Below are 57,671 nucleotides of genomic sequence, written 5' to 3'. Positions count from 1 at the left end.
CGCTAAGTGGTGTTGTCCTACGGGGTAGTCATGGATATTCAGATAATTGCACGCGATGGCGAACCCGAATACGCGGTTCTGCCGTGGGCTCAATATCAGGCTTTACTGAAAGCAGCAGGGATCAACGCAACACCGGCGCCGCAGCCAGCAGCGCCGCTCGCCACCTCGCCGGAGCCGATTCTTCCGGGTCTGGATCAATTACGCAGTTTGCGCGAAGGGAAGGGCATCGCCATCGAGGCGCTGGCCCGCACGGTAGGCATCAGCCCGTCTTACCTGGCCATGATCGAAAGTGGTGAGCGTCAGCCCGACGCCGCGATTCGCCGCAGCCTGGCCTGGGAACTGACGGTGCCAGGTTGGAGGGATGAATCGTGAGCGTACGCATCAGCCGTCAACATTGGGACGGATTGCTGGGGGAACTGGACCAGGCGCGTCGTCAGCGCCATCTTCTGACCTATCGAGCCTTGCTTGAGCGTTTGCAGCTACCGACTCCGGCGATGCAGACGTTGACGGCTGCACTGGAGCATCTGGCCGCACTGGACGCCAAAGCCGAGCAGCCGTTGCGCAGTTCGCTGGTCATCAGTCAGGGCGCCAGTCGTTTGCCACGTACCGGGTTCTTTGAATGTGTCGAGCGTCTGGGGCGTTTTTCCGGGCCGTCGGATGGCGTCGCGGCGGCGTCCTGGCATGCGTCGGAAGTGGTGCGGGTCTTCGAATACGAATACCCGGAATCGGCGGAGGCCTGAGTGTTTCTGCGGCTCAAGGCGCGGGCCGGTTACTGGCTGGCCCGCCGGCTGTTTCATTGGTCGTGGTTCGTTCGCCAGCCGCGTGGCTGGCGCTGGCTTGAAGGCCAGTTCGCGCGCCTGGCCAACCTCGGCGATGTCGATGCTCAAAGCTTTTATGGGCACATTCTCACTTTTCGCGGCGTCGGGTTGGGCGCGCGTGAAGAAGGCGTGCGTCTGCTGCGTCTGGCGGCGTTGGCCGGCGACGGTAAAGCCGCTTATCAAGTTGGCGTGATCAGCCTCGCCGGTACCCCGAGCAAGGCGCCGGATCCCGTTGAGGCCGCTCGTTGGTGGAGCATGGCCGCCAAGGCCGGCCACCCGTTGGCCGAGCTGAAGCTGCAACAGCTGAAGGCTGGTGATTCAACGCAGTAATTCCATGTATATCTTCTAAGTAAACGCGGCGTGAGGTTTTCCTCACGCCGCGTTTACGTTTCTGCCTGCACGTTTTTCGCTTGATGCTGGATTGCAGATTAGTCCTACATCCTTTGCCTACTCGCCTGACTTCTTTCCTCTTTGATCCCCCGCACAGTTCCCGCGACTAATTTCTTGCGCGAGGGACCGCTCATGCTTCAGCCCGTTTTTCAGTCCACCTTGTTTGCTCGCGTGTGTTGATGGAAGCCATCGCGCGCATCGAGCAGGAACTCGACAGCTTTCCGCAAACGCTCAGCCTCTACCGCAAACAGCTTGATCACTGGCTCAGTCGCAGGGCGGACCAGATCAGCGAGGCAGCAGACCTGCCATCGCTGGTGGGTATGGAGCGGATCATCCGCTTCGGCGATAGCAGTACGTCGGTCAGCAGCAGCGACGACGAATTTTCCTCCAGCGTCGTCCAGTGCCCGCACGGCGGGCTGATGCAAATCGAGAGCAAGTTCGAATCGGTCTACGACATCCCGCTGGGCAACATTTCCGTCGATGTGGTCGACGTGGATAGCGGCAAAACCGCGCCGGTCACCCTTGATCAGCAGGGCAAGGGCGAGTTCAGAGGCGACGAGGGCAAGTTCTACCGCGTTCTGGTCCACAGCGCTGTCACCTCCAGTCAAGTCGACGAGCTGTTCAAATCCTACGACGGTTTGACCGGCGAACTTGAGCGCTGGCTGCGTAGCGAGTGGCAAGGTTTCAAGCCGCAGTGGTCACAGTCGGTGGCGATCGCAGCCAGCAACGGCATGCTCGCCGGCAGTTGGGCGGCCATCGAGGGGGTATGGGACAGCCTCGGTCTGCTCTCGGAAATTCTCCAGGATCCCGGCAAGTTTGCCGAGCGTCTAGGCAGCGGCGCGGCTGAGCTGATCGAGCTGGCACAGACCGCTCCGGATCTCATGGAAAAGCTGCAGTTGCTGGTCAGTGACGAGGCGGCGATGTGCTTGCTGCTACGGTCGGCGAGTCTGTGGCTGGACATGCTGCCGCCCAGCGAGGTTGCCGGCAAGTCTGCTGAAGTGGCGTCGATGATGATTGTGCAACTGATCATCGATGTGTTGATCAGCGTGGTGCTGACGTTTGTCGGAGCGGGGGCGGGGATCGCTTATCTGACGCTGCGTCTGGCTGACCGCGCAACGCAGCTGTTCAACGTCGCCAAGCGTCTGGTCAAGGCGCTGTTCAGCATCGTCAACGCCTTTATTGAATACGTTGACCGCTACAAAGCCGTTGCCGCGCGGGGCATCGCCGCCGGGGTGAAAAAGGGCCGGATGCAATTGCGCTGGGATGCCAAGCGCAACGCCATGTTGAAGAAGGACGAGCCACACGACGACGCGCCCGACCAGGCGAAAAACCCCAACGGCGATGCCGCCGATTGCGTGCCCAAAACCTGTACCAATGGCTGCCCGGTGTCGATGGTCACCGGCGAAGAACTGCTGACCCTGACCGACGCGGTGCTCGATGGCGTGCTGCCCTTCGAGTTCACCCGCTTGTACCGCAGCAGCGCGGTCGAGATCGACATCGGCCTGGGTTTCGGCTGGAGCCATACGCTCGCGCATCGGCTGGCCTTCGACGGCGATGGCGTGATCTGGATTGATCACGAAAACCGCAGCACTCGGTTTCCCCTGCCCAATGTCGCGCGCCCGGCGATTCACAACAGCCTGTCGCGGGCGGCGATCTTTCTCGGCGATGAGCCGGAAGAACTGATTCTGGCGTTGGCCGGCGACAGTGCGCGGTTTTACCATTTTCGCGCCGGCCGGCTGACCGCAATCAGCGATGTCTACGGTAATCGTCTGACCCTGCAACGCGATCGCTCCGACCGCATTCAGCGTCTGGACAATGGCGCCGGCCGCTCATTGCTGTTGCGTTATGACCGCACGCAACTGGTGGCGGTCGATTACCAAGTCTTTGTTCAGGGCGAGTGGACCACCGAACAAAACCTTGCCACCTACAGCTTCGATGCGCGGCAACGCCTGCTGGTCGCGACCAACGCGGTCGGCGACAGCGAGCGCTACGACTACGACGACCACCACGTCATCCTCCAGCGCCAGTTGACCGGCGGCGCGAGCTTCTTCTGGGAGTGGCAGCGCGAGGGCAAAGCGGCGCGCTGCGTGCGGCACTGGGCGTCGTTCTCGCAGATGAACACCCGTTACGTCTGGAACGATGACGATGCCAGCGTGACCGTGCATTACGTCGACGGTACCGAAGAAGTCTACGTCCACGACGAGCGCGCTCGGCTGGTGCGTCAGGTCGCGGCCGATGGCGGCGAGCAGCTCAAGGCCTATGACCAGCAGGGGCGCTTGATCGCCGAGCAGGATGCGTTGGGCGCGGTTACCGAATACCGCTACGACGAAGTCGGACGGCTGATCGCGCTGATTCCACCGGACGATGCACCAACGTCCTACGAGTACCGCAACGGTTTTCTCTACAAGCGTTGTCGTGGTGATGCGGTGTGGATTTACCGGCGCAACGCTGAAGGTGCCGTTACCGAAGCGGTCGATCCCGACGGCCAGGTCACGCATTACTACTACAACCTGCGCGGCCAATTGCTGTCGCTGCGTTATCCGGACAGCAGCCGCCATCGCTGGGTGTGGAACGAGCTCGGCCAGCTCATCGAAGAAACCCTGCCCGATGGCGGCGTGCGGCGCTTTTCCTACGATGCGCTGGGCCGGCGGATTACCACCCAGGACGAATTTGGTGTTGTCAGTCGTCAGCAGTGGGACGCGGCCGGCCGACTGATCCTGACGACTTCTCCTACGGGCAGCACCCGCGCCTACAGCTACGGCGCCTACGGCCAGATCACCGCCGAACGTGACGAGCTCGGTCGTATCACCCGCTATGAATATGACGATGACCTGCACCTGGTCTCGCGGCGGATCAATCCTGACGGCACCCGCGTGCAGTACCGCTATGACCATGCGCGGCTGTTGCTGACCGAGATTGAAAACGAATCGGGCGAAAAGTACCGACTGGATTACACGCCGACCGGATTGATCCGACAGGAAATCGGGTTTGATGGGCGGCGTACGGCGTATGCCTACGATCTCAATGGGCATCTGCTGGAGAAGACCGAGTTCGGCGAGCAGGGTTTATCGCTGGTCACCCGGTACGAGCGCGACAGGGCCGGGCGTTTGCTCGTCAAAACCCTGCCCGATGGCGCCAAGATCCGCTATGACTACGATCGCCTCGGTCGGTTGATCGGTGTCAATGACGGCCAGAACCATCCGCTGGCCTTCGAGTATGACCGTCAGGACCGGCTGATCACCGAGCATCAGGGCTGGGGCACTCTGCGCTACGCCTATGACGCCTGCGGCCAGCTCAAACGCCTGCGCCTGCCGGACAACAGCAAGCTCGACTATCACTACGCCAAAGGCGGTGCGCTGTCAGCCATCGACCTTAACGGCACGCCGCTCACGCGCCACGTCTACCAGTCCGGTCGCGAACAGCAACGCCAGCAGGGTCTGCTGCTCAGCGAATACTCCTACGACGATCAGGGCCGCTTGCTCGCCCACGCTGTAGGTCATCGCCACGCTTCGCTGTACCGCCGCGATTATGCCTACAGCGCCAACGGCAATCTCGAGCACATCGCCGACAGCCGCCACGGCCAGCGCACCTACGGCTACGACGCCCTCGACCGGTTGATCCGCGTACGCCACTCGCGCGACGAACTGCCCGAATCCTTCGCCCACGACCCGGCCGGCAACCTGTTGATGCAGGACCGCTCCGGCCCTGCGCAGATCAAAGGCAACCGCCTGCTGATGCAGGGCGACCGCCATTACGACTACGACGCCTTCGGCAACCTGATCCGCGAACGCCGTGGCCACGGCCAGACCCTGGTCACGGAATACCGCTACGACTGCCAGCACCGCCTGATCGGCCTGACCCGCCCGGACGGCCAGACCGCCACTTATCACTACGACGCCTTCGGCCGGCGCATCCGCAAAACCGTCGACGGCGCCGTCACCGAATTCTTCTGGCAAGGCGAACACCTCGTCGCCGAAAGCAGCGGCACGCAATACCGCAGCTTCCTCTACGAACCCGGCACCTTCCGCCCACTCGCGATGCTCGACGGCAAAGGCCCGAAAAAAGCCTGCCCGTTCTACTACCAACTCGACCACCTCGGCACCCCGCAGGAACTCACCGACTACAGCGGCGAAATCGTCTGGTCCGCGCAATACGACGCCTACGGCAAAGTCGCCGCCGTCACCCTCGCCGGCGAAGACTATCTGGATCAACCGCTGCGTTTTCAGGGGCAGTATTTCGATGCGGAAAGCGGACTGCACTACAACCGCCATCGGTATTACGACCCGAGGCTTGGGCGGTATCTGACGCCGGACCCGGTGAAGCTCGCGGGTGGGTTGAATCAGTACCAGTACGTGCCGAATCCGACGGGGTGGGTGGATCCGTTGGGTTTGACGTCCAATTGCCCGCCGCCGAATAAGCCTGGGTGTGAGGTTCCGGGTGGGATTGGTGGGGCTAAAGTGGATGATGGTGAACCTGCGCTGCCGAAGATGACGGCTCAGGAGCGTCGGGCGAGGATTGATGAATTAGCTGAAGAAAACGCATACCGACGTTTGCATGAAATGGAGAATCCACAAAATGGAGAGCATTTTCTGGAAAAGCACGGCGCCCAAACAACACTACGGTCGCAATTTGAAAGGATCATGACAGGAAAAAATCCAACGACTGGCGTTATAGAGACCTACACCGGTGGATCGCACCATGGAGAACCTAAAATTCCAAGCGCGGCTACTCATTTTTTCAGCCATAGAGATCAGCTGAACGCTATCTATAGAGCAAAACTTATATTCAGTCAGACTAATCTTCAAACATCTAGAAGGCCTATGGACATGGGAAAGATAATTGGGGAAGGTTATACCAGAGACGGCATTTATGGGCAGCAGAGGAAAGCCGTGGTTATTCTGAGAGCTAATGGCGATACCGTGACTTCATATGCGGATTTTGAATGATGAAAAAAACGTATGAAATTGTAGATATAAAAAACTTATTGTTTGTTTTTGATATAGAGAATACTACTGATGTCGAGAGGGAACGATTAATAGTTGAAAAAAATGTAAACGATTCGCGTCAGTTAAAAGAGCTTTTCGATACTGTGTTAAGGCCTGAATTTTGTGAATATACAGATGCAGAACAAGAATCGCTAATAAATACTGTCGAACATTTTTTGGAGAGAAACGACAATTTCGACCGTGTATTTAATCGAATGACAACTTATTTTGACGAAGAAATTACCGATAGGTCTAGTTTTATGAGACTTCTATTGGAGTGCTTAACAAAGTATCGGGATGAAACGGGCTGTGGCTAAAAATCTGCATTCTGGAGTGGCGCCTGGCAAGTAAGCACGCACTCTACTACGTCGAGCTTAACCGACTAACTGTGATGCCTTTGGAGACGCCGTAGGATCGAGCAAATACACACTAAACCCCACAACCCCCTTCGCATGATGCTTAGCCTGCGAAGCCATCTCCGCAAGCTGGCTGGCATCAAGCGCTGCACAAGCCTCAGGTCGCAGATGCACCACCCCGATCGATAACGACAACAACGCAAATTCCTGCCGCACACCCTGGCGATTCGGCGCAATAAAACATCCTGCCTCAAGGTGTTCAGGCCGATAGAAGCGGCGGCATTGGCTTTGGAAGTCGTCGAGCAATTGGTTGAGGCGTTTGCGCCAGTCTTCGGGGCCGAGGACGAGGAGGAAGTCGTCGCCGCCGATGTGGCCGACGAAGTCGCGGGTGGGGTCGATGCGTTCGTTGAGGCATTGGGCCAGGCAGAGCAGGACTTCGTCGCCACGGCCGTAGCCGTAGATGTCGTTGAAGGGTTTGAAGCTGTCGATGTCGACGTAGCAGATGATCGACTCGCGGGCCTGTTGCAGCAGGCGCGTGAGGCATTGCTGGATCGGTACGTTGCCCGGGAGAAGGGTGAGGGGATTTGCGTAGCGTGCCTGCTGGATTTTCAGTTCGGTGATCAGTTTCAGCACGTCGATCACCCGGCCGAGGCCGAGGTAACTGCCGTTGAGTGTGATGATGAAGTCTTCTTCGATGCGCTGGCGGGCGCGGCTGGTGATCAGTCGGCTGACTTGCTGCAGCGACTGGCTGATTTCCACGGCGAGGAAGTCATCGTTCATCAGGCGGCTGATCGGTTTGCGCGCGAACAGATCGGTGGCAAACGGTTTGAGCAGTGCGTCCGACAGCGAGTGGCGATGGACGATGCCGCAGGGCTGGCCTTGTTCGTCGAGCACAGCGAGTGAATTGAGGTTGGCCTGGCGGCGGAAGGCTTCCAGTACCGTCGCGGTGGGCGTATCGCGTTGCACGGCGGGCTGGTCGTTGAGCAGGGCGCTGAGGTCGCTGCCTTCGTCATTCAGCGCGACGGCGCTGCTATCGTGTTTGGGCATTAAGGCGCGAGCGTCGCGGGATGGATGTTCCTGAGGGCGGCCGAGCAGGTAGCCCTGCACCAGGTCGACGCCCATTTCAGTCAGCACCGCGAGTTCTTCCGGCAACTCGATGCCCTCGGCAATCACCTGCGCGCGGGACGCTTTGGCGATTTGCAGAATCGAACCGACAAACTCTCTTTTCAATGCATCCTGATGAATACCGTCGATGAAGTGCCGGTCGATCTTCACGTAATCCGGACGCAATTCCGACCACAGGCGCAGGCTCGAATAGCCTGCGCCCAAGTCGTCCAGCGCAATGGAAAAACCCATCGCCCGATAGTGATGCAGAGCGGTTTGCAGCAACTGAAAGTCATCGATTGGCGTCTGCTCGGTGAGCTCGATGACCACTTGGCTCGGCGCAATGCCCAAGTCCTGCAGCAGTTGCAATGTACGTCCGGGTTGGTGCGCGGCTTCGAGCAAGGATTCTGGCGAGACGTTGAGGAACAGCTTGCCCGGCAGTTGCTGCTCATTGAAGCGGCGACAGGCGCTTTGCCGGCAGGCGATCTCCAGTTCGCTCAATCGGCCAGCCTGCCGCGCCACGGCGAACAGGGCAATCGGCGAGTGAAGAGGGCTGTTGGACGGGCCACGGGTCAGGGCTTCGTAACCGAGAATGCGGCGTTCGGAAAGACAGATGATCGGCTGGAACAAGCTGTGTAAACCGCTTTGAGTCAGGATCGAGCTCAACGCGCTCAGCTGTTCGGTCGTGGTCATGGCAGTCTCTGGCGATAAAAAAAGGACCGGGAGCGCTTGCTCCCGGTCCTTTATTGCACGACAGAATGATGACTGTTTGATGACGATCCGGGGATCGTCAGCACTAAATTGCCATCACTTACTTCTTGGCCACCTGATTGCTCAGTTTCAGGTAATCCAGCAGCACGCGCCCGGTTTCGCTCAGGTAGGCATCGTCTTCCGGTTTGACCTTGTCCGGCTCGGCAGCGGCCAGTGCGTCTTCGTCTTCTTTCTTCAGCTCTTTGAGCGGTTCTTCGCCTTTGGCCTTGCGACGGATGTTCTCCATCGCCAGTTGCTTGGCGTCGATGTCGGCGTGCTGGGCACGACGATCGGCTTCGTTGAGGCTGACGGTTTTTTCTTCCATCAGTTTCTGCGCCAGGGCCAGCTTGTCGCGGATGAACACGAACTCGGCATCCTTGTTGGTGCGCGCGTCATGTTCGGACTTCAGCTGGGCGAGGAACGGCTTGAACGGATCGGCCGCTGGTTTGATCGCCGCGCGGATGGTGTCCCACGGCATGGCTTCCGGCAGGGCGCTTTCACCGATTTCCTTGGTGTCGATCAGCGACGGGTAGTCGATGTCCGGCAGCACGCCCTGATGCTGGGTGCTCTGCCCGGAGACACGGTAGAACTTGGCCAGGGTCAGTTTCAGTTCGCCATGGTTCAGCGGCTGAATAGTCTGCACGGTGCCTTTGCCGAAGGTCTGACCACCGATGATCAGCGCGCGGTGGTAGTCCTGCATGGCGCCGGCGAAGATTTCCGAGGCCGAGGCGGACAGGCGGTTGACCAGCAGCGCCATCGGGCCCTTGTAGAACGCACCCGGGTTTTCATCTTCGAGCACGTCGACACGGCCGTCGGCGTTACGCACGAGTACGGTCGGACCTTTGTCGATGAAAAGGCTGGTCAGCTCGGTGGCTTCCTGCAGGGAGCCGCCGCCGTTGTTGCGCAGGTCGATGACTACGCCGTCGACTTTGTCCTTCTGCAGCTCGGTGAGCAGCTTCTTGACGTCGCGAGTGGTGCTCTTGTAGTCCGGATCGCCGGCACGGAAGGCCTTGAAGTCGAGGTAGAAGGCCGGGATCTCGATCACGCCGAGTTTGTAGTCCTTGCCGTCCTGTTTCAGGCTGAGAATCGACTTCTTCACGGCCTGGTCTTCGAGCTTCACCGCTTCACGGGTGATCGGCACGATCTTGGTGGTCTGGTCGTTCGGCGCATTGCTCGCCGGGATCACTTCCAGGCGCACCACGGTGCCTTTCGGACCGCGAATCAGTTTGACCACTTCGTCCAGGCGCCAGCCGACCACGTCGACCATCTCTTTATTGCCTTGGGCAACGCCGATGATCTTGTCGGCCGGAGCGACCTGCTTGGTCTTGTCCGCCGGGCCTGCCGGCACCAGACGCACGACTTTCACTTGATCGTTGTCGCTCTGCAACACGGCGCCGATGCCCTCCAGGGACAGGCTCATGTTGATGTCGAAGTTTTCCGCGTTATCCGGCGACAGATAGTTGGTGTGCGGGTCGTAGGACATGGCGAAGGTGTTGATGTACGCCTGGAAGATGTCTTCGGCACGGGTCTGGTCGAGGCGCGCCAGCTGATTCTTGTAGCGCTTGGTCAGGGTTTCCTGGATCTGCTTCGGGTCTTTGCCGGCGATCTTCTGGCGCAGCACTTCGTCCTTGACGCGTTTGCGCCACAGGTCGTCGAGTTCCGCGGTGGACTTGAGCCAAGGCGCGTCCTTGCGATCGATCAGCAAGGTCTCCTTGGTGTTGAAGTCCATCTTGTCGACGCCTTTGTTCAGCTCGGCAAGGGCGAAGTCCAGACGCGCCTTGACGCGGTCCAGATAGCGCTTGTAGATGGTGAACCCGGCGTTGAGGTCGCCGCTTTTGAGGAAGTCGTCGAACTGCGTCTTCCACTTGTCGAATTCGGCGATATCGCTGGCCATGAAATAGCTGCGCGACGGGTCGAGCAGCTTGATGTAGCTGTCGTAGATGATCACCGAGCGCGCATCGTCGAGCGGCGGCTTGCTGTAGTGGTGACGCTTGAGCAACTCGACGACGTTCAGGCTGGCGATGACTTCATCGCGATCAGGCTGCAACTTGTCCCAGCTGTTGGCTGCGAATGTGGTGCCCGACACCGGCAACAGGCCGATACCGATGAAAAGAGCGAGGGCGGTGCTGGGGAGCAGATGCTTCATGCTGATTCGACGCGGGGACAATTGATAACGCATATTAGGCCGTCTTTGAAGTCGCCGGTTCTTTGAGAGCCGGTCGCATAATGCAAAAAGCCCGGCGCTACAGCTTCGGGCTCAGTCCAGACTCACTATGGAGGCAGTGTGAAGGCATTGCAAGGCGTTGAAGGTCAAGTGGCATGGGTTGAAGAGCCGAGTCCTACCTGCGATGTAGGACAAGTCCGCATCCGGGTGGCGGCAGCCGGCCTCAATCGCGCCGATTTATTACAGAAGGCAGGGCTTTATCCGCCGCCCCCCGGGGCCAGCCAAGTGCTTGGTCTTGAGTGCTCCGGGGTGATCAGCGAGGTCGGCGCGGGCTCGTCCTGGCAAGTCGGTGACCGGGTCTGCGCCTTGCTGGCCGGGGGCGGCATGGCCGAAGAGGTGGTCGTCGACGGACGGCATGTGCTGCCGGTGCCCGAAGGTGTTTCGCTGATCGAGGCGGCGGCATTGCCCGAGGTGTACGCCACCGTCTGGCTGAATGTGTTTCAACTTGCAGCGCTGAAACCCGGTGAGAAAATTCTCCTGCACGCCGGCGCAAGTGGAATCGGTTCAGCCGCCATTCAGCTGTGCAAAGCCTTCGGTAACCCTTGCTGGGTCAGCGTCGGTTCCGCCGAGCGCCTGGCTTACTGCGAAGCGCTGGGTGCGCAGGGCGGCGTGGTGCGTACCGATGATCTGGAGAGCCTGCGCGACTTCGGGCCGTTCGACGTGATTCTCGATCCGGTGGGCGGCAATTATTCAGCATTGAACCTCAAGCTGATGGCGCTGGACGGGCGTTGGGTGCTGATCGGTTTGATGGGCGGGCGCGAGGCGACACTGGATCTGGCGCAGGTGTTGGCCAAGCGTGTGCAACTGCTCGGTTCAACGTTGCGCAGTCGTGGCGATCAGTTCAAGGCGGATCTGCTCAGTGACCTGGGCCAGCATGTCTGGCCGCTGTTTGCCGAGGGCCGCTTGCGTCCGCAATTGGCCAAAGCGTTTGCGGTGAAGGATGCCGAAGCAGCGTTTGCCGAACTGGCGAGCAATACGGTGGCGGGCAAGTTGGTGCTGGTGATCAATGAGGGTTTGAGCTGACAGCAAAACAAGGTCAAAAGATCGCAGCCTTCGGCAGCTCCAACAGAGGCACGCATTCCAAAAGTAGGAGCTGCCGAAGGCTGCGATCTTTTGTTTTTATTTCCAGAGGTGGATCGGCCAGCCGGCCTTTTCGGCGTGCTCAAGCAGCACCGGATCGGGATTGACCACGTGCGGGAAGTCCACTTTAAGCAACAACGGCAGATCATTGCGCGAATCGGAATAAAAACTCGCGCCTTCGAGGTTTTCTTCTTCGGCATCCAGCCATTCCAGCAAGCGGGTGATCTTGCCTTCGCGGTAAGTCAGGGTGCCGACGGTGTTGCCGCTGTACACGCCATGGGCGACTTCCAGCTCGATGGCCAATATCTCGTCGATGCCCAGACGATCAGCGATCGGGCGAACCAAGTGCGCACCGGATGCCGAGATCACCAGAATCCGGTCGCCGGCCTTGCGGTGGGCGGCGATGGTTTTGGTCGCGTCGCTGAAGATGATCGGTTCAATGAAATCTTCCACCCACGGGCCAACCAAGTGCTCGATTTCCTCAGGGGTACGGCCAATCAATGGTTCGAGACTGAAGGCCATATAGTCCTCCATCGCCAGATGTCCGCGGCCATAGGCATCCATCAGTTCCTTGTCGCGCTGCATGAACGACTCGCCATCGACCCAGCCAAGGCGGACCATCTGCTCACTCCATAGCGAGGAGCAGTCGCCGTGGATCAACGTTTCGTCCAGATCAAAAATTGCCAAAGCCATCGGGTTCTCTCCGAGAACAGCTGCAAGCTACGAGCTAATAGCTGCAAGAATTAAAATCAGGTGCACCGCAGTCTACAACTTGAAGCTTGTAGCTCGAAGCTTGCAGCTGCTTTTAAGCTACTTCGCACAGGGCGGTCGGATCGATGGAAAGTGCCAGGCGCTGTCCGTCGGGATGCAGATCTGCGGCCGAACGGTTGAGCACATCGACCACCAGTTCCACGCCACGCGCTTCGACGCGATAGCGAATGACGTTGCCGAGCAGGCTGTGGCTGCGGATCTGCGCATCGAGTTCGCCGTTGAGGCTCAATTCGATGGCCTCCGGGCGGATGGCGATGCGGTGGTTGATCGGTCGTTGCAACAGCTTCGAGGCGGCATCGGCGTCGAGCAGGTTGTAGTTGCCGATGAAGCTCGCGGCGAATACATCGACCGGCGCGGTGTAGAGAGTTTCGGCGTCGCCGCTCTGGACGATCTTCCCTTGGTTCATCAGGAATATCCGGTCCGACATGGTCAGTGCTTCTTCCTGATCGTGAGTGACGAAGATCGTGGTCAGGCCGAGTTCGCGCTGGATCTGACGGATCTGTTCGCGCAAGTGCTTGCGAATCCGTGCATCGAGCGCCGACAGCGGCTCATCCAGCAGCAACAAGCGCGGGCGGGTTACCAGTGAGCGGGCGAGGGCGACGCGCTGGCACTGACCACCGGACAGTTGATGCGGATAGCGGCTGGCGAAGTCGTGCAGTTCAACCAGTTTCAACACTTCTGCCACGCGCTTGTGGCTGTCATCGGCGTTGACCTTTTGCATGCGCAGGCCGAAGGCGACGTTCTGTTCGACGGTCATGTTGGGGAACAGTGCATAGCTCTGAAAGACCATGCCGATCCCGCGTTTCTGTGGGCTCAACGGCACGATGTCGACGCCGTCGAGGAGGATCTTGCCGCCATCCACCGGGGTCAGCCCGGCGATGCAACGCAACAACGTGGATTTACCGCAGCCGGACGGGCCGAGCAGGGTGACGAACTCGCCCTTGTTGATTTCGCAATCGATGTCGCTGAACACCGTGGTCCCGGCATAACTTTTCTGCAGGTGTTGGACGCTGACGTAGCTCATTCGCTTTTGTCCTTGTTCAAGATGTTGGCGATCCAGGTCAGGACCAGCACGAAGAAGAAATACGAAATGACCAGCGCACTGGTGAAGTGGCCGCTGCTGTTGCGCATGTTGTTCAGATACACCTGCAGGGTTTCGTAGCGCGTGCCGACGAGGATGTTGGCGAACACGAACTCACCGAAGAGGAACGAGAACGACAGCAGCAGCGCCACCATCAGACCCTTGCGCAGGTTCGGCAGCACCACCAGGAACGCCGCTTGAAAGGTGCTGGCGCCGAGCAGTTGCGCAGCATCCATCAGGTCGCGCAGGTTGATCGCTTGCAGGTTGTTGGTGATCGCCCGGTACATGAACGGCAGCGCCACGGTGAAGTAGCAGCCGATCAGAATCCATGGCGTACCAACCATCGCCATCGGGCCGGAGCCGTAGAGCTGCAACAGCCCCACCGAGGACACCACCGGCGGCACCGCGAAGGGCAGCAGGATGAGGATGTTCATCAGCGCATCGAGTTTCGGAAAGTAGTAATGCACGACGAACAGCAACGGCAGGATCAGCAGCACCGACAGCACCAGCGCGCCGACGCAGACGATCAGCGACTGACCGAATGCATGCAGAAAGCGCGGATCGCTCCACAGCTGGATGTACCACTTGAAGGTAAAACCGCTGGGCAGAATCGTTGCCGACCAACTGCTGGCGATCGAATAGACCAGCGTGCCGAGCAGCGGCAACAGCAGAATGGCGAACAGCAGATAGACCACGACGCGGTGGTAGAGGCCGGCCGGGCCGGATTCAGCGCGAGACATGGTAGCTCCTCTTCAACAGCAGTTGATGCACGACGGTGACGATGGTCATCAGCGCCACGAGCACCACGGCCAGGGCGCTGGCCAGGTTCGGATCAAGGGAAATGTCGCCGGAGACCATTGCCGCAATACGGATCGGCAGAACGTTGAAGTTGCCGGTGGTCAGCGCATAAACCGTGGCGTAGGCGCCGAGGGCGTTGGCCAGCAGGATCACGAACGTGCCGAGCAACGCCGGGGTCAACACCGGCAGGCCGATGTGCCGCCAGAACTGCCAGCCGTTGGCGCCGAGCAGTGCGGCGGACTCGCGCCAGTCTTCACGCAGAGCGTCGAAAGCCGGGTAGAGGAGCAGCACGCCGAGGGGAATCTGGAAGTAGGTGTAGAGGATGATCAGGCCGGTTTTCGAGTACAGGTTGAAGTCCTGAATGATCCCCGACTGCTTGAGCATGATGGTAATGCTGCCGTTGAAACCGAGCAGGATGATGAAGGCGAACGCCAGCGGCACGCCGGCAAAATTGCTGGTCATGTTGGCGAAGGCATTCACGAAGTTGCGCAGCTTCGAATCGACGCGGCGTAGTGAATATGCACCCAGCACGGCGATGATGATGCCGAATACGCTCGACCAGAAACTGATCTCCAGGCTGTACTGGATCGCCTGCCGATAGAACTTCGAACCGAAGATCTTGCTGAAGTTGGCCAGGCCCCAGCCGGACTCTTCCGATTGCAGGCTGTTGATCATCACCCAGACCAGCGGGGCGATTTCGAAGACGATGAAGAACAGCGCGAAGGGCACCAGACACAGCGCCGCGAGCCATTTGCCGCGATTCATGGCATTCACTTGAGCAGCTCCCGGCACACAGGTTTGTCGTGGGGTACGCCGAGCAGTTCGCAAATTGTGCCGCAGAGCTCGGTCTGCGTCGGCGTGGCGTCAGGGTTGAGGCTGAACGCATTGCCGAGAACGAACAGCGGCACCTGACGTTCTTCCGCCAGCAGGCCGTTGTGCGAGCGATCGTTGTTCATACCGTGGTCGGCGGTCACCAATACCTGATAACCAGCGTCGAGCCAGCTCTGCAGATAGTCGGCGAGGATGACGTCAGCCGAGCGCGCGCTGTTGCGGTATTGCGAGCTGTCGAGGCCGTGCTTGTGCCCGGCGTCGTCGATGTTCATCGGGTGGATCAGGAGGAAATCCGGCGCGTGACGCAGGCGCAGGTTCTCGGCGTCGGCGAACAGGTGCGAATCCGGATAATGATCGTTCCAGTAGAAGTGGCCGTACTGGATCGGCAGCGTCGGATCGTTGGTGTGGCGGTCGCGCGCCGCCACGAACGGTGAGCGGTTATACAACTCGCTGACCCAGTGATACGCCGCAGCGGCGGTTTTCAATCCGGCATCGCGGGCGTAGTGATAGATGCTGCGCTGGTTGGACAAGCGCGAGACATTGTTGTGGGCGATGCCGCTGTCGATCGGCGGCACGCCGGTGAGAATACATTCGTAAAGCGGTCGGGACAGGGCCGGCAGTTCGCACTCCAGTTGATAGAGCGCCGCGCGTCCTGCGCCAACATAAGCCTGCAGATGCCCCATGGCGTGACACGCAACCTCGTAGTTGAGGCCGTCGAGCACGACAAGGATGACGTTGTGCTTCATAGGGGCAAGAACTCCGCGAAATTCAGATATTCCGAAATCAACTCAATCCCTTGTGGGAGCGAGCTTGCTCGCGAAGGCGTCAGATCAGCCAACATCAATGTTGAATGAATAACCGCATTCGCGAGCAAGCTCGCTCCCACAGGGATCTTTGTCGGATCAAGCAGTGGGTCAAGCCATCACTTCATTTCTACGATGACTTCTTCGTTCCACTGCTGTGGCAGGGCTTTGGAAGTCTTTTCCCACGCCTCGGCGTCCTTGACCGGCGTGACCTTCTTGTACTGCTCGTTTGGCAGCAGTTTGGCTTTCACGTCTTCCGGCAGTTGCAGGTGTTCGGCGCGGATCGGCCGGGCGTTGCCGCGGGCGAGGTTGGTCTGGCCGGCGTCGCTGAAGATGTATTCGCGGGTCAGCTTGGCGGCGTTGGGGTTTTTCGCGTACTTGTTGATGATCGTGGTGTAGCCGGAAATCACCGAGCCGTCCGATGGAATCAGCACTACGTAATCATCCGGGTTGGCCATCTTGGCCTTGTAGCTCAGACCATTGAAGTCCCAGACCACGCCGACTTCGATCTCGCCTTTTTCCATGGTGGCGATGGTCGGGTTGGCCATCGACAGACGACCCTGTTTGGCTAGATCGGCGAACAACAGCAGGGCGGGCTTGATGTTTTTCTCGTCACCGCCATTGGCCAGTGCGGCAGCGAGGACACCGTTGGCAGCCTGGGCGGCGGTGCTTACATCGCCGATGGAGACTTTGTATTTACCGGTTTTCAGGTCAGCCCATTTGGTCGGTACGTCGGAGCCGTGCAGCAGCTTCTTGTTGACGATGAAGGCGATGGTGCCGGTGTATGCCAGTGCCCAGTTGCCGTCCTTGTCCTTGGCCCAGTCCGGAACTTGATCCCAGGTGCTTGGCTTGTAGGGTTGCACCACGCCTTGCTTGACCGCGATCGGGCCGAAGGCAGCACCGACGTCGCCGATATCGGCGGTGGCATTGTCTTTTTCAGCAGCGAACTTGGCGATTTCCTGGGCCGAGCTCATGTCGGTGTCGATGTGTTTCAGGCCGTATTTCTTGGCCAGATCTTCCCAGGTGCCTTTCCAGTTGGCCCAGTCATCGGGCATGCCGACGCTGTTCACGGCGCCTTCCGCCTTCGCAGCGGCTTCGAGGGTTTTCAGATCGGTGTCGGCCGCCATGGCGGCGGTGCACATAGCGATGGTCGAGCCTAACAGTGTTGCCAGGAAAAGCTGTTTCATTCCGAAGCTCCTTGGTCGTGTTCAACGCTGCGATTTGCGGTTGGTGTTGGTCTAGGTCAGCAATACCTGAGCCAATTTAGGTCGGCTGGATGACATTTTGATGTCGATGGCCTCGTGGCTGATCTTTTATCAACCATTGTCAGGAAGGTGCCAGATCAGCGTAGACCATGCTCAAAAGCCCGTGGAGCAGGGGACTTGGCCGATGTATTGCAAGCCGTGAAAGCGACCGTTCGGTAGTTTTGTCATCTGTCGGTCATCTGCACTGCCTAGGCTTGCAACATACGAAGGCGCTTTGATCGGCGTTCGGATTTGCCCCGAAACAGTGCTGGTCTAGTCCAGATAGGTAACGTTGATGCGCGATGAGGCAACGAAAGCGGTGACAGCGATTGGCCAGGTGCTGCAGGAGCAGATCGATCACGGTTTGCTGGCGGCCGGGAGCAAGTTGCCCGCTGAACGCAAGCTCAGCGAGTTGTTCGGGACGACGCGGATCACTGTGCGTGAAGCGCTGTTGCAGCTTGAGGCACAGGGGCAGATTTACCGTGAGGAGCGGCGTGGCTGGTTCGTGTCGCCGCCGCGTCTGGCTTATAACCTCATGCAGCGCAGTCACTTCCACGCCATGGTCAGTGCGCAGGGGCGCGAACCTTCGACCGAGGTGATTTCGGCGCGGTTGCAGCCGGCTTCGGCGGCGGTGTGTGCGTGGTTGCAGTTGCCGGCGTTGTCGAGCGTGATCCAGATTTGCCGCTCGCGGCGCATTGATGGGCGACTGGTGTTGTATGTGGAGCACTATCTGAATCCGCAGTTTTTTCCGGGGATCCTCGAGTTTGATTTGAATCAGTCGATCACCGAGTTGTATGCGCGGCATTTCGATTTGCACTATGGGCGGGTGCGGTTCGAGATCGTGCCTACGTCTTTATCTGTCGATGCGGCGGCGGCTTTACGGGTGTCGGTGGGGAGTCCGGGACTGAGGATTGCTCGGGTCAATTATGATCAGCATGGGCGGTTGATTGATTGTGATCTGGAGTTTTGGCGGCATGATGCGATTCACGTAGGGGTTGATGTGGTTTGATCTTCTGGTCGCTGCGCTCCCACAGTCACCCCCTCTCTACTTGCCCACCGCCGCATTCCCATACAAATAATCCGTCGCCAACGACGCCAATGTTCTCACCCCAACCACCAGCGCCGACTCATCCACAAAGAACCCCGGATTGTGATTCGGCGCGGCCTTGCTCATGTCCTGATCCCGTGGCGTCACCCCAAGAAACACAAACAACCCCGGCGCTTCTTTGGCGAAGAACGAGAAATCTTCCGCGCCGCCCACCAGCGGTCCCTGCACCACGTCATCCTTGGCGGCCCACTTCAACGTCGGCAGCATTTTCTCGGTCAGTGCCGGGTTGTTAATGGTCGGGTCGTATTTCTTGATGATGGTGACGTCGGCTTTGGCGCCGCCGCTTTCGGCGATTTTCTCGACTGTCTGGCGCACGTCGCTGTGCAGTTTCTGGCGGATGCCGTAGTCGTAGGAGCGGATCGTGCCGGTCATGTCGAGCGATTCGGGGATGATGTTGTAGCGGGTGCCGCCGTTGATGGTGCCGATGCTGACCACCGACGGGTAAGAGGAAATGTCGGTGCGGCGGCTGACCACGGTTTGCAGGCCGACGATGGTTTGTGCGCCGACGGTGATTGGGTCGATGCCATCCCAGGGGCGGCCGGCGTGGGTTTGTTTGCCGTGGATCTTGATGCGCAGGTCGTCGGAGCTGGCCAGGGTCGGGCCGGGGCGGTAGGCGATCTGGCCGGCGGAGACGCCCGCCCAGACGTGCAGGCCGAACACCGCGTCGGGTTTCGGCGATTTCATCACGCCTTCCTCGACCATCATCTTCGCGCCCCAGGTATTTTTGCCGTCGGGAATAAAATCGCTCGGACCTTCCTCGGCTGGCTGGAAGTAGAACACCACGGTGCCGGGCAGGGTGTCGCGCATGCCCGTCAGAATTTTCGCTGCGCTGAGCAGGATCGCGGTGTGGGCGTCGTGGCCGCAGGCGTGCATGACGTCGACTTCCTTGTCGAGATACGTGCCTTTGGCTTTCGAAGCGAACGGCAAGTCGGAGACTTCCTTGACCGGCAGCGCGTCCATGTCGGCGCGCAGGGCCAAGGTCGGGCCGGGCAGGGCGCCTTTCAGCACGGCTACTACGCCGGTGCGGGCGACGCCGGTTTTCACTTCCAGGCCCATGGCTTGCAGCTGTTTGGCGACCAGTTCAGCGGTGCGTTTTTCAGTGTTGCCAAGTTCTGGATGAGCGTGAAGGTCGCGGCGGGTTTCCAGCAGCTCCGGTTCGAGCTTCTGCGCCTGCTCGGCGATGCGCGTGCGGGCGCTGTCCATCGTCGCGGCACTGGCGTGGCTGGCGACCAGGGTGAGCAAAAGGGTCTGGGCAATGCGCGTCAGTTGCATGGGCTTCTCCTTGATTATTGTTGTTGGCTTCCTTGCCTGTGACAAAGGCTTTGCACGCAAGTGCGATCGGGTCCGGAAAACGCTATGCGCTCCGACAGATTTACGTTTGAGCATAAGTTATCAGCGAAAACTCCTACCGCTTTATCAGTTCCGTCCGGCGTGACAGATAAAACGCGGGCGATAACCATGTACCGCACCGCACAACATCTATTTCCATAAATTTCTCCAGGTACCGGTCACGTTATTGGCCGTTTGAGGGTAACGGGTCAGTGCGACAAAACTATTGTCCATGGAGGACTTATAAATGCAGCGTAATGGAATAACGCTTCCGCCGATTGTTGTGCGTCCGGATAAACAAGATGAATATTTACATTATTTAGGTGCAGGGGACGGCTCGGGGCCAAGCATTAACTTTGCGCCGTTGGGTGAAATACTCGATATGGAAAGTATCTACAAAGATACTTCCAGAAATATTGCTCAAGTCATCGAACATGAACTGGCAGAAGTGCGGGCAGCAGGCGACCAAAGTGTATTGCCGCCTTTGGATGCGCTGGCGCGGGAGATGCGATTCAGGGAGTCCCTGATCGCCAGGAAGTTTGGTGCGCTTTTGGTGGCCAAGGACGTGGCCATCGAACGTTTCGGCCATGCCCAGGTTGAAACTTTTTTCAACGGAGGTCGTTTACCGCAAGTCAATCGGCGAAGCGCCAGCGTCAGCGTACGGCAGGCCTATAGCGCCTTGTTCAACGCCAAGTTACTGGTTGAAGGCATTGGCGTGTTGAACAGCCAGTCGGCCACGGTCAAGGGCATGATTGCCGTGGTGCAAGCGCAGGAAGCCGAGCGGATCGCTCAGGAGCAGGCGCGGTTGGCGGCGGAACACGCCCGGCAGATTGCACAGGAACAGGCCCGCGTTGCTCAGGAGCAAGCGCGGCGGCTGGCGGAGGAGCTGGCGCGGCAGGCCGCCGCCGATGAAATCAGGCGGCTCGAAGAGGAACAGGCCCGTTTGGCGGCTGAGGCACTAGAGCGCAAGCGTGCCGAGGAACAGGCAGCGCTTGAGGCTGAGGCCGAAGCACGCAGGGTTGCTGAGGAAAAGCGCCGGCAGGACACCTCCGGTGGGCACAGTAGCCTGTTGCGCTTTCAGGGCAATACCAGCCACGCCCAACTGGTATTTGCGACGTCCGCTGGTGCGGTCGCGATTGCCGACAACCTGATGGCGGGTTTTGCCGCCTCGATTCGCTCGGCGGTGGCCGGTTTATCGGGGCTGGCTGCTGGCACTGCGTCCGGTCTGATGGTGGGGGTAAGTGCGTTTGTCTACTCCCCGGTGTTGGGCAATGGGGAATTGCCTGAACGCTTTCTGCTCAGCCTCCCACTGGCAGATCTGCTGCCCGGTCAACTGCCTGATCTGGACAGGCTGGCAAGCGAAAGGGCACGACTGAATCTGCCGGTGCGTTTGAGCGCCCGGCCGCTGACGGGCTCTCTCGCCGAACTGCTTGTCGTTCCGGTAGCGGGGACAAAACGGCCTTCCGGCGTTCGCGTGGTTGCAGCTGGTTTCAACGCAGGGAACAACACTTACAGCGCGACGCTCACTGACATCCCGCCGACAACCGCGGTCTGGACTCCCGCAGTAATGCCGGCAGACAGTTCAACGCTGTTCCCCATCGAGAATCCGTCCCCACCGCGATATATCGGCGGCAACCTCGTGCCGATTGACGGACGGATCGACGCTCACCCAGGGCGGGGCAACATTCGTTTCGACGACTTCATTCTGGTCTTCCCACCGGAATCGGGTCTGCCACCGCAGTACGTCATGTTCCGGGATCGACGCAATGATCCAGGGGTGGCGAGTGGTCATGGAGCGCCGGTTGCGGGTGGATGGCTAGGGGCTGCTGCGCAGGGTGATGGGGCGCCAATCCCATCGCACATTGCTGATCAGTTACGGCGTCGTCAGTTCAACAGTTTCAGAGCATTCAGAGAAACATTCTGGAAAGCTGTTTTCAACGACGAAAAACTGGCTGACTTATTTAATGAAACAAGTTTGAACGAAATGAAAAAGGGCAAAGCCCCGATAGTTAGAATGAACGATTCAGCAGGAGCAAGAGTGAAATACGAACTGCATCATAAGGTCGGCTTGGCCGAGGGAGGGGATTTATATAATGCTGACAACATAAATATCGTTACCCCGAAGGCGCATGTTGAAATTCATAAAGGGCTTTGATATGAGATCGATACAGGATATGAGAGAGGAAGACTTTCTCGAGTTTGTCAGGAAAATACATGATTCCGGGTTTACTACAGAAAAGCAGCAAATTGCTGCCATTCTTGAGTTCTCTCGGCTAGTTGAACATCCATCTGGTTACGATTTGATTTACTACCCAGAGGAAGGTAAGGATGGGCCTGAAAATGTTGTCTTGGAGGTAAAAAACTGGCGTTCCGCTAATGGCAAACCTGGTTTCAAAGCCAGATAAAGCTAGCCCCCTATTGGTATTACCTGCCAATAGGGGGCCATCTCTGTTCAGCTTTCCTTTTTGATTTCCACCCCAGGCGTAATCACCTGCACACTCATCCTTGGCGTCGCCAGATCCAGCCCCGCCTCATCCAGTTGCCGCTTCAGCGACAAATTGAACGCCCGGGAAACTTCCCACTGCTTGATCGGCGCAGTCTTGAACCGTGCGCGCAAAATCGCGCTGCCGGACTCGAAACTTTCCACGCCCTGAATCTCCAGCGGCGACCAGATGTTGCGGCGTTGCAGCGGATCGCTGCGCATCTTCTGGCCGACGTCGCGCATCAGTTTGATCGCGTCGTCGATTTCCATGTTGTACGGCACGGCGACGCGGAAGATCGCGTAGCCGAATTCCCGCGAGTAGTTCTTGATGCTTTTGATTTCGCTGAACGGGATGGTGTGGACGATGCCGTCGATGTCGCGCAGGCGTACGGTGCGAATGGTCAGACCTTCGACAGTGCCGAGGTGGCCGCCAACGTCGACGTAGTCGTCGATGGCCAGCGAGTCTTCGATGATGATGAACAGGCCGGTGATCAGGTCAGCGACGAGCGACTGCGCGCCGAAGCCGATTGCCAGACCGATCACACCGGCACCGGCCAGCAGCGGCGTGACGTTCATGCCCATGTTCGCTAGGGCGACGATCAGCGCGATGATGAAAATCGCCACGAACAGCACGTTGCGGATCAGCGGCATCATCGTCTGCGCCCGCGCATTCGCCAGGCCTTTGCGCGAGCGGGTGAGGGCGTGGTGCACGGCGGTGTCGGCGAGGATCCAGATCAGCCAGGAGAAAATCAGCGTGCCGATCAGGCTGAACAGTTTGACGCTGATGTCATGGCCATCGCCTTCGGCGAACGCGATCAGCGAATGGCCCCAGACGCGCAGGCCCAATTCGATGAAGATCAGCCACACCAGCAAATGCGTCAGGGTGTAGAAGAAGTTTTTCAGGCGCTCCGAGTACAGCGCATGGCGTTTCGGCCCGCGTTGCGGTTTGAGTGAATGGCGGCGCACCAGGCCGTTGATGACCATGCACAACACCAGCAGCACCGTGCAGATCAGCGACTGGCGCAGCGCGGTGCTGGTGTCGCCGGCGGAGACAAACGTGGCGAACAGCGAGATGCCGACCAGCACCAGTGCCGGCACGTACCAGAAGGTGCCGAGAATTTCGATGGTGTCGCTGAGGGCGCGGCGGGTCAGGCGCCGCGACAGTGGTTGGTTGCGGATCAGGTGCGCGATCGGCCGACGGAAACGCAGGATGAACAGGCCGGTCGACAGTGCCGCCAGCACATTGGCGGTGGTCGCGGCGGTGTGCGCCAGATGCACGCCCAGGCTCTCGACCAGACGTGGATCGCTAAGCGCTTCACCAAACGCGGCGAAGCTGCCGATCAGCCACAGCGGCCGAAACGCCTGATGACGCAGGATGTACAGCGCGCGATGACGGTGCGGGCCGTCCAGCAGGGAGAAGGCAATCACGCAGATCGCCGAGAAACAAGTGCCGACCACCAAGGCATACGCCAGCACCATCGCCAGGCTTTTGCCCAGTGATGACGGCAGCACGTAGCTCATGTACACCGTTATCACCAATGCGATCAGCCACGGCCCAAGCTTGCGCAGGGCAAAGCGCAGCATGTCGAGGGCCTTGGGGTGTTGCGGCAGTTCTTCGGTGAGGCCGAAGCGCAGACGCACGCGGTGGCCCAGCCAGATCAGCGCGGCGGCGAGCAGGCTCCAGACCATCAGGATCACCGCGAAACCGAAGATGATCGGCAGCCATTCATTGGCCGGCAGCAGCTTGCTGGTCAGTTCGTCCTTGGCCAGATCGAATTCGTTGGACCAGCGGGTAATCGGGCTGTCGGCGCCGGAAAACTGTTTTTCGAAGCTGGCGAGGGTGCCGCCGATCAGGCCCAGCACGCCTTCTTCGGGGGTGGTCTGAGCTTTCTTCGTGGCGTCGCGCAGCTTCTTCAGATCACTGAGCAGCTGCGCGCGTTGCTTGTCGTTTTCCAGCGACTTGATCACTTCGTCCAGCGACTGGCCGAGGGGTTCCACGGCTTCAGGCTGCGGTTTGGAAGTGTTGAGCAGGCCGGGCAGACCAACTGCCTGGGCGGGCGCCAGCGGCAGCAGCGTCATCAGGCAGACAAGCAGCAGACCGGGCAAAGCAAAAAGACGAGCAAACACCAGAAGACAACCTCGCGATAGGCGGATGCGCTGGAGTGTACGAGGCCCCTTGGCGCAATGCGAGCCGGGCGCGGTCATTCGTTGAGTTTGGCGAGGATCTTGTAGACCACCGTGGCGAGGATCATCAGCATGCCGATCCACATGGCGAAAACCCCGGCGTTCTTGTCGCGGAAGTTGAAGCCGATGGCCAGCAGGATCATTCCGCTGAGGATGGGAATGAGCGTGGCGTGGAAGGAGGACATCGAGATCATGAAGACTGCCTTGTCTGTAGAGGATTCTTGCAGTCTAGGCGGGTTTTCGAGGCAGGGTGTGATGTGGCTCAGGAATGCATCAGGCCGAGAGGATTCTGCTGTCTGCACAGGCGCTTTCGCGAGCAGGCTCGCTCCCACAGGTTGATTGGCATTCCAAGGGGAGATGACTGGCTCCCACAATGAAATGCAGTTCAATTGTGGGAGCGAGCCTGCTCGCGAAGCTTTTCAGCCTTTATGGCAATTCACGGCTGGCATAAAACGCGCTGAGCACTTTGACCAGATGCGCCAGATCATGGCTGCCGCACAGTTCGCGAATCGAGTGCATGGCAAAGGTCGGCAGGCCAATGTCGACGGTGCGCACACCCAGATGGCTGGCGGTGATCGGGCCAATGGTCGAACCGCAGCCCATGTCGCTGCGCACCACGAAGCTTTGCACCGGGACTTCTTCGGCCATGCACAGATGGCGGAAGAAGCCGGCGGTTTCGCTGTTGGTGGCGTAGCGCTGGTTGCTGTTGACCTTGATTACCGGGCCAGCGTTGAGTTTTGGACCGTGGTTGGCATCGTGCTTGTCCGCGTAGTTGGGATGCACGCCGTGGGCGTTGTCGGCCGACACCAGCAGGGATTTCTGGATGGTGCGGACGAACTCGTCGCCTTCCGGCAACAGGCGGCGCAGGGTTTGTTCAAGCATCGGGCCGTCGGCACCGCACGCCGAGCAGGAGCCGACTTCTTCGTGGTCGTTACAGACCAGCACGCAGGTTTCGTCGGTCTCGGCGGTGAGCAACGCTTGCAGGCCGGCGTAGCACGACAGCAGGTTGTCCAGACGCGCACCGGCAATGAAGTCGCCGTTCAGGCCGATCACCGCCGCGCTTTGCGTGTCGTAGAAACTCAGCTCGTAATCGAGGACGACGTCGGCATTCAAGCCGTGCTCGCGGGCCAGTTGATCAGTGAGCACGGCGCGGAAATCGACGCGCTCGTCACCGGCGAATTGCGCCAGGATCGGCGGCAGTTCGGTCTGCGCGTTGATCGCCCAGCCTTGGTTGGCTTCGCGGTTGAGGTGAATGGCCAGGTTGGGAATGATCGCGATCGGTGCCTTGAAGTCGATCAACTGGCTCTCGACCTTGCCGTCACGGCGGAAGGTCACGCGGCCGGCCAGCGACAGATCACGGTCAAACCACGGCGCCAGCAGCGCGCCGCCGTAGACTTCGACGCCCAGCTGCCAGAAACCCTGACGCTGCAGTTCCGGTTGCGGCTTGACCCGCAGGCACGGGCTGTCGGTATGGGCGCCGACCAGACGGATACCGTCGTGCAGTGGCGAGTTGCGGCCCATTTTGATCGCGACGATCGAGGAGTCGTTACGGGTGACGTAATAGCGGCCGTTGGCCTCGGTGGACCATGGCTCGCGCTCGTCGAGGCGCACATAACCGGCGGCCTCCAGACGCTGAACGAGGCTGGCGGTGGCGTGGAACGGGGTAGGGGAGGCCTTGAGAAAGTCGATCAGGCCCTGGTTCAACTCTGCGCGCATAAGAAACTCCAGACAGCAATGGGCGGCAGTTTAACGTATTGGCCGGGGAATTGAATCCGGACCGGATCCCCATGGGGGAGCGAGCAGGCTCGCTCACCCAAGGGGCCGGTGCTGGCTGTCAGAACGGGGCGGGGCACTCGAAGCGCAGGCGTTCGCCGGTTTGCGGATGAGTGAAGCTGAGCATGCTCGCGTGCAGGCACAGACGTGGCCAGGCCGCCAGCGCTTGCTCGTGGGCGTAGAGCCCGTCACCGAGCAGCGGATGGCCGATCGACAACATGTGCACGCGCAATTGATGCGAGCGCCCGGTGATCGGTGTCAATTCGACCCGGCACCAATCGCCGCAACGTTCCAGCACCTTCCAGAACGTCAGCGCATGTTTGCCGAATTCGTGATCGACCACATGCCGTGGCTTGGTCGGTGGGTCGTAGCGCAGGGGCAGGTCGATGCTGCCGCTGTCCAGTTCCGGCTGACCCCAGGCCAAAGCGGTGTAGGCCTTTTCGGTTTCGCGGTCATGAAACTGCCGCGACAGCTCGCGATGGGTGTCGGCATCCCGGGCCAGCAGAATGATGCCGGAGGTTTCCCAGTCCAGGCGATGGACGATGCGCGCTTCCGGGTAGCCGTTTTCCTGCAAGCGGGTAATCAGGCAGTCCTTGTTGTCGTCAGCGCGACCGGGCACCGAGAGCAGCAGGGTCGGTTTGTCGACCACCAGTACGGCGGCGTCCTCATGGATGATGCGGATGTTGGACAGCGGCATTAAAACAGCCTCGTAACAAATGCCAACGGCGGTTCAGGACCATTCCACTGGGGAATGGCCCTGAACCGCCGTCATACCTGCCGGATCGACTCAGCGATCGGGCAGGGTGATGTTGAGTTCCAGAATCGAGCAACTGCCCTGGCTTTCCAGTGCAACATGTACGTCGTCGTTGCCGATGTTGACGTACTTGCGGATCACGTCGACCAGTTCCTTCTGCAAGGCTGGCAGGTAATCCGGCGTGCTGCGCTGGCCGCGCTCATGCGCCACGATGATCTGTAGACGCTCTTTCGCTACCGAGGCGGTACTTGGCTTTTTGTTGGCACGAAAGAAGTCAAAAAGGTTCATTACCTACCTCCAAACAGGCGCTCGAAGAATCCCTTCTTCTCGACATCGAGGAATCGGTGGGCTTTTTCTTTGCCCAGCAGGCGGTCGACGGTATCGCTGTAAGCCTGACCGGCATCGCTCTGGTCGTCGAGAATCACCGGCACGCCCTGGTTGGAAGCCTTGAGCACCGCCTGGGATTCCGGGATGACGCCGAGCAGGGTCACCGAGAGGATTTCCTTGACGTCTTCAACGCCGAGCATCTCGCCCTTTTCAACACGCTCCGGGTGGTAGCGGGTGATCAGCAGGTGTTCCTTGATCGGGTCTTCGCCACGTTCGGCGCGGCGCGATTTGCTTGCCAGCAGGCCGAGCATGCGGTCCGAGTCACGTACCGAGGAGACTTCCGGGTTGGTCACGACGATCGCTTCATCGGCGAAATACATGGCCAGGTGCGCACCTTTCTCGATGCCCGCCGGGGAGTCGCAGACGACGAACTCGAATTGTTCCTTGAGCTCCATCAGGACTTTTTCCACGCCTTCGACGGTCAGCGCGTCTTTGTCGCGGGTCTGGCTGGCCGCCAGTACGTAGAGGTTTTCCAGACGCTTGTCTTTGATCAGTGCCTGTTGCAGGTTGGCTTCGCCGTTTACCACGTTGACGAAGTCATACACCACGCGGCGCTCGCAACCCATGATCAGATCGAGGTTACGCAAGCCCACGTCGAAGTCGACGATCACTGTTTTGTGGCCGCGCAGAGCGAGACCGGTACCGATAGCGGCGCTGGTGGTGGTCTTACCCACACCACCCTTGCCGGATGTAACCACGAGAATCTTGGCCAAGGTGTTTCACCCCTAAGGAAGAAGGACTGTTCAGCCCCTGAAAAACATCTCTTGAAAACTACTGCAGTCGGACAGCCTTGGCTGGAATTTGGCTTTGGGCCTTTTTCCTACTTCGTTTGAGCCGTTTTCGCTACGTTTTAGAGATGCTTGGAAAATGCGGCAGTATCCGTTAAAGCCGAATGATGTTCAACACGTCGCCTGACAGGCTGACCTGGACGCCCGAGCCCCACATCGGATCGCGACGCAAATCCTCGGAGACCTTGTAATGACCGGCGATGGAGATCAGTTCAGCGCTCAATTGCTGACAGAAAATCCGTGCCTTGGTGTCACCTTTGACGCCGGCCAGTGCTCGGCCGCGCATCGGGCCGTATACATGGATGTTGCCATCGGCGAGAAGTTCCGCCCCCGGACTGACCGAAGAGACCACGACCAGATCGCCACCCTGGGCATATATCTGCTGGCCACCACGTACTGGCGTGGTGATTACGCGGGTCGGTTTGACGCTCGGCTCAGGTGGCTTTTCCGGCTTCTTTTTGACTTCGGCTTCCGGCGTCTCCAGCGGGCGCTCGCGGGCGCCGGAGGGCGGCAGCACGGGGATGTCGATGGCGATGGCAGCGGCGATGTCTTCGATGCGGCTGGCACGAATGGCCAGGGTACGAAGGCCGTGCTGACGGCAGACGCGCATCAGCCCCGGCAGATCAACCGCGCCTTGGTTCGGCGGCAGTTTGTCCAGCGCCAGGACCAGCGGTGCATTGCTGAAAAAATTCGGCGCCTGGGCGACTTTGGCGGCCAATTGCCGATCGAGGCTTTCGAGGTCGTTACGGGCCAGTTCCAGCACAGTGATGGCCAGCATGCTGCCCTTGAGCTGGAATACGGGATCTTGGTCTAACGGGTCGGTTTGGCTCATGTCGGCATACAACGGCTTGTCACTAAAAGTGCCGAGACTTATAACGAGAACGCCCGCGAGCCGCAAGCCGGGTCGAACGATGTAGAATGCGCGGCCACTGTATTTACGGAAGCTTTAATGGATCGCCCGCGTTTTCGAAAAGCATATCTTGCTCCGCGCTTCTGGCCGCTCTGGTGCGGCCTGGGGCTTTTGTGGCTGATCGTGCAGCTGCCGTATCCGGCGCTGCTGACCATCGGTCGAGTTTTGGGCGCGTTGATGTATCGCGTCGCCAGCGACCGGCGAACCATCGCCCGGCGCAATCTGGAATTGTGCTTCCCGGAAAAATCCGCCGCCGAGCGCAAACGCCTGCTCAAGGAAAACTTCGCCTCCACCGGCATTGCCTTTTTTGAAATGGCGATGAGCTGGTGGTGGTCGCGCGAGCGTCTGGCAAAACTGGCCCACGTCGAAGGCCTTGAACATCTGCAGAGGGCCCAGCGCGAAGGCAAAGGCGTGATCCTCATGGCCGCGCATTTCACCACGCTGGAAATCGGCGCGGCGCTGCTCGGCCAGCAGCACACCATCGACGGCATGTACCGCGAACACAAAAACCCCTTGTTCGACTTCGTCCAGCGCCGTGGCCGCGAGCGGCACAATCTGGATTCGCTGGCGGTGGAGCGCGATGACGTGCGCGGCATGCTCAAACTGCTGCGCTCGGGACGGGCGATCTGGTATGCGCCGGATCAGGATTACGGCGCCAAGCAGAGCATTTTTGTGCCGCTGTTCGGCATTCAGGCCGCCACCGTCACTGCGACGACCAAGTTTGCACGGCTGGGCAAAGCGCTGGTGGTGCCGTTCACGCAGGAACGTCTGGCCGACGGCAGTGGTTATCGCCTGGTGATCCATCCGCCGCTGGAAGACTTCCCCGGCGAAAGCGAGGAGGCCGATTGCATCCGCATCAATCAGTGGGTCGAGAGCGCTTTGCGTGCCTGCCCCGAGCAATACCTGTGGGCGCATCGGCGCTTCAAGAGTCGCCCGCCGGGTGAGCCGAAGCTTTATCCCAAGCGTCGTTGATTAGCCGATCTGACAAGCACCGTGGAGTGTTGCGATGAGTCCTGCTGAACCGGTTACAGGTTTGATTCTTTCCGGCGGCGGGGCTCGGGCGGCTTATCAGGTCGGGGTGCTGGCGGCGATTGCCGAGTTGCTGCCGGTCGGCGCGGACAATCCGTTTCCGGTGATCGTCGGCACCTCGGCCGGGGCGATCAATGCGGTCAGCCTGGCCAGTGGCGCCACGGACTTTCGCGCAGCCATCGAACGCCTGACCCAGTTCTGGCAGGGCTTTCGCAGCCACCGCGTGTTGCGCAGCGACTGGCCGGGCGTGATCCATCAAGCCAGCCGCTTCGTCAGCCACAGCCTGCTCGGTCTCGGTCGACAGATGCCGGTGGCGCTGCTCAACAGTTCGCCGCTGCGCGAACTGCTCGAGGAAAAACTGCACCTGCCCGGCATCGCCGAATCCATCGCGCGCAAGCAATTGCATGCGGTGGCGGTGACCGCGTTCGGCTACGAATCGGGGCAAGCGGTGACGTTCTATCAGGGCGGCGGCACCATCGACGCCTGGCTGCGGCACCGCCGCATTGGCGTGCCGACGCAATTGTCGGTCGATCACCTGTTGGCCAGTTCGGCGATCCCGCTGTTGTTCGCGCCGGTGAAAATCGGCGAGGAATATTTCGGTGACGGCGCAGTGCGCCAGTCGGCGCCGATCAGCCCGGCGCTGCATCTGGGTGCCAGTCGCGTGCTGGTGGTGGGCGTCAGCGGCAACCCGCGCGGCGTCGATCTGCAGCAGCCGCTGGAGCGCGCCTACAGCGGCCAGCAACCGACGCTGGCGCAGATCGGCGGGCACATGCTCAACAGCACGTTCATCGACAGTCTGGAGAGCGATATCGAGTTGCTGCAGCGTCTGAATCAGTTCAGTCATTTGCTCCCGGCCGGCACGCCGACCCGTGCGCTGGGTGTGGCGCCGGTGGAAGTGCTGGTGATTGCGCCGAGTCAGCCGATCGACGAAATCGCCGCGCGGCATCGCCAGGAGTTACCGGCGGCGTTGCGCCTGTTTCTGCGCGGGCCGGGCGCGACGAAGACGAGCGGGGCGGGGGTGCTCAGTTATCTGCTGTTCGAGGCGGGGTATTGCAGCGAGTTGATCGAGTTGGGGCGGCGGGATGCGTTGGCCAAGCGTGAAGAGCTTTGCCGGTTTTTGCGGATATCTGAAGCGGTGGCTCCGGCCTGAAATTGCGGTGAGCCTGTTCGCGAGCAAGCTCGCTCCCACAGGGTTTTGCATTGAATGCGCAATTTGCAGTCAACATAGAACCACCGTGGGAGCGAGCTTGCTCGCGAAGACGTCGGGGAGGATGCCGCCGGATCAGAAGTGGAACTTGACCAGGAAGCTTGTGGTGCTCTGATCGGTCTTGAAGTACTGGCTGTCCTTGATCCCGTACTTGTCCGACCAATAGTCGTACTCAACACCGACATACAACTGCTTCTCGCCGAAATTCAGCGCCTTGCCCAGGTCGTATTTGACCTGTGGGTTGAAGTGCAGGTTGGCGTGGTAGTCGCCTTTGGAGTTGGAGTCGTTGTCGACCACCCAGTCCATGAAGCCGTCGATGAGGATGTTCGATTTGCCCACCGGGACGGTGTAGGACCAGACCGGGGTGATCTGCCAGACATTGTCACCGGCGCGTGCGCCCTGGGTGTGACGCTGGTAGAAGTTCAGCTGGAAGTAGTCGAAGCCCGGAATCGCCAGGTCGAAGCCCGGACCGATCAGGTACGACTCGGTATCGCCTTCACCGAACTCGTAGGTCATGGCCAGCAACACGTCAGTCACCGGGCCGAAGGCCAGTTTCTGATCGAAGATCTTGCCGAACGACAGGCGCGGGCTGAGCTCGCCGTAGTAGGTGTTGGAGCCGACGCCGCCATCATCCTTGCCGTTGTAGAAGATCTTGTCGATGAACAGGAAGTTGTCCCCATACTTCCAGGCATCGGCGTGCTCGAAGGTCACGGTCTGCTGAATGCGCGGGTTGACCTGGAAGTCCTTGCCATACAGGTAGGTCAGGCTGTTGTTCTGCCACTGCAGCAGGCCCTCGGCCATTGCCTGGCCGCCGGCGAACATCGATCCGGCCAGCATCAGGCTGGTGCACATACGTTTCATTCGGTTGCTCCCAAAGTAGGTGTTCCACGTTATTTTTTTAAGTTCGGCGCTCTGATGTGGCGCCTTTTTTCGTACCGCAAATTTCATCCGATCGGTCAGCTTTGAATGCTGGTAGCAAAAGCTGCGCCAAGGCTTTCGAAAAACCAAAAAACGCCCGTTCGGCTGCTGAAAAACAGTCGACGAGCGTGTTTTCGGGATGCCTCAGGACTGACCGCAGCCGGGATAAGTTGGCTTTTCGGTCAGAAATTGAATTCGGGTTTTTTTTTAGAGCGAATTCGGAAGGCCGCGGAGAATACTGGCTCCTCGGTCGGCGCTCAAGTGCCCCGCAACAGAGCACCGAAGACAAGCATGGCGCACGGTTGCGGGCCATCTCAGAAGTGCACCTTCAGCAGCAGGCTGGCGGTGTTCTGGTTGGTATCGAACGCGTGGCTGTTTTCAATGCCGTATTTGTTCTTCCAGTAGCTGTACTCGGTGCCGACGTACACCTGCTTTTGGCTCCAGCCCATGGCTTTGCCGAGGTCATATTTGATCTGCGGATTGATGTGCAGGTTGGCGTGGTAGGTGCCGCGTGAGTTTTCGTCGTTGTCGACGACCCAGTCGAGGTAACCGTCGATCAGCACATCGGAATTGCCCAGTGGGAAGCTGTAGGACCACGCGGGGGTGATCTGCCAGACACCATCGCCGGGCCGCGGGCCTTCGGTCTGGCGGCGGAAAATGTTCAGGGTGACGTAGTTGAAGCCGGGCACTTTCAGGTCGAAGCCGGGGCCGATCAGATAGGCCTCGGTTTCGCCTTCGCCGTACTCGTAGGTCATCGCCAACAGCACATCCTTGATCGGGCCGAACTCGATCTTGCGATCAAGGATCTTGCCGAAGGACAGGCGCGGGGTGAACTCGCCGTAGAAGGTGTGCGGACCTTTGTTCGGGTCTTCCTTGCCGTTGTAGAAGATCTTGTCGACGAACAGAAAGTTGTCGCCGTACTTCCACTTGTCGGCGTGCTCGAAGGTAACCGTCTGCTGATAGGACGGGTTGATCGCGAAGTTCTTGCCGTACAGATAGCTGAGGCTGTTGCTCTGCCACAGCAGCAGATCGCCGGCCATGGCCTGACTCGCGGCCAGCAGGCCGCCACTCAACAGAACGTTGCTTTGCGTGCGGATCATCTGTTGCTCCCTGTTGTTTTTATTGTTTGAGGCACAAGCAGTTGCGTAGTCCCTGTGGGAGCGAGCCTGCTCGCGAAGCGGTTGTGTCAGTCGCCATCAATGTTGAAGGACACAGCGCTTTCGCGAACAGGCTCGCTCCCACAGGTGGTGTGGTGGTTTCAATCAGTGCGCATGGCAATCATTGATCGCCGCACGCTCCTTGCCGCCGAGGATGTTGAACAGCAGGTTCAGGGTCAGCGCGCTGAGGGTGGCCATGGCGATGCCGCTGTGGGTGATCGGGCTCATCCACATCGGCAGGTGGGCGAAGAATTCCGGACGCACCACCGGGATCAGGCCCATGCCGATGCTCACCGCGACCAGCAGCTGATTGCGGCGGTCACCGATGTCCGCCTCTTGGAGGATTTTGATGCCAGTCGCGGCGACCATGCCGAACATCGCAATCGCCGCACCGCCCAGCACCGCCGGTGGAATCGATGCCACCAGAAACGCCGCTTTCGGCAACAGGCTGAGGACGATCAGCAGACCACCGGCAACGATGGTCACCGAACGGCAGCGCACGCCGGTCATCTGCACCAGGCCGATGTTCTGCGCGAACGAGGAGTGGGTGAAGGTGTTGAAGAAACCGGCGAAAAACGACGCGCCGGCATCGCACAGCAAGCCGCGACGAAGCATGCGCGGGCAGACTTCCTGGCCGGTGATTTTGCCCAGCGCGAGGAACATCCCGGTGGACTCGACGAAGATGATCACCACCACCAGACACATCGACAGAATCGGCGCCAGCTCGAACTTGGGCATGCCGAAATGCAACGGGGTGACGAACTGAATCCACGGTGCGCTGGCCATGCCGCTGAGGTCGACCATGCCGATCACGCCGCACAATACATAGCCCAGGCACATGCCGATCAGCACCGAAATGTTGACCCAGAATCCGCGCATGAAGCGGTGAACCAACAGGATGGTGGCCAACACCAGTGCGGCGATGGCCAGGTAAATCGGCGAACCGAATTGCGCGGCTTCGACACCGCCTCCGGCCCAGTTCACGGCCACGGGGAACAACGATAAACCGATCGAGGTGATGACCGTGCCGGTCACCAGCGGCGGGAAGAAACGCACGACCTTGGACATGAACGGCGCGATCAGCATGCCGAAGAAACCGGCAGCTATCGTCGCACCGAAGATGCCTTGCATACCGATGCCGGGCATCCCGGCCATGGCCACCATGCTGCCGACCGCAGCGAAACTGGCGCCCATCATCACCGGCATGCGAATGCCCATCGGGCCGATGCCGAGCGACTGCACGATAGTGGCGATGCCGGCGACGAGCAGGTCGGCGTTGATCAGGAAGGCGATTTCTTCACGACTCAGGCCAGCGGCCTGTCCGATGATCAGCGGCACCGCGATGGCACCGCCGTACATCAGCAGAACATGTTGCAGACCGACCAGGATCAGTTGCAAAAGGGGCAAACGCTGAATGGCGGGTGCGTCGGGGATGCGCGCTTTGGACAGCTCGGACATGCAACACCTCGGATCTTTTTTATTCTTGTGATTAACAGCTGCCGGGTTGCTTGCAGCTGTTTCTTTGCATCAGGGGGACCGCGGAGCGGCCATTCGCGGGCAAGCCCGCTCCCACACAGGCAATGCAAAACCCTGTGGGAGCTGGCTTGCCAGCGATGCTTTTAACGATTAATTGGTTTGCGCTCCCTGGGCAATCCAGGCACCGATCAGGTCACGTTCCTGCTGGGTCATCTGGGTGATGTTGCCCAGTGGCATGATCTGCGTGGTGATGGCTTGCGCCTGAATGCGCGCGGCGTTCTGGCGGATCTGCTCGGGGGTGTCGAACATCACACCGGCCGGGGCTGCGCTGAACAACGGGCTGGTCGGCTTGGACGAGTGGCACACCGTGCAACGCTCTTGAATCACGTTGTGCACTTTGTCGAAACCGGGGCCGGCATTCGAGGCTTGCGCGGGTGCCGCCGCAGGGGCTGCGGGTGCCGCAGGTTGCGCCGCTTCGGCCGGTTTCGCGCCACCGCCCAGTGCCGTCTCCGGCAGCGGTTGGTACTCGATTTTCGCCGGTGCCTTGGCCACTTCAGGTGCAGTCGACATCGGCGTCGGTCCAGTGACGTAGGCCAGGCAGATCATGCCCACCGCTGCCACCGGCAGAGTCCAGGCAAACTTGTGGCTGTCGTGACGGGTGTTGAAGTAGTGACGCACCAATACCGCCAACACCGCGATCCCGGCGAGGATCAACCAGTTGTACTGGCTGCCGTAAGTGCTCGGGAAGTGGTTGCTGATCATGATGAACAGCACTGGCAGGGTGAAGTAGTTGTTGTGTCGCGAACGCAGCAGACCCTTGGCCGGCAGGGCCGGATCCGGCGTACGGTTCTCGGCGATCGCCGCGACCAGTGCGCGTTGCGCCGGCATGATGATGCGGAACACGTTGCCGACCATGATGGTGCCGATGATCGCGCCGACGTGCAGGTACGCACCACGCCCGCTGAACACTTTGCTGAAGCCATAGGCCGCGGCAATGATCAGCACGAACAGGATGAAGCCGAGCAGGGCGGGTTTCTTGCCCAGGGCCGAATCGCAGAGGAAGTCGTAGACGAACCAGCCGACGATCAGCGAGCCGATACCGATGGCCACGCCTTCAGGACCGCTGAGGCCGCTGCCGGGTGCCACGAGGTAGAGCACCGGATTGGAGTAGAACACCACGCACAGCAGCGCGATCCCCGACATCCAGGTGAAGTAGGCTTCCCACTTGAACCAGTGCAGGTTGTCCGGCATGGACGGTGGGGCCAGTTTGTATTTTTCCAGGTGGTAGATGCCGCCGCCGTGGATCGCCCACAGATCACCGGCCAGACCGGTTTTCGGGTTGACGCGGTTGAGGTTGTTCTCCAGCCAGACGAAGTAGAACGACGCGCCGATCCAGGCCACGCCAGTGATCATGTGAACCCAGCGCACGCTCAGGTTCAGCCATTCCAACAGATGTGCTTCCACAGTCTTTACCTCTCGCCTGTCACTCTTGTTGTCGAGTGATCAGACCTTCTCTTATTGGTGGGGGGCGAGGATCAACCGCTCATCCTCTTTGAAAAAATGCTCATCGCAGTTATTGCCTGTGCCACTGCGATCAACCACCAGGAAGTCATCCCGCTTTTCGATCGTCAGCACCGGGTGGTGCCAGACGCCGCGATGGTAATTGATGCCCTGCCTGCCGTTGGTGACGAAGGCGCGGACCAAGCCTGATACAGGTGCATCGCCAACTGGCGCGACCACGATCAGAAAGGGGTTGCCGAGCAGCGGAATGAAAGCCTGGCTGCCCAGCGGATGGCGTTCCAGCATGCAAACGGTCAGCGGCATGTCCTGCGCGTCGGCGCGGAAAATACTGATGATCGCGTTGTCCTCAGGCTGAGCGGTTTCGACCGTCGCCAGTTTGTGGAAGCGCATGGTCGAACCGTTGTTGATCATGAAGTGATCGCTGCCGTCGGTTTCGATCACGTCACCGAAAGGGGCGAAGGCTTCTTTGGTCAGCGGTTCAATCGTCAATGTGCGCATGCTGTTCTTCTTTTCGTTGAGTGATCGTTCCCACGCTCTGCGTGGGAATGCAGCCCGTGACGCTCCGCGTCACATCCAAAGCGGACGCAGAGCGTCCAGTGATGCATTCCCACGCAGAGCGTGGGAACGATCATTGCAGTGTTATTTAGCGACCTTGCCCAATACACGCAGACGACTCACACCACCATCCGGGAACACGTTCAGGCGGATGTGGGTGATCGGGCCGAGTGCCTTGATCTGCTCGACGAAGGTGTGTTCGGCGTGCATTTCCAGCTTCTGGCTTGGCAGCAGTTCGCGCCAGAACAGCGACTGGGTTTCGATCTGGCTGTCGGTGCCGCCTTTCACGAACGCGCCCTGGATCGAGCAAGTGTCCGGGTAGTTACCTTTGAAGTGCAGGGTGTCGACGACGATCTTCTCGATCTCGCCCGGATGACCCAGGGCGACGATCACCCAGTCATTGCCTGGTGTGCGACGACGCGCGGTTTCCCAGCCGTCGCCCATGTTGATGCCACGGCCCGGGTTGAGGATGTTGCTCATGCGGCCGAAGTGTTCGTCGGAGCAGGCGAGGGCGCGGCCACCGTTGAGGGCTGCTGCCAAGTCCACTTGCTCGTTGTCGCCCACAGCGGACCAGTCGCGGAACGGAATGCCGTACACACGCAGACGGGCAACACCGCCGTCCGGGTAGATGTTGAAGCGCAGGTGGCTGAACGCTTTGTCGTTGCTGATTTCATGGTAGTGATGGCTGTTGCCCTGCAGCTCGACGGCCGACAGCACTTCGGTCCACTGGGTGTTTTCATCCGGTTCGCCCGAGGCCAGGAAGCACGCTTCCAGCGAGGCCGATGGCGGGTAGTTGCCGGTGAAGAATGAAGTGTCGATGTCCACGCCTTTGATCGAGCCCGGTACGCCCAGACGGATCACCGCGCTGTCGAAACCTTCGAAGCGCTTGCGGCGCGACTCCCAGCCGTCCATCCACTTGCCGTTGTCGTCGAACACGCCCTCCTTCCATACGGCCGGGGTCGGTTGGAACAGACGATTGGCGTCTGCGAACCAGTCATCGGTGACCGAAATGATCTTGGTGCCCAGACGGGCGTCGGCCAGGTTGACGTATTTTTCGAAAGGTACGGCGTAAGCTTTCATTCTTCTTGTCTGCCTTTGATAAGTTGGCTGGGGATGCTCGCAGGGCCCTGGGCGTTTGCGCGTTCATTCACGCTCGGGCCAGGCTTGCTAAAGAGTCAGTAAACGGAACAGGGCAATCTTGTTGATCTCCGCCAGCGCGCATTTGAACTCGGCTTCCACCGAATTGTTGATGCGCGTTTCGAACGCCGCGAGGATCTGATGCCGGTTGCTGCCTTTTACCGCCATGATGAAGGGAAACTTGAACTTGGCTTTGTAGGCGTCGTTCAGCTCGGTGAAGCGCTGGAACTCTTCGGCCGTGCATTGGTGAATACCGGCGCCAGCCTGTTCATTGGTGCTGGCTTCGGTCAGTTGGCCCTGGACGGCAGCTTTGCCGGCCAGGTCCGGGTGAGCGTTGATCAGGGCCAGCTGGCTGGCATGATCGGCGCTCAACAGGATATCGCTCATGCGCTGGTGCAGGGTTTCGATCTCGTCGATCGAAGCGTCCGCACCGAGGTCGTAGGCCCTTTCGGCCACCCATGGCGAATGTTCGTAGATGTCGGCGAAGGCTTTGACGAAAGCGTCGCGGCTCAGGGTCGACGGTTGCAGGGTTTGAAAGCGGCTCATTTTGCAGTCCCTTGGTACGGGTGGGTTTCTTGCCAGTGTCGCGCGATGTCGACGCGACGGCTGAACCACACCTGTTCATGACTTTTGGCGTATTCGATAAAGCGCTTGAGCGAAGCGAGGCGACCAGGGCGGCCGATCAGGCGGCAGTGCAGACCGATCGAAAGCATTTTCGGCGCCTCGGCACCTTCGGCGTAAAGCACGTCGAACGCGTCTTTGAGGTATTCGAAGAAATCGTCACCCTTGTTGAAACCCTGCACCTGCGTGAAGCGCATGTCGTTGGTGTCGAGGGTGTAGGGGATCACCAGATGCGGTTTGCCGGTCGGGTTGTTCGGCTCCCAGTAGGGCAGGTCGTCGTCGTAGGTGTCGCAGTCGTAGAGGAAACCGCCTTCTTCCATGACCAGGCGACGGGTGTTCGGCCCAGTGCGGCCGGTGTACCAGCCCAGCGGACGTTCGCCGGTCAGTTCGGTGAGGATGCGGATCGCTTCGAGCATGTGCTCGCGTTCCTGCGCTTCATCCATGTACTGGTAGTCGATCCAGCGGTAGCCGTGGCTGCAGATTTCATGGCCGGCCTCGACCATCGCACGTATTACGTCCGGGTGACGCTGGGCGGCCATGGCCACGGCGAAGATGGTCAACGGAATGTCGAATTCCTTGAACAGCTTCAGAATCCGCCAGACGCCGGCGCGGCTGCCATACTCGTAAAGCGATTCCATGCTCATGTTGCGCGCGCCTTGCAGCGGCTGAGCGGCGACCATTTCAGACAAGAAGGCTTCGGACTCCTTGTCGCCGTGCAGAATATTGCGCTCGCCACCTTCTTCGTAATTGAGCACGAAGGACAGGGCGATCCGGGCATTGCCCGGCCAGTGTGGGTGAGGAGGGTTACTGCCGTAACCGATCAGGTCGCGTGGGTAGTCAGCGCTCACTGCAGTCTTCCTTCTTGTACGTTGACAGATTGGTGTGGCGGCCTGGCAGGCTGGCGTCACAGCGATTGGCTGATTGTATACAACTTTATTTACATTTTGTAAGCCCGAATTTTCGCATTTTTCACCGGCTGTCATCTTTTGCTGTTAATGGTTCCGGCCTGCAAGAAACCTGCCTGACCAGTCAGCTAATGAATAGAAGGTTCAATGATCAGGCGCTTTGCCTGCGAATTGGTGATAAAGACCCGCATGGCGGGGGTGAAGCGAAAAATGTCGTTTTTATTGTGTACAATTTTTTTGAAAAGTGTCTTAATCAGTCACTCGCCGCAGCGTTTCGTGCTCTGAAACGGTGCGGTCTCCTTTTCAACTGACTTCGGGAGGCGCGAAGTCTGACCGCTTGTTGCGGCCGGGCGCGCAGAATCAATGGGACGTTTGACAACACACGTTTTGGACGCTGCACACGGTTGCCCGGGCAGCTCGATCAAGGTCGAGCTGTACCGCGTTGAAGGATCGCAGCTGGAATTGGTCGCCAGTGCGACAACCAACAGTGATGGCCGGGTCGATGCGCCGTTGCTGCAAGGCGACGATTATCGCACCGGGGTTTATCAGGTGCAGTTCCATGCCGGCGATTACTACCGCGCCCGTGGCGTACAACTGCCCGAGCCGGCGTTTCTCGATGTCGTCGTACTGCGTTTCGGCATTTCCGCCGAGCAGGAGCACTATCACGTGCCCCTGCTGATTTCGCCTTACAGCTATTCCACGTATCGGGGCAGCTGACCCCCAAGCAGCTGCCCCCACCGGGAAGCGACTGCGCATATAGCTTCTTTGGTCTTTCGCCCGCTCACACTGCGGGCTTTTTTTATGCGTTTTTACGGCGCAACTGCCGGCACAGTCGAGTCTCGGGTCAACGCTCGCGAATAATGAACACCGAGTCTGGCGTGGACGCGACCTTCAATACGCCTCCTATCAGCCATACCACTTTGTTCTGCTCCGCTGCATCGGTCAGTGCCTTGAAGGCGTCCTGACCGATTCTGGCGGGCAAGCTCGGTTCTGTCAGTTCGTTGCCAGGAACGTGAGTCAGGCCGGCTTGACTGATTGCCCCCAGTTTCAAAAAGAAGATTTGATCGTGACCGGCTCGTTTGAATACCAGCGTCGGCATTCTGTGTTCATAGGTCAGTGGAAACAGCTCGTAACCACAGCCGACCAGCAACGCGCCGAGCAATCGCCGCAGATTCAGATCTGATGGATAGGTCTTGTAATGATTCCAGGCGGAGGAGAAGTGCTGTGGATCAAAGGTCAGGCGTTGCAATTCGCTGTCGGTCTGGGAAGGCATCGGGATAAGCCGCTTGCCCCCCAGGTCGATGTCTGGCGCTGTGGCGAGCATATTCAGCGGGTCGGCAAAATCAGGTGCTGTGGAAAATGGCAATTGCTTCCATTGATGCAAGACGGCCTGAACGTTGATCAGACCGGTGCCGGTAATCGTCGGGGAATGATCGGCGAGTTCGAATAACCTGCGGGCAACGGCTGTCGTTGTCGCTTGCGAAAAATCAGGGAACGCGCGAGCGACGGACGTTGCTATCGGCTCTTCGAAAAAGCGTTTGCCCGGATGGACTTCACCTGGATCGCTGCCGATTCGAAACGTCGCCACCGGCTGTTGCTCGGGGGCGTTTTTCAGCATGTTCTCGAAAGCGTCGAAACCGCTCGGGAAAAACTCGGGATGACATACGAAATACACGGTGGGCGCCGTATTCGAGCCAACCGGAACGATTGGATAATGCAGCCAGCCAAGCTGTACCGATTCGGTGTGCGCAGGTTTGTTCAGATGCCCCCAGGGAAGCCAGAAATACGGCGTCTGGTCGTTGTCAGAGGACGGCTTGGCTGTCGCCGCGGTTAGCGTCTCTACGGCTTCGGCAAGTCGGGGACGCTTGCTCGGGCCAGGTGTTGCCTGGTCGGTCTGTTCGCCTGGCTGGCTGGATTGGCCTTGCGTTTGCGATGGCTTCGCCCCTGGCGGTTTTTGTCGCCAGAAAACAGTGCCGGGGATTTGCTCGAAGAAAACGTCGGGTGCATTGCTCGTCGAGGCAAACGCTTGTTGGTATTCGCCATCCTTGTTTTTGCGCACCATGACCGTGCCGTCCACCGTCGTTACGAAGGTCTGCCTGAGTCTGTTGTATCGAAGGCCCTCCGTTGCCAGCTCAGGCTTGCTCAGCGTCATGGCGTCGGCAGGCGAGATGTATGAGGGCAGGTTGGGGCTGGCGGATGCAGGCCGGTTGGATAGCCTCTCGGGCCGCCGGATCTGCCAAGTCGTCTGACCCTCGAGGCGCGTCAGGGGCAGGCCGGGCACACCGGGTGCGAAGGTCAGAGGCACATGATAATTGCCTTGCCCGTCCTGCTCGACGACGAACTGGCCTTCATTAGCGATCTGAGCGTACGTGCGCTGATCCGGTCCGGTGAACAAACCTTCGTTCTGCGCCACGGGTACCAGTTCGTGGAAACGCTCTTGCGGCCAGGCGATTGCGTTACGAGTGGCGCTGAAGTTCTCCGTTGCATCCGGCAAGGCGTGAACAATAACCGTGGGCAGTGTGCTGGCTGCGGCAGATGTGCTTGCCGCTTGACTGACGGCCGGTGAATCGATGCCCAGAAGCAGGGCGTCAGGCATGTCCAGGCCCATACGGCTGACGAGAGGCGGTGAGCCGGAATGTCCAGCATCGGGGGCATTGGGTGGTTTTACTGCAGGGACTTTTTTGGGTGACTTGGCCATGGGGAATGCTCGGTAAAAGAGCGCGCAGACGCGTGCAAGTGCCGCGTAGACAGCAACGCTCGAAAAAAATGGGTTTATTGACGAACGACCGACGAATTACGCGGGAGGCACTTTCATCACAGAAACGGGGCCGAAAATGTTGGTTTGGTGGTTGCAGCGATTCACCACCCTTAAAGCAGACTTTTCGATGCGGGATTTGTCGGCACGCAATACCCAGCCATGCGCGGCAAAGTTGTAGCCCACGCGCGCGGTCTGGTCGTTAAGGCAGATAATGTTCCAGACCTTGACTTCGTCATTGGCCAATGCGGCAAGAGCTTGCGGGAGTGCTTTCGAGGCGTCGGGCTCTTCGAAAAAACGTGCATCGAGACCATCCAGATAGACACGGTCAAAGACCAGATCGACCGTATGCACAACTCCACCGGTGGTAATAACGCGGATCTGGTCTATCAAATCGTCGCTTTCATAGACAGGCAGATAAAAAGTGGTAGTGCCGATGGAAAGCCGGTTTTCTTCCAGTTTTATATCGACCTCGCCGAGCTGCGTTGCATCAAGTTCCCAAGTGGATGAGTAGGGAAGCCGCTCTTTGGCATTGGCGAGCGCGCCAGGAGTCGAGAGTCTGATAGTCATGTCAGGCAATACGTGGATGAGATAACTCGCACCCACTCCTTCATAGGCGTCCATGCTGGTTTGCACGGCCAGTGGTATCGGCATTGCGCAACTCCTTGTAGTGCCAAGCGAGTAACCCGCTTTCTCAGGCAGCGCATAAAAGCACTGTCGAGAACGACCCGTGAGTGGCACTTTCATCTGGGTTACCCAATGCCTCGAGACCGAGAAGTCAGTAAAGGCTGGCGGGATGTCGGTTTCCGCTGTAAGACCAGCGTTTGCAACGACACCGTCCTTGAAAATCAACACATAACGGCCGAACGGTCGCACGGCCATGGTTCGCAGGATCTTGATGATATTGTCGTGATCGTCTTCGCTTCGCGCAGCCGAGTAATAATTCAGCTTGATGGTCTTCGCGCCGAAGTGATAGACGAGATGGCAACCGACAGTCAGTCGGTATGACTTGGGTTTCTCGGAGAAAAAATGCGCCTCGGCTTTTGTCAGCTCATCACTGGTGAAGTCCAGATATATCCGGGTTATGACATCCGGGCGTAAAACCGCGTAGAAAGTGTTGGCCTTGCCGGTTCTCGGTACGTAATAGCTCGCTTCCTTGCGGTGTCGGATCCAGCATTCCGGCGCATAAATAATGATCGGTGTTACCGGTTTGCCACGTTTAACGAAAATTTCCGGTATATCAGCGGTGTGGCCATCCGGGATTGTTTCAGGCAGGTCAAGCCTGAAATGCCAATCATCACTGGTTATGAAAATCAGATTTTTGTTGCTCAGCTTTCTCGTGCCTTCGTTTTTCTTGTAAACGTCATGAATGGTCAATACGTTTTTGGGATTGTCATGAGTTTCGAAGCCTGAGCGGATGACCAGGTCATTGCCCTCGATAGCCCAGGACTCAATCAGGTCCTTGCGCCAATTCATGACGATATGACTGGTCTGTTCACCATCGTCGATAATGGAAAAACGACCAGCCACATGCGCAATGTAATATTGATCCGCACCGGCGCCTCCCGACGCTTTTGCTTTTTCGTGGGAGAGGAATATCTGATCGTCTCCGGCGCCAGCTTCAATGATGTCGCTGCCCCGTGATTTGATGACGTTGTTTTGCGCAGTGCCGGTTACTACACTTGCTGCGCGATGGACTGTTTCAATATTTTCGATACTGTCCAGCAAACTGTGCAGGATGGATATCTTGTTATTCTCGGCATCGACATCACTGGTGATGATCTGCAATGTTCCGGCCAGCAAATCTATGTCATAGCCAGTTCTGTTCGTATCACGAGAGGAGTAATTGCCGCCAAGTACCAGTGTGTCATTTCCTGCGCCGCCGCTCAGCGTTGAATATTCTGCAACATGGCTGTCCTTTTCGAGGAAAGCGGCTGCGTTCTCAAACAGGAACTGGTCATTGCCTTCACCTCCCGACAGTTGTTTTTTTCCTGACTTGTAATAGAACGTGTTGGGCTTTTTTTCTACACCTTTGATCGAGTCGTTACCCTCGCTGAGAAACCACAGAATGTTTTTGCCCTCTGCCGCAACTCCCAGTTCCGCGCCGGGTGTATCTTTTGTAACCCCTGCGCTTGCATCAATGATGTCATCGGTGCCTACCACTTCAGGGACATTGACCGACTCCCACGCATCCTGTTTGGTCCACCAGTTTCGTTTCCAGACCCGCGTCGGTTTCAGGCGTACATCAAACTTGCCGTTGACGATGGCTTCGGTGCTCTCTTTCAAGGGGCCATCGAGTAGCGTTCTCGCGGTCTTTTTTAACTGCAATGAGTGTTGAAGTAGTGTTTTGGCCTTGATATAGCGGTTTTGAACGCTTTCGTCGACGTCCATCATGCAGAACGAAAACCATCCGCTACGCCACCGCTCGTCAACGGTTAATTCGATGTAGTCATCTATGTCGTCAACGATACGTACCGCACCGTAGACCTGCGAGCCAATGGCGAGAATCGCGCCGGCTGCAAGCCCGACGGGGCCGGCAAACGAGAAACCGGCCATCGCGGCAGTGCCGAGAATGACGGTCATGGCTGCACTGGTAATGCTCAGGCCAGCGCTGACGTAATGATCCATAGCCTCTTTGCCGGTGGCATTCTCAGCGGCGTTCATGGATCTCACGGCGGTAAAGATGTCGAAGGGCAGCGTCAGCATGCCGCCGACCAGACCGCCTGATCGACCCAGTCTGAGTGCGAAACGTGTTCTGGCGAAGTCCCGGTAAGCATTCTGTCCGGCTGTGAGCATCTGCGTGGCTATTTTACTGACCGTGACATCGGCCGCGATGGAGGCCAGCTCCGATGCAATGCCCGCGCTGTTTATCGCTACTTCAGCACGGTTATCAGCTTTGATCGCATCGATTACGCCACGAATCCCCATGAAAATGCCGAAACCCTGGATGCCCAGGCTGGAGCCCAGCGTCGCGTAGCTTTTGGTCAATGCCGCCCAGCGGGGATGATGTCTGGGGACGTGCACATGTTGTAGATCGAGCGACTGTGCTGCGCTCAGAAGTTTTACCAGTTTGTCGCGGTAATTGCCGGCTACCTTTTCATTGGCATTGTTTTCCCTCAAGAGCTGAGGGGCGCCAAGCGGGCGCTGGCTGGCCATTTCAAACAGGAGCGTGGGTAACAAGTAGCTATCGCTGCCCGTTGAAGTTTTCAGAAAGTGTTCAACTTTATTGGCGTCGAACTGCAGGCTATTGATAAAAGAAAGTTTGGGGCGGCGAAAGAAGCTGTTCTGGCCATTCAATGGCTGACCGTCAATTGTTGCGCCTAGTCCGTCGAGCGCTGTACGAGTAATCGAAATATCGCCAATTTCCAAAGGGCCGAACACTTCGTCCACCATTTGCAATTGACTCGATTTCCCATTGGTTTGGCCATGGTCGATGGTTGAAGGCTTGTATTCGTTGGATTCATAGCCCAAATCCATAATTATGACGGTATCGGAAACAGGTTGCGTGTCCGCAAGTATTGCAGGGTCGGTTTGTGCTGTTGCTTCGCGTATAAGTGTGGCCATTAGAACTTCCTTGTTCCGGCAATTGTTGTTAAGGCCAAGGATATTACGTTGGCCTTTCGAGACCTGTATATCGATGGGTTGTTGCTATCTATTGCATATCAGGGACTGGATGTTGCACTTAATTGATTCGTGAACAACATGATCCTGCCCGAGATCCATTCCGGCAGGATAATCAATAGTGGCGCTTTTCAGTCAGTGGCTGCCAAGCAACGACGCCGCGCCAGCACCACCAAACAGTCCGGCACTCACCCGATTGAACCAACTCTGGCCTTTGCCGCTGCGCAAATAACGTGCGGCACCATTGGCACCCAGACCGTAAGCCAGTTTGCAGCACAGATCGAGCACTACCCAGGTCGCAATCATGATCAGTAATTGCGGCAGAAACGGTTGGTCTGCGCGGAGGAACTGTGGCAGAAACGCGGCGAAAAACAGGATGTCCTTAGGGTTGCTCGCACCCAGGACAAAAGCGCGTCCGAACAATGTGCGAAAACGCGGCACCGGTGCGGCTTCGGGTACTTCGGCGCCCGTCGATGGCTGACGCGACTGCTGCCAGCTCTGCCAGGCGAGATAAAAAAGGTACAGCGCACCGATGATTTTCAGCGCGCTGAACAACTGTTCCGAGGCCAGCAACAGAGCGCCAAGCCCCAGTGCCGAAGCGCTGAGCAGGCAGATCGAGGCGATCACGCCACCCAGGAACGCGGGGTACGACCTGCGTAAACCGTAATTCAGACTGTTGCTGATCATCAGCAATGACAGTGGCCCCGGGATCAGGATCACCACCAGTGCAGCGCCACTGAACAGCAGCCAGGTTTCCAGACTCATCGTTTTGCTCCTTTGTTGTTATCGAGATGTGCAAAAGCCCCACCGGTGAGGGTGAGGCTGGTTTGAAGCCTGAACCGCGCAGCGCTTACAGGAAGATGAACTTGGCGATGAAGATCGCGCAGAGCACCCACAGGCTGACGGAAATTTCCTTGTACTTGCCGGTGCCGGCCTTCAACGCGACGTAGGTAATAAAGCCCAGCGCGATGCCGTCGGCGACGGAGAAGGTCAGCGGCATCATGATCGCCGTGACAATCGCGGGAATGGCGTCGGTCGCCTCGTCCCATTCGATGTGGGCCATGCCGCCCATCATCAGCATCGCCACGTAAATCAGGGCACCTGCCGTGGCATAAGCGGGAATCATGCCAGCCAGTGGTGCGAAAAACATGGCCGCTATAAATAGCACACCCACGGTGACGGCGGTAAGACCAGTCCGACCACCAGCGGCTACGCCGGCGGCACTTTCCACGTAACTTGTCACTGGGGGCACGCCAACCACGGCGCCGAATACGCTGGAGGCGCTGTCGGCCTTCATGGCTCGTGAAAGGTTCTCGATGCGACCGTCAGCGGCGACAAGGTTGGCGCGCTGGGCCACGCCCATCAGCGTGCCGGCGGTGTCGAACATGTGCACGAAGAGGAACGCCAGCACTACGCTGATCATGCTGACGTTGAACACGCCGGCGACGTTCATTGCCATCCAGGTCGGCGCCAGGCTCGGCGGCGCGGACATGATGCCCTCGTAGTGGACGAGACCCAGGCCCCAACCGGCGAGGGTGACGGTGATGATGCTGATCAGGATCGCGCCGAATACGCGGTGGTAACTGAGGATCGCGATCATGAGGAAGCAGATCGCGGCGAGCAACGGGCCGGGTTCGCGCAGCGAGCCAAGTTTGATCAGCGTTGCCGGGCTGTCGACGACGATGCCGGCAGTCTTCAGCCCGATCAGGCCCAGAAACAGACCGACACCGGCGCCCATGGCAAACCGCAGGCTGACCGGAATGCTGTTGAGCAGCCACTCGCGAATCCGCGAAAAGGTCAGGAACATGAACAGCACGCCCGAGACGAACACCGCGCCGAGGGCGGTTTCCCAGTTGTAGCCCATGGTGCCGACCACGGTGTAAGTGAAGAAAGCATTGAGGCCCATGCCCGGCGCCAGGCCGACCGGCCAGTTGGCGTAGAGCCCCATCAACAGGCAGCCGAGCGCGGCGGCGATGCAGGTGGCGACGAAGGCTGCACCGTGATCGATCCCGGCATCGGCCATGATGTTCGGGTTGACGAAAATGATGTAAGCCATGGTGATGAAGGTTGTCAGACCGGCAATCAGCTCGGTCTTCACCGTGGTGCCATGCAAGCTGAGTTTGAACAGACGCTCCAGCAGGCCATTGCGTAATGGCGGCGTGAGCTCGAGCGGCGGTGCTTCGGATTTGCGGCTTTCCACAGCGAGTACTCCTCAAGAGTTTTATTGTTATTTCCAGGGCCGGACCCATGAGGGGTGGCAGCGGCCCTTTGAGGCATACGCGAATTTGTTGACCGTGTAGTCAGGAACTCGCACGCAGTGGATTATGCTTTTGTGTACAAATAAAGCAAATATTGTTTTAGTTTTTGTCGCCGATTTTTTTGCTGATAGGGATATATGGCCATCCAGGATGGCTTCGCGAGCAGGCTCGCTCCCACCTTTGTAAAGCATTCCAATGTGGGAGCGAGCCTGCTCGCGAAGAGGACGGTCCTGTCAACCGAGATGCGTCTGACTGCCCCCAAGCGCCAGATTCACCGCCAACCACCCATTCACCGCCCCTTCCCCAGCCTCGGCAAACACCCGCTCAAGCAATTTCACCTGCTCACGGCGCAACGCCTGCTCGAACTTCGCGCCTTCCGCCGTCAGCTCAAGCAGACGCTTACGCTTGTCCGTCTGTGAAGCGACGCTGTCGACCAGATGCATTTCCTGCAACTGACGCAGGGGCATGTTCAACGCCTGTTTGCTCACGCCCAGCAGGGCCAGCAACTCTTTCACACTCAGGTTCGGATAGCGCGCGATGAAAAACACGATGCGTTGATGTACCCGCGAGAGTCCGCGGCGCTCGAGCATTTCATCCGCCTTGGCCGTGAACGCCTGATAGCCGAAGAAGAACGCTTCCATGGCCTGTTGCTGACTTGCGGGGTTTTTAAGGTCAAGCATGTTGACGTACTCGCTCAAGCTGTCGTAGTTTCAGTCAACCAGTTTGACTCATTTTTTACCTGCCTCGCTACGGTGACCACCATGGCTTTTTCCGAACGTGTCTCGCGCCTGAAAAGTTCTTTGATCCGAGAAATCCTCGCCGCCGCCCAGCGTCCAGAGGTGATGTCGTTTGCCGGCGGTTTGCCCGCTGAGACGATGTTGCCGAAGGTGGAGTGGGACGAGATGCCGCTGTCGCTGGGGCAGTACGGCATGAGCGAAGGCGAGCCGGCCTTGCGCGAGGCGCTGGCGGCAGAGGCGAGGGCGCTGGGCCTTGAATGCGAGGCGAGTCAGGTGCTGGTGGTCAGCGGCTCGCAGCAAACCCTGGATCTGGCGGCCAAGCTGTACATCGACAAGGGGACGGAAATTCTGTTGGAGGCGCCGACTTATCTGGCCGCGCTGCAAATCTTCCAGCTGTTCGGCGCCGATTGCCTGACTGTGGCGCAGGAAGCCGACGGACCTAACCTGGCGCAACTGCGCAAACGTCTGGAACAACACCGCCCGGCGTTTATCTACCTGATCCCGACGTTTCAGAATCCTTCTGCCGTGCGCTACAGCGAGGCCAAGCGTGCAGCGGTCGCGGCATTGCTCGATGAATTTGGCGTCACGCTGATTGAAGATGAGCCATACCGCGAACTGACTTTCGATGGTGGCAACGCGAAGCCGATTGCGGCGCGTCTGAAAACAGCCAGCTGGATCTACACCGGCACCGTCTCGAAAACCTTGCTCCCGGGTTTACGTGTCGGTTACTTGATCGCCAGTCCGGATCTGTTCCCGCACCTGCTCAAACTCAAGCAATCGGCGGACCTGCACACCAATCGCATCGGCCAGTGGCAGGCGCTGCAATGGATCGGCTCGCAGAAGTATCAACAGCATTTGAGCGAGTTGCGGGATTTCTATCGGCAGCGGCGCGATGCGTTTCAGCTGGCGCTGGAGGAGCATTTTGCCGATCTGGCTGAGTGGAACATGCCCCAGGGCGGGCTGTTTTTTTGGCTGACGTTGAAGCAACCGCTGGATACGCGCACTTTGCTTAACGAGGCGTTGGCCAATGATGTGGCGTTCATGCCCGGTGAGCCGTTCTTTCCTGAGCCGGACAAGCATCATGGGCATTTGCGCTTGAACTTCAGCCACATTGATCCGGCGCGGCTGGATGAGGGGTTGAAGCGGGTGGCGGCGGTGGTGCGGCGGGCGCAGATGGAGAGGGCGGCCTAGCAAAAACGCCGGCTCAAGGGCCGGCGTTGTCAGTGCGGGCCTCTTCGCGAGCAGGCTCGCTCCCACAGGACGGGATGCGTTTCAAGGGTGGGAGCGAGCCTGCTCGCGAAAGCGGCTAGCGCTCCAACCCATTAACATCAGACCGCCGCAAACCGCTTATCCAGATAATCGATAATCACCTTGGATTCATACATCCAGATGGTTTGCCCATTCTCTTCGATACGCAGGCAAGGCACTTTGATTCGGCCACCCTGTTCCAGCAGAGTCTGGCGATCCTGCTCGTTGTTCTTCGCGTCTTTCAGTGCCACCGGCACATTCAGACGATGCAGGGCGCGGCGGGTTTTCACGCAGAACGGGCAGGCGTGAAACTGATACAGCGTCAGATCTTTCGCGGCAGCGTCGACTTGCGCCTGAGCAGCAGCGGGGCGCTTTTTCTTGCCTGGACGGGTGATGAAGTCGATGAAGATAATCAGTTGGCCGAGGCCGACACGAAGCGCTTTGACGAACACGTTGAAAGCCTCACGGTGCAAATGAAGAAAGGCGCGCAGCTTACCCGATTTTTCACAGGCGAAAAAAAACCGGCGATCAACGCCGGCTCTTTTCTATTGTGAATTACTTGATGAGGCTGAGGAATTCGCTACGGGTTGCCGCGTTTTCACGGAATTCACCGAGCATCACCGAAGTGATCATCGACGAATTCTGCTTTTCGACGCCGCGCATCATCATGCACATGTGCTTGGCTTCGATCACCACGGCCACGCCCAGCGCGCCGGTCACTTGCATTACCGCATCGGCGATCTGGCGGCTGAGGTTTTCCTGAATCTGCAGGCGGCGGGCGTACATATCGACGATCCGCGCAACCTTCGACAGGCCCAGCACTTTGCCGCTCGGGATATAGGCGACATGCGCCTTGCCGATGAACGGCAGCAGGTGGTGTTCGCACAACGAGTACAACTCGATGTCCTTGACCAGCACCATCTCGCTGTTGTCGGAGCTGAACAGGGCACCGTTGGTGACCTCTTCGAGCGTCTGTGCATAACCGCGGCAGAGGTACTGCATGGCTTTGGCGGCACGCTTTGGCGTGTCGAGCAGGCCCTCGCGGGACACGTCCTCGCCCAATTGGCCGAGAATCGCGGTGTAATTCTGTTCCAGGGACATGAAACTACCTGTGGGGATTTTCGCAAAGGGCAAGGGTACGGTGGCGGACACAACCCTGCAAGTTCGGTGTGACGGCTTTATTCGTCGCGGCCTTCCATCATCGTCCGTTTCAGCATCACATAAACCGCGCCGGCACCGCCGTGTTTGGCCTGGCACGAGCAGAAACCGAGCACTTGCGCATGCTGGCGCAGCCAGGTGTTGACGTGGCTTTTGATCATCGGTCGCTTGCCATCCAAACGCACAGCCTTGCCGTGCGTCACGCGCACGCAGCGGATTTCGAATTTGGTTGCTTCGGCGAGAAAGGCCCAAAGCGTCTCCCGGGCCTTTTCCACGGTCATGCCGTGCAGGTCGAGACTGCCTTCGAACGGGATCTGCCCGACCTTGAGCTTGCGCATCTGGCTTTCCTGCACGCCGTCGCGGGACCACATCAGCTCGTCTTCCGGGCCGACGTCGATCACGAACTGGTCGGAGAGGCCGTCAATGATGGTGGTGTCGCTGCGCACGGTGGCGGACTGACGCAGCTTGGCGATCTGCGCGCGGTCAGCCTTGGGTTTGCCGGTGTCGGCGCGGTCGTGCTTGATCGGCTTGACGCCTTGGATGGCACTTTTGAACAGAGAAAAATCGTCGTCTTGCATGTCAGCCTCCGCGAAGGGCGGCCAGTTTACCCAAGTCGACACAAAACGGCCCGGCAAAAAGCCAGGCCGTTGGGTCAGTCGTGTTTTTTCATCAGATGCGGGGACATGTTCAGTTCCCGCGATTGTCGTGCGCGACGGCGGCAGCGGCGCCACAGAGCAACGCCGAAGTACAGAAACAGCAAGCCGACGGCAAGCATGATTGCCGAGCCCAGCGGTGATGCGTTGAGGTCACCCAGCGCCGGCGGGCGGCCGAGCAGGCTGGCTGCCCCAGCCATCGCCAACAGCACGCCGAACGTCGCCAGAATGGCCGAGATCGCCGCGCCAAATCGAAAACGCCAGTTGCTTTGGCCTTTGGGCCGCAAACGGCGTGCGTCAAATCCATCGGATAACTTCATTCCGACCTTCCTCAATGGTATCGGCCCTTCGACCGGGAGTTGACCGGGTTGTTCCTGAGGCTATGGCATTTGCGGCAAATCAGCGGATATAGCGGATGAGCGGCGCCAATGCACCGCTCACAAGGGCAGGATCAGATCAGGTCCTGAGTCTTGGCCAGCGTGGCGAAGTTGTCAGCCATGATCGCCATTTCCGCTTCCTGCACGCGTTCGGCGCTGAGCACGCCGCCCTTGAACGGCAGATCGCGGGTCGCGCAGGCGTCTTCGACCAGGGTGCAGCGGAAACCGAGATTCTTTGCCGCGCGCACGGTGGTGCTGACGCTGGAGTGACTCATGAAACCGCAAACGATCAGGTCCAGCGAGCCGAGGTTCTGCAGGCGCTCGAGCAGTTCGGTGCCATGGAATGCGCTCGGCAGCAGTTTGCCGATAATGGTTTCATCGCCTTGCGGTTCGAGACCGGGGATGAATTCGCCACGTTCGCCCTGCGGGTCGAACAGGCCACCAACGGTGCCGAGATGACGCACGTGCACGATCGGCCGACCGGCGGCACGGGCTGCGGCAACCACTTGTTTGATGTTCGCGACGGCCGCGTCCATGCCGCTCAGGGCCAGCGGGCCACTGAGGTATTCCTTCTGGGCATCGATGATGACCACGGTGGCATGGCTCAGGGTGGCCGCTGCGTAACCGCGGCCGCTGAGTTGAAACATCGTTTTTGGAACGGACATTCTGGGGCTCCTCGGGGTGGGGCTTTTGCGACATTGTCCTCTGGCTGAGCGGTTCTGTGAATCGCTACCATCGTAGGCGCCGTCGTTCTTGGCCTGCAGCCTTGTCAAGTTACACGTTCCGTTCAATGCCTGATGCAAAAAAAAGAAATCTCCTACCGTTGGCGCACGGTTTTTCCTGCGTCGTCGTGGCGCGTTTTGGCTGCTAGAATCGCCAGTCGTTTTTTCTGGAGTTCTACGCCGTGATCACTTCCCGACTTCGTACCCTGCGCGACCACATTCGTTGGGCCGTCAGCCGCTTCCATGGGGAGGATCTGTTTTTCGGTCATGGCACCGACAACGCCTGGGACGAGGCGCGCCAGTTGGTACTGGGCGCTTTGCACCTGCCTTGGGAAATCGCCGACAGCTATCTTGATTGCGCGCTCGAAGATGATGAACTGGTCAATCTGCAGCGCCTGCTCAAGCGCCGCATCGAAGATCGCGTTCCGACCGCCTATCTGCTCGGCGAGGCGTGGTTCTGCGGCATGTCGTTCATCGTCGACCAGCGCGTGTTGATCCCGCGTTCGCCGATTGGTGAACTGATCGAAAACCGCTTTGCGCCATGGATCGGCAACGAACCGGCGCGGATTCTCGACCTGTGCACGGGTTCCGGCTGCATCGGCATTGCCTGTGCTTACGAGTTTCAGAATGCCGAGGTAGTGCTCGCGGACCTGTCGTTCGAAGCGCTGGAAGTGGCCAACCAGAACATCGAGCGCCATGGCGTCGATGAGCGCGTCTATACCGTGCAGGGTGATGGCTTCGATGGCTTGCCGGGTCAGCGTTTCGACCTGATCGTGTCGAACCCGCCCTACGTCGATGCGGAAGATTTCGCCGACATGCCGGACGAGTATCAGCACGAGCCTGAACTCGGTCTTGCCTGCGGTGATGATGGTCTGAATCTGGTCCGGCGCATGCTCGCCGAAGCGGCGGATCACCTGACCGAGAAAGGTTTGTTGATTGTCGAGGTGGGCAACAGCCAGGTGCACGTCGAGGCGTTGTACCCGGAAGTCGATTTCGCCTGGCTGGAGTTCCAGCGTGGTGGGCATGGCGTGTTCATGCTGACAGCCGAGCAGTGCCGCGCGCATCAGGCCCTGTTCGCGTCCCGCGTCTAAGGTTGTGACAGATCGTTCCCACGCTCCGCGTGGGAACGATCAGTACGCGCTCAAGCCCTCAGCGGTGTGTAGCAATCCAGATCAACAACCCCGCCTGAAACACCGCAAACGCCACCAGACACGTAATGGTGAAACGCAACCCGGCATCTTCGCGCTTGAACTTGCTGACTTTTTCTTCCTGCTTCTTCAGCTTCACTTCCTGCTCGGCGAGATTCTGTTCGGCCTGCTGCAGCATCTGCGCGGCTTCAAGAATTTCGACGATCTGCAGCTTTTCGCTGTTCCAGTCACCGAGCAGATCACCGACCTGCACCGCCTTGATGCTGCCTTTCAAATGCTGGGCATCGGCGTAAGCCACATCGAAACCGTGCACGCGCAGGAAATGGTCGCGACGCAAGCGAGTGTCTTCGTTGAGCGCGTCCTTGTTGTTCAGGTCCATGCCTTCAACGGTGTAGCCGGGCCAGCGCTTTTTCGCCCAATTGATGCCTTGCGCAGCCATGAAGCGGCCGATACCGCGATTCAGCGGTTCGATCTGCAAGCCACTGTCGGGACCGAAACTCACTCGTTTGCTCGCGTGGTCGACCCACACATCGAGATGATTCTGCTCTTTGCGCACGCGCTGGTTGGGCAGCTTGATCGCCATGCGCATCAGGCTGCGCTCTTTGCTGTTGCGCTCGGCGTAACCGAATTCGACAAAGCGCAACGGCCGGCCGCCGGTGTTGCGGTCGGTCTGCAGCGGCGCCAGGCGGAGCATCTTGTGGTGCTCGGCCTGAACATCCGCCCACGGCAGTTCGACCGCTGGCGGTGCGTCTTTTTCAGCGCTGGTATCAGTTGAAGTCTGGGTTTCAGTCATAACGGCGAGATCCTGTCCAAGCCCTGCTTGCCGCCAGACGTTGCGCTGGCGACAAAGGCTTATCGGCCGTTTTCCGTGAGGCTGGAGGGTAAAACGCAGTTAACTTGCACGAATTCCGTCAATAAATTCGATGACGGCGGCGCCCAGTTCGGCGGCCAGGGGCAAATTCGGGTCCTTGTAGGAGGCCAATTGCCGCTTCATGTCGTTGTGGACGATGCGCAGCACATGATTCATGCCTTCGATCACCGTCAGTTGCGCGTCCGGTTTCGCCGCCTTGAGCAGCTTCGCGTCCTCGGTGCCGACCTGAATGTCGTTGCTGCCCTGGACAATCAGCGCCGGCATTTTCAGCTGGGCAAAGGCTTGCGCCGGGTCCTGACGGAACAGCGAAATCAGGTACGGCTGCACGCTCGGGCGGAAGATCACCTGCAACGGTTGCGGCACGTTGTCATCGGTGTGGCCGGCCTTGAGGCTGTCGAGCAGTTCGTTGCTGCGCAGCATCAGTGGCGGCGGCAGGCTGCGCGCCAGCTGTTCGCGGATTACCTGATCGACCGGCCGCGCGCTGCCGGACAGCGAAATCACCGCCGCTGCGTCCAGCTTCGGCGCAGCGAGGCTGGCGATCAGCGCGCCTTCGCTGTGGCCGAGCAGAATGAGTTTACCGAAACGCGGATCGGCCTTGAGCTTCTGCCCCCACGCCACGGCGTCCGCCGCATAGCCCTCGACTGACAGCTCACGTTCATCGGGAGCGGCTGCCAGGCTCGCCGCGACGCCGCGCTTGTCGTAGCGCACGCTGGCGATGTTGTGTTTGGCCAGCACCCAGGCCAAGCGCTTGAGGCTGTCGTTACGCCCGCCGTCGGGGTTGTTTCCGTCGCGATCTGTAGGACCCGAGCCAGAAATCATCAGAACGATCGGCACCGGGCTGTCGGACTTGGGCAGCAACAGCGAACCGAAAAGTTCGCCACTGCCGGTGTCCAGAGTGACCGGGCGCTGTAGGACTGTCGCTTGGGCAAAGCCGGTAAAGAGGGTAAGACTCAAGATCAGAACTCGCAGCATCATCACGCCATCATTGGTCAAGGTGCCGGTTGGACTCGCCAGCACCACTAAGGTTCGAGGATGAACTACTCGGTTAGCCTGCGTATACTGGCGCGCATCAAGAATTCGGGTTTGATTTCACGGAGCGTCCTGCATGTCCGGCAATACCTACGGCAAGTTGTTCACTGTCACCACCGCTGGCGAAAGCCATGGTCCGGCGTTGGTCGCCATTGTCGACGGCTGCCCGCCGGGCCTGGAGATTTCCCTGGAAGATCTGCAGCGCGACCTCGATCGCCGCAAGCCTGGCACCAGCCGCCACACCACCCAGCGCCAGGAAGCCGATGAAGTCGAAATCCTCTCCGGCGTGTTCGAGGGTCGCACCACCGGTTGCTCGATCGGCCTGCTGATTCGCAACACCGACCAGAAGTCCAAGGACTACTCGGCGATCAAGGACCTGTTCCGCCCGGCTCACGCCGACTACACCTATCACCACAAATACGGCGAGCGCGATTATCGCGGCGGTGGCCGCAGTTCCGCGCGGGAAACCGCCATGCGCGTAGCGGCCGGTGCGATCGCCAAGAAGTATCTGGCCAGTCAGGGCATCGTCATTCGCGGTTACATGAGCCAGCTCGGCCCGATCGAAATTCCGTTCAAGACCTGGGATTCGGTCGAAGAAAACGCCTTTTTCAGCCCTGACCCGGACAAGGTCCCGGAGCTGGAAGCCTACATGGACCAGTTGCGCCGCGATCAGGACTCGGTCGGAGCGAAGATCACCGTGGTCGCCGAAGGGGTCATGCCGGGCCTTGGCGAGCCGATCTTCGATCGCCTCGACGCCGAACTGGCCCACGCGCTGATGAGCATCAACGCGGTCAAAGGTGTCGAGATCGGCGCCGGTTTCGCCTGCGTCGCCCAGCGCGGCACCGAACACCGCGATGAACTGACGCCGGAGGGTTTCCTCAGCAACAACGCCGGCGGCATCCTCGGTGGCATCTCGTCCGGCCAGCCAATCGTTGCGCATCTGGCGTTGAAACCGACCTCGAGCATCACCACCCCGGGCCGCTCGATCGACGTGAATGGCAACCCGGTCGATGTGATCACCAAGGGCCGTCACGACCCTTGCGTCGGTATCCGTGCAACGCCGATCGCCGAAGCGATGATGGCCATCGTGCTGATGGATCACCTGCTGCGCCACCGTGGGCAGAACGCCGATGTGCGCGTGAGCACGCCGGTGCTGGGCCAGCTCTGATGGCTGCGCTCAAAGCTGTCGCGGCATAATCGGCGTGGCGGCGCTTCCTTACTGGCGGTTGTCCAGTTTCTATCTGTTCTATTTCGCCTTGCTCGGATCGACAGCGCCGTTTCTGGCGCTGTACTTCGATCACCTCGGCTTCAGCGCCGCACGCATCGGCGAGCTGGTGGCGATTCCGATGCTGATGCGCTGTGTGGCGCCGAACATCTGGGGCTGGCTCGGCGATTACACCGGCAGGCGTCTGGCCATCGTGCGCTTCGGTGCTGTGTGCACGTTGCTGACCTTTTCGCTGATTTTCGTCAGCCAGACCTACGCCTGGCTGGCGATGGTCATGGCCCTGCATGCGTTCTTCTGGCACGCGGTACTGCCGCAGTTCGAAGTCATTACCCTCGCGCATCTGCAGGGGCAAACATCGCGCTACAGCCAGATTCGCCTGTGGGGCTCGATCGG

52 protein-coding genes (1 of these 52 only partly in view) are annotated in these 57,671 nt (G+C 59.2%); 16 read left to right on the top strand and 36 right to left on the bottom strand.

The features are described 5' to 3' along the window. Nucleotides 1-30: 30 nt before the first annotated feature. The 5 genes from J5M66_RS06615 to J5M66_RS06595 all read left to right on the top strand — a co-directional run bounded on the left by J5M66_RS06615 (nt 31) and on the right by J5M66_RS06595 (nt 6,510). The gene (locus tag J5M66_RS06615) at nt 31-372 is read left to right on the top strand and encodes a helix-turn-helix transcriptional regulator (protein WP_016773735.1); all 342 of its coding nucleotides are present in this window, start codon (nt 31-33) and stop codon (nt 370-372) included. Continuing rightward, the gene (locus J5M66_RS06610; RefSeq protein WP_003223109.1) at nt 369-740 is read left to right on the top strand and encodes a hypothetical protein; all 372 of its coding nucleotides are present in this window, start codon (nt 369-371) and stop codon (nt 738-740) included. The genes J5M66_RS06615 and J5M66_RS06610 overlap by 4 nt, the downstream gene beginning before the upstream one ends. Next, a complete protein-coding gene (locus J5M66_RS06605) occupies nt 741-1,148 on the top strand; it encodes an SEL1-like repeat protein (RefSeq protein WP_207807425.1) in 408 nt (135 codons plus the stop codon). A 239-nt stretch (nt 1,149-1,387) separates the two neighbouring features. Next, complete coding sequence (locus tag J5M66_RS06600) at nt 1,388-6,154, top strand: RHS repeat-associated core domain-containing protein (protein WP_207807424.1); 4,767 nt, start codon at nt 1,388-1,390, stop codon at nt 6,152-6,154. Further along, nucleotides 6,154-6,510, top strand: coding sequence for a hypothetical protein (locus tag J5M66_RS06595; protein WP_071171512.1), 357 nt, complete (start codon nt 6,154-6,156; stop codon nt 6,508-6,510). The genes J5M66_RS06600 and J5M66_RS06595 overlap by 1 nt, the downstream gene beginning before the upstream one ends. 57 nt (nt 6,511-6,567) lie before the next feature. On the opposite strand, the gene J5M66_RS06590 is transcribed toward J5M66_RS06595, so the two are convergent. Both J5M66_RS06590 and J5M66_RS06585 read right to left on the bottom strand, forming a co-directional pair. After that, on the bottom strand, nt 6,568-8,346 hold the full coding sequence (locus J5M66_RS06590) for a bifunctional diguanylate cyclase/phosphodiesterase (RefSeq protein ID WP_071171505.1): 1,779 nt from the start codon (nt 8,344-8,346) through the stop codon (nt 6,568-6,570). 118 nt (nt 8,347-8,464) lie between these two features. Further along, nucleotides 8,465-10,549: a carboxy terminal-processing peptidase gene (locus tag J5M66_RS06585; protein ID WP_162999827.1), complete on the bottom strand. Its 2,085-nt coding sequence runs from the start codon at nt 10,547-10,549 to the stop codon at nt 8,465-8,467. A gap of 138 nt (nt 10,550-10,687) precedes the next feature. Between J5M66_RS06585 and J5M66_RS06580 the strand changes: the two genes are divergently transcribed. Then, nucleotides 10,688-11,650 (top strand): zinc-binding dehydrogenase, encoded by a 963-nt coding sequence (locus J5M66_RS06580; protein WP_123443858.1) that lies wholly within the window; start codon nt 10,688-10,690, stop codon nt 11,648-11,650. Nucleotides 11,651-11,746: 96 nt separating this feature from the next. Here J5M66_RS06580 and J5M66_RS06575 read toward each other — a convergent pair whose 3' ends face one another. The 6 genes from J5M66_RS06575 to J5M66_RS06550 form a co-directional block, all read right to left on the bottom strand. Beyond that, a complete protein-coding gene (locus J5M66_RS06575) occupies nt 11,747-12,400 on the bottom strand; it encodes an HAD family hydrolase (RefSeq protein ID WP_016773740.1) in 654 nt (217 codons plus the stop codon). Nucleotides 12,401-12,512: 112 nt separating this feature from the next. Then, nucleotides 12,513-13,502, bottom strand: coding sequence for an ABC transporter ATP-binding protein (locus J5M66_RS06570; protein ID WP_207807423.1), 990 nt, complete (start codon nt 13,500-13,502; stop codon nt 12,513-12,515). After that, on the bottom strand, nt 13,499-14,299 hold the full coding sequence (locus J5M66_RS06565) for an ABC transporter permease (protein ID WP_123443861.1): 801 nt from the start codon (nt 14,297-14,299) through the stop codon (nt 13,499-13,501). The genes J5M66_RS06570 and J5M66_RS06565 overlap by 4 nt, the downstream gene beginning before the upstream one ends. Further along, nucleotides 14,286-15,122, bottom strand: coding sequence for an ABC transporter permease subunit (locus J5M66_RS06560; RefSeq protein WP_161984092.1), 837 nt, complete (start codon nt 15,120-15,122; stop codon nt 14,286-14,288). Before J5M66_RS06560 ends, J5M66_RS06565 begins: the two co-directional genes overlap by 14 nt. A gap of 5 nt (nt 15,123-15,127) precedes the next feature. After that, complete coding sequence (locus J5M66_RS06555; RefSeq protein WP_123443862.1) at nt 15,128-15,934, bottom strand: alkaline phosphatase family protein; 807 nt, start codon at nt 15,932-15,934, stop codon at nt 15,128-15,130. Nucleotides 15,935-16,110: 176 nt separating this feature from the next. Then, nucleotides 16,111-17,178 (bottom strand): ABC transporter substrate-binding protein, encoded by a 1,068-nt coding sequence (locus J5M66_RS06550; protein WP_122611955.1) that lies wholly within the window; start codon nt 17,176-17,178, stop codon nt 16,111-16,113. Between the two features lie 352 nt (nt 17,179-17,530). On the opposite strand from J5M66_RS06550, the gene phnR reads away from it, so the two are divergent. Then, the gene (gene phnR / locus J5M66_RS06545) at nt 17,531-18,244 is read left to right on the top strand and encodes a phosphonate utilization transcriptional regulator PhnR (RefSeq protein ID WP_016773745.1); all 714 of its coding nucleotides are present in this window, start codon (nt 17,531-17,533) and stop codon (nt 18,242-18,244) included. A gap of 36 nt (nt 18,245-18,280) precedes the next feature. Here phnR and J5M66_RS06540 read toward each other — a convergent pair whose 3' ends face one another. Then, nucleotides 18,281-19,615, bottom strand: a complete 1,335-nt coding sequence (locus tag J5M66_RS06540) for an amidohydrolase (protein ID WP_207807422.1) — start codon at nt 19,613-19,615, stop codon at nt 18,281-18,283. Between the two features lie 304 nt (nt 19,616-19,919). Here J5M66_RS06540 and J5M66_RS06535 point away from each other — a divergent pair, with 304 nt between their 5' ends. Next, complete coding sequence (locus tag J5M66_RS06535) at nt 19,920-21,827, top strand: S-type pyocin domain-containing protein (RefSeq protein WP_207807421.1); 1,908 nt, start codon at nt 19,920-19,922, stop codon at nt 21,825-21,827. Continuing rightward, entirely contained in the window at nt 21,802-22,077 is a 276-nt protein-coding gene (locus tag J5M66_RS06530; protein ID WP_306663004.1) for a bacteriocin immunity protein, read from the top strand. Before J5M66_RS06535 ends, J5M66_RS06530 begins: the two co-directional genes overlap by 26 nt. Before the next feature lie 47 nt (nt 22,078-22,124). On the opposite strand, the gene J5M66_RS06525 is transcribed toward J5M66_RS06530, so the two are convergent. The 7 genes from J5M66_RS06525 to minC form a co-directional block, all read right to left on the bottom strand. Next, nucleotides 22,125-24,281, bottom strand: coding sequence for a mechanosensitive ion channel domain-containing protein (locus tag J5M66_RS06525; protein WP_123443434.1), 2,157 nt, complete (start codon nt 24,279-24,281; stop codon nt 22,125-22,127). Nucleotides 24,282-24,355: 74 nt separating this feature from the next. Next, nucleotides 24,356-24,532 (bottom strand): hypothetical protein, encoded by a 177-nt coding sequence (locus tag J5M66_RS06520; protein WP_207807420.1) that lies wholly within the window; start codon nt 24,530-24,532, stop codon nt 24,356-24,358. A 232-nt stretch (nt 24,533-24,764) separates the two neighbouring features. Then, nucleotides 24,765-26,054, bottom strand: a complete 1,290-nt coding sequence (locus tag J5M66_RS06515; protein ID WP_016773748.1) for a M18 family aminopeptidase — start codon at nt 26,052-26,054, stop codon at nt 24,765-24,767. Between the two features lie 118 nt (nt 26,055-26,172). Next, complete coding sequence (locus J5M66_RS06510) at nt 26,173-26,808, bottom strand: RluA family pseudouridine synthase (RefSeq protein ID WP_024012204.1); 636 nt, start codon at nt 26,806-26,808, stop codon at nt 26,173-26,175. 90 nt (nt 26,809-26,898) lie between these two features. After that, complete coding sequence (gene minE / locus J5M66_RS06505) at nt 26,899-27,153, bottom strand: cell division topological specificity factor MinE (RefSeq protein WP_003223146.1); 255 nt, start codon at nt 27,151-27,153, stop codon at nt 26,899-26,901. Then, on the bottom strand, nt 27,153-27,965 hold the full coding sequence (gene minD / locus J5M66_RS06500) for a septum site-determining protein MinD (RefSeq protein ID WP_007913953.1): 813 nt from the start codon (nt 27,963-27,965) through the stop codon (nt 27,153-27,155). Before minD ends, minE begins: the two co-directional genes overlap by 1 nt. A gap of 169 nt (nt 27,966-28,134) precedes the next feature. Then, nucleotides 28,135-28,872: a septum site-determining protein MinC gene (minC, locus tag J5M66_RS06495; RefSeq protein WP_024012205.1), complete on the bottom strand. Its 738-nt coding sequence runs from the start codon at nt 28,870-28,872 to the stop codon at nt 28,135-28,137. Between the two features lie 117 nt (nt 28,873-28,989). Between minC and J5M66_RS06490 the strand changes: the two genes are divergently transcribed. Next, nucleotides 28,990-29,922 carry a lipid A biosynthesis lauroyl acyltransferase gene (locus J5M66_RS06490; protein ID WP_130887550.1) on the top strand — a complete coding sequence of 311 codons (933 nt, stop codon included), beginning with the start codon at nt 28,990-28,992 and terminating at the stop codon, nt 29,920-29,922. A 34-nt stretch (nt 29,923-29,956) separates the two neighbouring features. Further along, complete coding sequence (locus tag J5M66_RS06485) at nt 29,957-31,129, top strand: patatin-like phospholipase family protein (RefSeq protein WP_110601234.1); 1,173 nt, start codon at nt 29,957-29,959, stop codon at nt 31,127-31,129. Between the two features lie 132 nt (nt 31,130-31,261). Here J5M66_RS06485 and J5M66_RS06480 read toward each other — a convergent pair whose 3' ends face one another. The 8 genes from J5M66_RS06480 to puuE form a co-directional block, all read right to left on the bottom strand. After that, nucleotides 31,262-32,047 (bottom strand): outer membrane protein OmpK, encoded by a 786-nt coding sequence (locus tag J5M66_RS06480; protein WP_016773754.1) that lies wholly within the window; start codon nt 32,045-32,047, stop codon nt 31,262-31,264. Between the two features lie 371 nt (nt 32,048-32,418). After that, nucleotides 32,419-33,204, bottom strand: coding sequence for an outer membrane protein OmpK (locus J5M66_RS06475; RefSeq protein ID WP_123443432.1), 786 nt, complete (start codon nt 33,202-33,204; stop codon nt 32,419-32,421). 162 nt (nt 33,205-33,366) lie between these two features. Next, complete coding sequence (locus J5M66_RS06470; protein WP_125918589.1) at nt 33,367-34,719, bottom strand: nucleobase:cation symporter-2 family protein; 1,353 nt, start codon at nt 34,717-34,719, stop codon at nt 33,367-33,369. 168 nt (nt 34,720-34,887) lie between these two features. Next, entirely contained in the window at nt 34,888-36,201 is a 1,314-nt protein-coding gene (locus J5M66_RS06465; RefSeq protein ID WP_016773757.1) for a urate hydroxylase PuuD, read from the bottom strand. Between the two features lie 51 nt (nt 36,202-36,252). Next, nucleotides 36,253-36,756 carry an ureidoglycolate lyase gene (locus tag J5M66_RS06460; protein ID WP_093103207.1) on the bottom strand — a complete coding sequence of 168 codons (504 nt, stop codon included), beginning with the start codon at nt 36,754-36,756 and terminating at the stop codon, nt 36,253-36,255. A 141-nt stretch (nt 36,757-36,897) separates the two neighbouring features. Continuing rightward, nucleotides 36,898-37,893: an allantoicase gene (gene alc, locus J5M66_RS06455; protein ID WP_016773759.1), complete on the bottom strand. Its 996-nt coding sequence runs from the start codon at nt 37,891-37,893 to the stop codon at nt 36,898-36,900. Nucleotides 37,894-37,980: 87 nt separating this feature from the next. Next, the gene (gene uraD / locus J5M66_RS06450; RefSeq protein WP_207807419.1) at nt 37,981-38,496 is read right to left on the bottom strand and encodes a 2-oxo-4-hydroxy-4-carboxy-5-ureidoimidazoline decarboxylase; all 516 of its coding nucleotides are present in this window, start codon (nt 38,494-38,496) and stop codon (nt 37,981-37,983) included. After that, on the bottom strand, nt 38,493-39,419 hold the full coding sequence (gene puuE, locus J5M66_RS06445; RefSeq protein ID WP_024012213.1) for an allantoinase PuuE: 927 nt from the start codon (nt 39,417-39,419) through the stop codon (nt 38,493-38,495). The genes uraD and puuE overlap by 4 nt, the downstream gene beginning before the upstream one ends. A gap of 420 nt (nt 39,420-39,839) precedes the next feature. Between puuE and uraH the strand changes: the two genes are divergently transcribed. Continuing rightward, a complete protein-coding gene (gene uraH / locus J5M66_RS06440) occupies nt 39,840-40,193 on the top strand; it encodes a hydroxyisourate hydrolase (RefSeq protein WP_024012214.1) in 354 nt (117 codons plus the stop codon). Nucleotides 40,194-40,320: 127 nt separating this feature from the next. Here uraH and J5M66_RS06435 read toward each other — a convergent pair whose 3' ends face one another. From J5M66_RS06435 to J5M66_RS06415, 5 genes are all read right to left on the bottom strand, one after another. Next, on the bottom strand, nt 40,321-42,174 hold the full coding sequence (locus tag J5M66_RS06435; protein WP_207807418.1) for a hypothetical protein: 1,854 nt from the start codon (nt 42,172-42,174) through the stop codon (nt 40,321-40,323). Between the two features lie 96 nt (nt 42,175-42,270). Next, a complete protein-coding gene (locus J5M66_RS06430) occupies nt 42,271-45,795 on the bottom strand; it encodes a calcium-binding protein (RefSeq protein ID WP_207807417.1) in 3,525 nt (1,174 codons plus the stop codon). A gap of 192 nt (nt 45,796-45,987) precedes the next feature. After that, the gene (locus J5M66_RS06425; RefSeq protein ID WP_016773765.1) at nt 45,988-46,617 is read right to left on the bottom strand and encodes a LysE family translocator; all 630 of its coding nucleotides are present in this window, start codon (nt 46,615-46,617) and stop codon (nt 45,988-45,990) included. Nucleotides 46,618-46,702: 85 nt separating this feature from the next. Further along, entirely contained in the window at nt 46,703-48,052 is a 1,350-nt protein-coding gene (locus J5M66_RS06420; RefSeq protein WP_024012217.1) for an NCS2 family permease, read from the bottom strand. Nucleotides 48,053-48,343: 291 nt separating this feature from the next. After that, nucleotides 48,344-48,790 (bottom strand): MarR family transcriptional regulator, encoded by a 447-nt coding sequence (locus J5M66_RS06415; protein ID WP_123443439.1) that lies wholly within the window; start codon nt 48,788-48,790, stop codon nt 48,344-48,346. An 81-nt stretch (nt 48,791-48,871) separates the two neighbouring features. Here J5M66_RS06415 and J5M66_RS06410 point away from each other — a divergent pair, with 81 nt between their 5' ends. Next, entirely contained in the window at nt 48,872-50,038 is a 1,167-nt protein-coding gene (locus J5M66_RS06410; protein ID WP_123443427.1) for a PLP-dependent aminotransferase family protein, read from the top strand. A 137-nt stretch (nt 50,039-50,175) separates the two neighbouring features. Here J5M66_RS06410 and J5M66_RS06405 read toward each other — a convergent pair whose 3' ends face one another. The 5 genes from J5M66_RS06405 to J5M66_RS06385 all read right to left on the bottom strand — a co-directional run bounded on the left by J5M66_RS06405 (nt 50,176) and on the right by J5M66_RS06385 (nt 52,948). Continuing rightward, nucleotides 50,176-50,547, bottom strand: a complete 372-nt coding sequence (locus J5M66_RS06405) for a glutathione S-transferase N-terminal domain-containing protein (protein WP_206420795.1) — start codon at nt 50,545-50,547, stop codon at nt 50,176-50,178. A 103-nt stretch (nt 50,548-50,650) separates the two neighbouring features. Continuing rightward, the gene (folE, locus tag J5M66_RS06400; protein WP_016773769.1) at nt 50,651-51,196 is read right to left on the bottom strand and encodes a GTP cyclohydrolase I FolE; all 546 of its coding nucleotides are present in this window, start codon (nt 51,194-51,196) and stop codon (nt 50,651-50,653) included. A gap of 77 nt (nt 51,197-51,273) precedes the next feature. Then, nucleotides 51,274-51,831: a Smr/MutS family protein gene (locus J5M66_RS06395; protein ID WP_130901350.1), complete on the bottom strand. Its 558-nt coding sequence runs from the start codon at nt 51,829-51,831 to the stop codon at nt 51,274-51,276. 74 nt (nt 51,832-51,905) lie between these two features. Further along, nucleotides 51,906-52,226 (bottom strand): hypothetical protein, encoded by a 321-nt coding sequence (locus J5M66_RS06390; protein WP_016773771.1) that lies wholly within the window; start codon nt 52,224-52,226, stop codon nt 51,906-51,908. A gap of 131 nt (nt 52,227-52,357) precedes the next feature. Next, a complete protein-coding gene (locus J5M66_RS06385; RefSeq protein WP_016773772.1) occupies nt 52,358-52,948 on the bottom strand; it encodes a cysteine hydrolase family protein in 591 nt (196 codons plus the stop codon). A 239-nt stretch (nt 52,949-53,187) separates the two neighbouring features. Here J5M66_RS06385 and prmB point away from each other — a divergent pair, with 239 nt between their 5' ends. Then, a complete protein-coding gene (prmB, locus tag J5M66_RS06380; protein WP_056784046.1) occupies nt 53,188-54,096 on the top strand; it encodes a 50S ribosomal protein L3 N(5)-glutamine methyltransferase in 909 nt (302 codons plus the stop codon). A 58-nt stretch (nt 54,097-54,154) separates the two neighbouring features. Here the strand turns inward: prmB and J5M66_RS06375 are convergent, their stop codons facing one another. Next, entirely contained in the window at nt 54,155-54,946 is a 792-nt protein-coding gene (locus J5M66_RS06375; protein ID WP_123443425.1) for a hypothetical protein, read from the bottom strand. A gap of 99 nt (nt 54,947-55,045) precedes the next feature. Continuing rightward, nucleotides 55,046-55,999 carry an alpha/beta fold hydrolase gene (locus J5M66_RS06370; protein ID WP_051600636.1) on the bottom strand — a complete coding sequence of 318 codons (954 nt, stop codon included), beginning with the start codon at nt 55,997-55,999 and terminating at the stop codon, nt 55,046-55,048. Between the two features lie 130 nt (nt 56,000-56,129). On the opposite strand from J5M66_RS06370, the gene aroC reads away from it, so the two are divergent. Together aroC and J5M66_RS06360 are read left to right on the top strand one after the other, a co-directional pair. Then, nucleotides 56,130-57,221: a chorismate synthase gene (aroC, locus tag J5M66_RS06365; protein WP_024012223.1), complete on the top strand. Its 1,092-nt coding sequence runs from the start codon at nt 56,130-56,132 to the stop codon at nt 57,219-57,221. A gap of 34 nt (nt 57,222-57,255) precedes the next feature. Continuing rightward, on the top strand, nt 57,256-57,671 hold the 5' end (the start) of the coding sequence (locus J5M66_RS06360) for an MFS transporter (RefSeq protein ID WP_024012224.1). The gene runs 730 nt beyond the window's last position; the window shows 416 of its 1,146 coding nt (coding positions 1-416); the start codon lies at nt 57,256-57,258; its stop codon lies beyond the right edge, outside the window.

This window comes from Pseudomonas sp. 67(2021) (assembly GCF_017491835.1).
Taxonomy (GTDB): domain Bacteria; phylum Pseudomonadota; class Gammaproteobacteria; order Pseudomonadales; family Pseudomonadaceae; genus Aquipseudomonas; species Aquipseudomonas atacamensis.
This window is presented reverse-complemented; position numbering and strand designations above follow the sequence as displayed.

Coding starts and splice junctions, on each gene's coding strand:
- J5M66_RS06560 (WP_161984092.1), bottom strand. CDS start 15,122: ATGAATCGCGGCAAATGGCTCGCGGCGCTGTGTCTGGTGCCCTTCGCG.
- folE (WP_016773769.1), bottom strand. CDS start 51,196: ATGTCCCTGGAACAGAATTACACCGCGATTCTCGGCCAATTGGGCGAG.
- J5M66_RS06565 (WP_123443861.1), bottom strand. CDS start 14,299: ATGTCTCGCGCTGAATCCGGCCCGGCCGGCCTCTACCACCGCGTCGTG.
- J5M66_RS06470 (WP_125918589.1), bottom strand. CDS start 34,719: ATGTCCGAGCTGTCCAAAGCGCGCATCCCCGACGCACCCGCCATTCAG.
- J5M66_RS06370 (WP_051600636.1), bottom strand. CDS start 55,999: ATGATGCTGCGAGTTCTGATCTTGAGTCTTACCCTCTTTACCGGCTTT.
- J5M66_RS06435 (WP_207807418.1), bottom strand. CDS start 42,174: ATGGCCAAGTCACCCAAAAAAGTCCCTGCAGTAAAACCACCCAATGCC.
- J5M66_RS06430 (WP_207807417.1), bottom strand. CDS start 45,795: ATGGCCACACTTATACGCGAAGCAACAGCACAAACCGACCCTGCAATA.
- J5M66_RS06615 (WP_016773735.1), top strand. CDS start 31: ATGGATATTCAGATAATTGCACGCGATGGCGAACCCGAATACGCGGTT.
- J5M66_RS06460 (WP_093103207.1), bottom strand. CDS start 36,756: ATGCGCACATTGACGATTGAACCGCTGACCAAAGAAGCCTTCGCCCCT.
- J5M66_RS06390 (WP_016773771.1), bottom strand. CDS start 52,226: ATGAAGTTATCCGATGGATTTGACGCACGCCGTTTGCGGCCCAAAGGC.
- J5M66_RS06555 (WP_123443862.1), bottom strand. CDS start 15,934: ATGAAGCACAACGTCATCCTTGTCGTGCTCGACGGCCTCAACTACGAG.
- J5M66_RS06550 (WP_122611955.1), bottom strand. CDS start 17,178: ATGAAACAGCTTTTCCTGGCAACACTGTTAGGCTCGACCATCGCTATG.
- aroC (WP_024012223.1), top strand. CDS start 56,130: ATGTCCGGCAATACCTACGGCAAGTTGTTCACTGTCACCACCGCTGGC.
- uraH (WP_024012214.1), top strand. CDS start 39,840: ATGGGACGTTTGACAACACACGTTTTGGACGCTGCACACGGTTGCCCG.
- J5M66_RS06480 (WP_016773754.1), bottom strand. CDS start 32,047: ATGAAACGTATGTGCACCAGCCTGATGCTGGCCGGATCGATGTTCGCC.
- J5M66_RS06600 (WP_207807424.1), top strand. CDS start 1,388: ATGGAAGCCATCGCGCGCATCGAGCAGGAACTCGACAGCTTTCCGCAA.
- J5M66_RS06485 (WP_110601234.1), top strand. CDS start 29,957: ATGAGTCCTGCTGAACCGGTTACAGGTTTGATTCTTTCCGGCGGCGGG.
- J5M66_RS06490 (WP_130887550.1), top strand. CDS start 28,990: ATGGATCGCCCGCGTTTTCGAAAAGCATATCTTGCTCCGCGCTTCTGG.
- alc (WP_016773759.1), bottom strand. CDS start 37,893: ATGAAAGCTTACGCCGTACCTTTCGAAAAATACGTCAACCTGGCCGAC.
- J5M66_RS06475 (WP_123443432.1), bottom strand. CDS start 33,204: ATGATCCGCACGCAAAGCAACGTTCTGTTGAGTGGCGGCCTGCTGGCC.
- phnR (WP_016773745.1), top strand. CDS start 17,531: ATGCGCGATGAGGCAACGAAAGCGGTGACAGCGATTGGCCAGGTGCTG.
- J5M66_RS06385 (WP_016773772.1), bottom strand. CDS start 52,948: ATGTCCGTTCCAAAAACGATGTTTCAACTCAGCGGCCGCGGTTACGCA.
- J5M66_RS06535 (WP_207807421.1), top strand. CDS start 19,920: ATGCAGCGTAATGGAATAACGCTTCCGCCGATTGTTGTGCGTCCGGAT.
- J5M66_RS06575 (WP_016773740.1), bottom strand. CDS start 12,400: ATGGCTTTGGCAATTTTTGATCTGGACGAAACGTTGATCCACGGCGAC.
- minE (WP_003223146.1), bottom strand. CDS start 27,153: ATGAACCTTTTTGACTTCTTTCGTGCCAACAAAAAGCCAAGTACCGCC.
- J5M66_RS06395 (WP_130901350.1), bottom strand. CDS start 51,831: ATGCAAGACGACGATTTTTCTCTGTTCAAAAGTGCCATCCAAGGCGTC.
- J5M66_RS06590 (WP_071171505.1), bottom strand. CDS start 8,346: ATGACCACGACCGAACAGCTGAGCGCGTTGAGCTCGATCCTGACTCAA.
- J5M66_RS06530 (WP_306663004.1), top strand. CDS start 21,802: ATGTTGAAATTCATAAAGGGCTTTGATATGAGATCGATACAGGATATG.
- J5M66_RS06415 (WP_123443439.1), bottom strand. CDS start 48,790: ATGCTTGACCTTAAAAACCCCGCAAGTCAGCAACAGGCCATGGAAGCG.
- J5M66_RS06540 (WP_207807422.1), bottom strand. CDS start 19,615: ATGCAACTGACGCGCATTGCCCAGACCCTTTTGCTCACCCTGGTCGCC.
- uraD (WP_207807419.1), bottom strand. CDS start 38,496: ATGAGCCGCTTTCAAACCCTGCAACCGTCGACCCTGAGCCGCGACGCT.
- J5M66_RS06520 (WP_207807420.1), bottom strand. CDS start 24,532: ATGATCTCGATGTCCTCCTTCCACGCCACGCTCATTCCCATCCTCAGC.
- J5M66_RS06425 (WP_016773765.1), bottom strand. CDS start 46,617: ATGAGTCTGGAAACCTGGCTGCTGTTCAGTGGCGCTGCACTGGTGGTG.
- J5M66_RS06570 (WP_207807423.1), bottom strand. CDS start 13,502: ATGAGCTACGTCAGCGTCCAACACCTGCAGAAAAGTTATGCCGGGACC.
- J5M66_RS06375 (WP_123443425.1), bottom strand. CDS start 54,946: ATGACTGAAACCCAGACTTCAACTGATACCAGCGCTGAAAAAGACGCA.
- J5M66_RS06585 (WP_162999827.1), bottom strand. CDS start 10,549: ATGAAGCATCTGCTCCCCAGCACCGCCCTCGCTCTTTTCATCGGTATC.
- J5M66_RS06510 (WP_024012204.1), bottom strand. CDS start 26,808: ATGCCGCTGTCCAACATCCGCATCATCCATGAGGACGCCGCCGTACTG.
- minC (WP_024012205.1), bottom strand. CDS start 28,872: ATGAGCCAAACCGACCCGTTAGACCAAGATCCCGTATTCCAGCTCAAG.
- J5M66_RS06515 (WP_016773748.1), bottom strand. CDS start 26,054: ATGCGCGCAGAGTTGAACCAGGGCCTGATCGACTTTCTCAAGGCCTCC.
- J5M66_RS06595 (WP_071171512.1), top strand. CDS start 6,154: ATGAAAAAAACGTATGAAATTGTAGATATAAAAAACTTATTGTTTGTT.
- J5M66_RS06410 (WP_123443427.1), top strand. CDS start 48,872: ATGGCTTTTTCCGAACGTGTCTCGCGCCTGAAAAGTTCTTTGATCCGA.